General features: G+C 37.6%; 48 protein-coding genes and 2 pseudogenes (2 of these 50 running past the window's edge). 47 read left to right on the top strand and 3 right to left on the bottom strand.

The window, feature by feature from the left end; translation table 11 throughout:
- Both JJQ93_RS09240 and JJQ93_RS09235 read left to right on the top strand, forming a co-directional pair.
- On the top strand, nucleotides 1–1,114 hold the 3' portion of the coding sequence (locus JJQ93_RS09240; protein ID WP_274893572.1) for a pectinesterase family protein. 5,291 nt of this gene lie to the left of the window's left edge; only the last 1,114 of its 6,405 coding nucleotides appear in the window; the start codon falls outside the window, past its left edge; its stop codon occupies nucleotides 1,112–1,114.
- Nucleotides 1,115–1,283: 169 nt separating this feature from the next.
- Complete coding sequence (locus JJQ93_RS09235; RefSeq protein ID WP_274893571.1) at nucleotides 1,284–2,324, top strand: LacI family DNA-binding transcriptional regulator; 1,041 nt, start codon at nucleotides 1,284–1,286, stop codon at nucleotides 2,322–2,324.
- Nucleotides 2,325–2,451: 127 nt separating this feature from the next.
- Here JJQ93_RS09235 and JJQ93_RS09230 read toward each other — a convergent pair whose 3' ends face one another.
- On the bottom strand, nucleotides 2,452–3,825 hold the full coding sequence (locus JJQ93_RS09230; RefSeq protein ID WP_274893570.1) for an IS4 family transposase: 1,374 nt from the start codon (nucleotides 3,823–3,825) through the stop codon (nucleotides 2,452–2,454).
- A 517-nt stretch (nucleotides 3,826–4,342) separates the two neighbouring features.
- On the opposite strand from JJQ93_RS09230, the gene JJQ93_RS09225 reads away from it, so the two are divergent.
- From JJQ93_RS09225 to JJQ93_RS09055, 35 genes and pseudogenes are all read left to right on the top strand, one after another.
- Nucleotides 4,343–5,722 (top strand): sugar ABC transporter substrate-binding protein, encoded by a 1,380-nt coding sequence (locus JJQ93_RS09225; protein WP_274893568.1) that lies wholly within the window; start codon nucleotides 4,343–4,345, stop codon nucleotides 5,720–5,722.
- A gap of 63 nt (nucleotides 5,723–5,785) precedes the next feature.
- The gene (locus tag JJQ93_RS09220) at nucleotides 5,786–6,718 is read left to right on the top strand and encodes a carbohydrate ABC transporter permease (protein WP_253666010.1); all 933 of its coding nucleotides are present in this window, start codon (nucleotides 5,786–5,788) and stop codon (nucleotides 6,716–6,718) included.
- Nucleotides 6,719–6,732: 14 nt separating this feature from the next.
- Entirely contained in the window at nucleotides 6,733–7,632 is a 900-nt protein-coding gene (locus JJQ93_RS09215; RefSeq protein ID WP_253666011.1) for a carbohydrate ABC transporter permease, read from the top strand.
- A 29-nt stretch (nucleotides 7,633–7,661) separates the two neighbouring features.
- Nucleotides 7,662–9,002 carry a GH1 family beta-glucosidase gene (locus tag JJQ93_RS09210; protein WP_274893567.1) on the top strand — a complete coding sequence of 447 codons (1,341 nt, stop codon included), beginning with the start codon at nucleotides 7,662–7,664 and terminating at the stop codon, nucleotides 9,000–9,002.
- An 81-nt stretch (nucleotides 9,003–9,083) separates the two neighbouring features.
- Nucleotides 9,084–9,234: pseudogene (locus JJQ93_RS09205) on the top strand (ISLre2-like element ISTxy1 family transposase); the annotation flags it as partial.
- A 168-nt stretch (nucleotides 9,235–9,402) separates the two neighbouring features.
- Nucleotides 9,403–10,413 carry a glycoside hydrolase family 5 protein gene (locus tag JJQ93_RS09200; RefSeq protein WP_274894086.1) on the top strand — a complete coding sequence of 337 codons (1,011 nt, stop codon included), beginning with the start codon at nucleotides 9,403–9,405 and terminating at the stop codon, nucleotides 10,411–10,413.
- 616 nt (nucleotides 10,414–11,029) lie between these two features.
- Nucleotides 11,030–12,778 carry an ABC transporter ATP-binding protein gene (locus JJQ93_RS09195; RefSeq protein ID WP_274893566.1) on the top strand — a complete coding sequence of 583 codons (1,749 nt, stop codon included), beginning with the start codon at nucleotides 11,030–11,032 and terminating at the stop codon, nucleotides 12,776–12,778.
- Between the two features lie 29 nt (nucleotides 12,779–12,807).
- Entirely contained in the window at nucleotides 12,808–14,592 is a 1,785-nt protein-coding gene (locus tag JJQ93_RS09190; protein ID WP_274893565.1) for an ABC transporter ATP-binding protein, read from the top strand.
- Between the two features lie 263 nt (nucleotides 14,593–14,855).
- Nucleotides 14,856–16,769 (top strand): FAD-dependent oxidoreductase, encoded by a 1,914-nt coding sequence (locus JJQ93_RS09185; RefSeq protein WP_274893564.1) that lies wholly within the window; start codon nucleotides 14,856–14,858, stop codon nucleotides 16,767–16,769.
- Between the two features lie 207 nt (nucleotides 16,770–16,976).
- Entirely contained in the window at nucleotides 16,977–18,407 is a 1,431-nt protein-coding gene (locus tag JJQ93_RS09180; protein WP_274893563.1) for an N-acetylmuramoyl-L-alanine amidase, read from the top strand.
- A gap of 185 nt (nucleotides 18,408–18,592) precedes the next feature.
- Complete coding sequence (locus tag JJQ93_RS09175; RefSeq protein ID WP_085113120.1) at nucleotides 18,593–18,946, top strand: response regulator; 354 nt, start codon at nucleotides 18,593–18,595, stop codon at nucleotides 18,944–18,946.
- 72 nt (nucleotides 18,947–19,018) lie between these two features.
- Entirely contained in the window at nucleotides 19,019–19,870 is an 852-nt protein-coding gene (locus JJQ93_RS09170; RefSeq protein ID WP_045413153.1) for a class II fructose-1,6-bisphosphate aldolase, read from the top strand.
- Nucleotides 19,871–19,936: 66 nt separating this feature from the next.
- A complete protein-coding gene (gene fsa, locus JJQ93_RS09165; protein ID WP_013788937.1) occupies nucleotides 19,937–20,584 on the top strand; it encodes a fructose-6-phosphate aldolase in 648 nt (215 codons plus the stop codon).
- 351 nt (nucleotides 20,585–20,935) lie between these two features.
- Complete coding sequence (gene rho, locus JJQ93_RS09160) at nucleotides 20,936–22,774, top strand: transcription termination factor Rho (protein ID WP_085113118.1); 1,839 nt, start codon at nucleotides 20,936–20,938, stop codon at nucleotides 22,772–22,774.
- A 63-nt stretch (nucleotides 22,775–22,837) separates the two neighbouring features.
- Entirely contained in the window at nucleotides 22,838–23,047 is a 210-nt protein-coding gene (gene rpmE, locus JJQ93_RS09155) for a 50S ribosomal protein L31 (RefSeq protein WP_045413159.1), read from the top strand.
- Nucleotides 23,048–23,370: 323 nt separating this feature from the next.
- The gene (locus tag JJQ93_RS09150) at nucleotides 23,371–23,952 is read left to right on the top strand and encodes a thymidine kinase (RefSeq protein ID WP_085113117.1); all 582 of its coding nucleotides are present in this window, start codon (nucleotides 23,371–23,373) and stop codon (nucleotides 23,950–23,952) included.
- Nucleotides 23,953–23,976: 24 nt separating this feature from the next.
- Complete coding sequence (locus JJQ93_RS09145; RefSeq protein WP_274893562.1) at nucleotides 23,977–24,906, top strand: DUF1385 domain-containing protein; 930 nt, start codon at nucleotides 23,977–23,979, stop codon at nucleotides 24,904–24,906.
- Nucleotides 24,893–25,732 (top strand): peptide chain release factor N(5)-glutamine methyltransferase, encoded by an 840-nt coding sequence (prmC, locus tag JJQ93_RS09140; protein ID WP_085113115.1) that lies wholly within the window; start codon nucleotides 24,893–24,895, stop codon nucleotides 25,730–25,732. Before JJQ93_RS09145 ends, prmC begins: the two co-directional genes overlap by 14 nt.
- A 51-nt stretch (nucleotides 25,733–25,783) precedes the next feature.
- Nucleotides 25,784–26,845 carry a peptide chain release factor 1 gene (gene prfA / locus JJQ93_RS09135; RefSeq protein WP_085113114.1) on the top strand — a complete coding sequence of 354 codons (1,062 nt, stop codon included), beginning with the start codon at nucleotides 25,784–25,786 and terminating at the stop codon, nucleotides 26,843–26,845.
- Between the two features lie 309 nt (nucleotides 26,846–27,154).
- Nucleotides 27,155–27,874, top strand: coding sequence for a ZIP family metal transporter (locus JJQ93_RS09130; protein WP_085113113.1), 720 nt, complete (start codon nucleotides 27,155–27,157; stop codon nucleotides 27,872–27,874).
- Between the two features lie 23 nt (nucleotides 27,875–27,897).
- Nucleotides 27,898–28,947, top strand: coding sequence for an L-threonylcarbamoyladenylate synthase (locus JJQ93_RS09125; protein ID WP_274893561.1), 1,050 nt, complete (start codon nucleotides 27,898–27,900; stop codon nucleotides 28,945–28,947).
- Nucleotides 28,948–28,964: 17 nt separating this feature from the next.
- Nucleotides 28,965–29,405, top strand: coding sequence for a low molecular weight protein arginine phosphatase (locus JJQ93_RS09120; protein WP_274893560.1), 441 nt, complete (start codon nucleotides 28,965–28,967; stop codon nucleotides 29,403–29,405).
- A 14-nt stretch (nucleotides 29,406–29,419) separates the two neighbouring features.
- Nucleotides 29,420–29,866, top strand: coding sequence for a ribose 5-phosphate isomerase B (rpiB, locus tag JJQ93_RS09115; RefSeq protein ID WP_085113111.1), 447 nt, complete (start codon nucleotides 29,420–29,422; stop codon nucleotides 29,864–29,866).
- A gap of 16 nt (nucleotides 29,867–29,882) precedes the next feature.
- On the top strand, nucleotides 29,883–30,515 hold the full coding sequence (upp, locus tag JJQ93_RS09110) for a uracil phosphoribosyltransferase (RefSeq protein WP_274893558.1): 633 nt from the start codon (nucleotides 29,883–29,885) through the stop codon (nucleotides 30,513–30,515).
- 12 nt (nucleotides 30,516–30,527) lie between these two features.
- The gene (locus tag JJQ93_RS09105) at nucleotides 30,528–30,974 is read left to right on the top strand and encodes a deoxycytidylate deaminase (protein ID WP_274893557.1); all 447 of its coding nucleotides are present in this window, start codon (nucleotides 30,528–30,530) and stop codon (nucleotides 30,972–30,974) included.
- Nucleotides 30,975–31,039: 65 nt separating this feature from the next.
- Nucleotides 31,040–32,074 carry an MraY family glycosyltransferase gene (locus tag JJQ93_RS09100; RefSeq protein ID WP_274893556.1) on the top strand — a complete coding sequence of 345 codons (1,035 nt, stop codon included), beginning with the start codon at nucleotides 31,040–31,042 and terminating at the stop codon, nucleotides 32,072–32,074.
- A gap of 18 nt (nucleotides 32,075–32,092) precedes the next feature.
- Entirely contained in the window at nucleotides 32,093–33,244 is a 1,152-nt protein-coding gene (gene wecB, locus JJQ93_RS09095) for a non-hydrolyzing UDP-N-acetylglucosamine 2-epimerase (protein WP_274893555.1), read from the top strand.
- 199 nt (nucleotides 33,245–33,443) lie between these two features.
- Nucleotides 33,444–34,196, top strand: coding sequence for a YwmB family TATA-box binding protein (locus tag JJQ93_RS09090; RefSeq protein WP_274893553.1), 753 nt, complete (start codon nucleotides 33,444–33,446; stop codon nucleotides 34,194–34,196).
- Between the two features lie 9 nt (nucleotides 34,197–34,205).
- Complete coding sequence (gene murA / locus JJQ93_RS09085) at nucleotides 34,206–35,459, top strand: UDP-N-acetylglucosamine 1-carboxyvinyltransferase (protein ID WP_085113106.1); 1,254 nt, start codon at nucleotides 34,206–34,208, stop codon at nucleotides 35,457–35,459.
- A gap of 162 nt (nucleotides 35,460–35,621) precedes the next feature.
- Complete coding sequence (locus JJQ93_RS09080; protein WP_274893552.1) at nucleotides 35,622–36,449, top strand: 5'-methylthioadenosine/S-adenosylhomocysteine nucleosidase family protein; 828 nt, start codon at nucleotides 35,622–35,624, stop codon at nucleotides 36,447–36,449.
- Between the two features lie 112 nt (nucleotides 36,450–36,561).
- On the top strand, nucleotides 36,562–38,076 hold the full coding sequence (yjeM, locus tag JJQ93_RS09075) for a glutamate/gamma-aminobutyrate family transporter YjeM (protein ID WP_274893551.1): 1,515 nt from the start codon (nucleotides 36,562–36,564) through the stop codon (nucleotides 38,074–38,076).
- Nucleotides 38,077–38,170: 94 nt separating this feature from the next.
- Nucleotides 38,171–39,565 carry a dipeptidase PepV gene (gene pepV / locus JJQ93_RS09070; RefSeq protein ID WP_274893549.1) on the top strand — a complete coding sequence of 465 codons (1,395 nt, stop codon included), beginning with the start codon at nucleotides 38,171–38,173 and terminating at the stop codon, nucleotides 39,563–39,565.
- Nucleotides 39,566–39,677: 112 nt separating this feature from the next.
- Complete coding sequence (locus JJQ93_RS09065; RefSeq protein ID WP_085113102.1) at nucleotides 39,678–39,902, top strand: DUF1659 domain-containing protein; 225 nt, start codon at nucleotides 39,678–39,680, stop codon at nucleotides 39,900–39,902.
- A 37-nt stretch (nucleotides 39,903–39,939) separates the two neighbouring features.
- The gene (locus JJQ93_RS09060) at nucleotides 39,940–40,158 is read left to right on the top strand and encodes a DUF2922 domain-containing protein (protein ID WP_045413198.1); all 219 of its coding nucleotides are present in this window, start codon (nucleotides 39,940–39,942) and stop codon (nucleotides 40,156–40,158) included.
- Between the two features lie 101 nt (nucleotides 40,159–40,259).
- Complete coding sequence (locus JJQ93_RS09055; protein ID WP_014757257.1) at nucleotides 40,260–40,403, top strand: YvrJ family protein; 144 nt, start codon at nucleotides 40,260–40,262, stop codon at nucleotides 40,401–40,403.
- 20 nt (nucleotides 40,404–40,423) lie between these two features.
- Here JJQ93_RS09055 and JJQ93_RS09050 read toward each other — a convergent pair.
- Nucleotides 40,424–40,714: pseudogene (locus tag JJQ93_RS09050) on the bottom strand (MTH1187 family thiamine-binding protein).
- 454 nt (nucleotides 40,715–41,168) lie between these two features.
- On the opposite strand from JJQ93_RS09050, the gene JJQ93_RS09045 reads away from it, so the two are divergent.
- From JJQ93_RS09045 to JJQ93_RS09000, 10 genes are all read left to right on the top strand, one after another.
- On the top strand, nucleotides 41,169–46,415 hold the full coding sequence (locus tag JJQ93_RS09045; protein WP_274893543.1) for an IPT/TIG domain-containing protein: 5,247 nt from the start codon (nucleotides 41,169–41,171) through the stop codon (nucleotides 46,413–46,415).
- Nucleotides 46,416–46,431: 16 nt separating this feature from the next.
- Nucleotides 46,432–48,930 (top strand): S-layer homology domain-containing protein, encoded by a 2,499-nt coding sequence (locus JJQ93_RS09040; protein WP_274893542.1) that lies wholly within the window; start codon nucleotides 46,432–46,434, stop codon nucleotides 48,928–48,930.
- A gap of 15 nt (nucleotides 48,931–48,945) precedes the next feature.
- The gene (locus JJQ93_RS09035; RefSeq protein ID WP_274893541.1) at nucleotides 48,946–50,406 is read left to right on the top strand and encodes an S-layer homology domain-containing protein; all 1,461 of its coding nucleotides are present in this window, start codon (nucleotides 48,946–48,948) and stop codon (nucleotides 50,404–50,406) included.
- Nucleotides 50,407–50,464: 58 nt separating this feature from the next.
- Complete coding sequence (spoIID, locus tag JJQ93_RS09030; protein WP_274894085.1) at nucleotides 50,465–51,532, top strand: stage II sporulation protein D; 1,068 nt, start codon at nucleotides 50,465–50,467, stop codon at nucleotides 51,530–51,532.
- Nucleotides 51,533–51,611: 79 nt separating this feature from the next.
- Nucleotides 51,612–52,427, top strand: coding sequence for a peptidoglycan DD-metalloendopeptidase family protein (locus tag JJQ93_RS09025; protein WP_274893540.1), 816 nt, complete (start codon nucleotides 51,612–51,614; stop codon nucleotides 52,425–52,427).
- Between the two features lie 135 nt (nucleotides 52,428–52,562).
- Nucleotides 52,563–52,814, top strand: a complete 252-nt coding sequence (gene spoIIID, locus JJQ93_RS09020; protein WP_045412217.1) for a sporulation transcriptional regulator SpoIIID — start codon at nucleotides 52,563–52,565, stop codon at nucleotides 52,812–52,814.
- A gap of 129 nt (nucleotides 52,815–52,943) precedes the next feature.
- On the top strand, nucleotides 52,944–53,972 hold the full coding sequence (locus JJQ93_RS09015; RefSeq protein WP_274893539.1) for a rod shape-determining protein: 1,029 nt from the start codon (nucleotides 52,944–52,946) through the stop codon (nucleotides 53,970–53,972).
- Nucleotides 53,973–53,984: 12 nt separating this feature from the next.
- Entirely contained in the window at nucleotides 53,985–54,731 is a 747-nt protein-coding gene (gene flgF / locus JJQ93_RS09010; protein ID WP_274893538.1) for a flagellar basal-body rod protein FlgF, read from the top strand.
- Nucleotides 54,732–54,746: 15 nt separating this feature from the next.
- Nucleotides 54,747–55,547, top strand: coding sequence for a flagellar basal-body rod protein FlgG (gene flgG, locus JJQ93_RS09005; RefSeq protein WP_274893537.1), 801 nt, complete (start codon nucleotides 54,747–54,749; stop codon nucleotides 55,545–55,547).
- A 24-nt stretch (nucleotides 55,548–55,571) separates the two neighbouring features.
- Nucleotides 55,572–55,913: a rod-binding protein gene (locus JJQ93_RS09000; RefSeq protein ID WP_274893536.1), complete on the top strand. Its 342-nt coding sequence runs from the start codon at nucleotides 55,572–55,574 to the stop codon at nucleotides 55,911–55,913.
- A 56-nt stretch (nucleotides 55,914–55,969) separates the two neighbouring features.
- On the opposite strand, the gene JJQ93_RS08995 is transcribed toward JJQ93_RS09000, so the two are convergent.
- Nucleotides 55,970–57,671: the 3' portion of an ABC transporter ATP-binding protein gene (locus tag JJQ93_RS08995; RefSeq protein ID WP_274894084.1), read on the bottom strand. It continues 77 nt past the right edge of the window; the window shows 1,702 of its 1,779 coding nt (coding positions 78–1,779); its start codon lies off the right edge, out of view; its stop codon occupies nucleotides 55,970–55,972.

Here is a 57,671-nt window from a genome sequence, read left to right as displayed (position 1 = left end):
AAACAATGCAATCGGAACAGTCAATAAAAATGGAAATGTCATTACATGGACGCTTGATGTACAAAAAGCAAAAGACCTTATAAACAATACAAAAGACAAGAATGTAGTATTGGACCTTACAACGCTTGGAACAAGTCAGCAAAAAGTTGTTGAAATTCCAAAAGAAATTTTGACTGCCAGTGCTGATGGTGACAAAGACATCGTTATAAAATCTGACAACGCATCAATAGTATTGTCAAAAGATACATTAGATACAAGTCAGATAGCGACTGGGGTTAATATATCTATAAAAGACAACGGAAAGCCAAATGCATCAAATTACGTACCACTTTCTAATGCGATAGACATAAGCATTAAATCAGACAGTGGAAATGTAGCATTAACCAAACCGGTAGAGGTGACATTAAATATATCAAAAGCTGACGATCCAAGAAAAGTTGCGGTGTACTACTACAATCCGACAACAAATCAATGGGAGTATGTTGGAGGAAAAATAGATAAAGAGGCAAATACAATAACATTCAACGCAACACACTTCTCACAGTATACTGTATTAGAATACGACAAGACATTTGATGACATAAAAGATAACTGGGCAAAAGACGATATAGAAGTATTAGCATCAAGGCATATAGTAGAAGGAATAACAGATACTCAGTATGCGCCAAACAAAACAGTAACGAGAGCAGAATTCACAGCAATGATACTGAAGCTATTAAACATAAAAGAAGAAGCATACAATGGAGAATTCAGCGATGTAAAGAGTGGAGATTGGTATGCAAATACAATAGAAGCAGCATACAAAGCGGGCATAATCGAAGGAGACGGAAAGAATGTAAGGCCAAATGACAGCATAACAAGAGAAGAGATGACGGCAATAGCCATGAGGGCGTATGAGATGATGACACAGTACAAAGAAGAGAATATAGGTGCAACATCATTTAGCGACGATAAATCCATAAGCGACTGGGCAAGAAACGTAGTTGCGAATGCAGCCAAATTGGGAATAGTGAATGGAGAGCCCAACAACATGTTTGAGCCTAAAGGCATAGCTACAAGAGCAGAAGCGGCAGCTATCATATACGGATTACTAGACAAAAGTGGAAACATATAATAATTTTGCCTGCCAACACTTCGCAAGAAGCTGTTGGCAGTTTATTTGTTAGCGTATAAATGTTGACATTGTAAGACACAAGACATCCTTTTTATTTTTAAAAAATATGTTATAATAAAAATAAACACGAGTTTACAATTCAACTGAATAATCAAAAGGAGAAGTAAATATGAATAGTAAAGAAATAGCAAAAATTGCTGGTGTTTCACGCAGTACTGTTTCAAGAGTAATTAATAATTATCCAAATGTTCCCCCTGATACAAGAGAGAAAGTATTAAAAATTATTAAAGAATATAATTATGTTCCACACGCATCGGCGAGAATGTTAAGAGGAAAATCTTCTAAAACGATAGGTCTTGTCATAGTTGATATAAAAAAAGATTCAGATATACATAATGTATATGATAATGTCTATTTTGGACCTTTTACAACAGCAGTAATAGATTCTGCAAATCAGCTCGGTTATAATGTCCTTGTTACAACGGTTTATAAAGTTAAAGATTATAAAAAAGTAAAAGAAATTTTTTATAACAAAACAATCAGTGGAGCAATATTCGTTGGTGTTAAAAATGATGATCCGGAAATAAAAAATCTTATTGAAGGTGGACTTAAAATAGCGATTGTAGATCAAGAAATAAAAGAAGGAGATGATATTTTTGGTAAGAGTATTATTGTAAACATGGATAACATAAATGGAGCTTATGAAGCTACAAAATATCTTATTAATTTAGGACATAGAGAAATAGCTCACATAACAGGAGACATGGATAAATTGTCTGGCTTTGCAAGATTTGAAGGATATAAAAAAGCATTAAATGAAGCAGATATTTCTTATGATTCTCGTTTAGTTGTAAAAGGAAATTTTATAGAAGAGAGTGGATATAATGCCGCACATAAACTTTTTAAAAAAGCAAAACCGACTGCAATTTTTGCTTCAAATGATCAGATGGCTATAGGCGCTATGCAAGCACTTGAAGAAATGGGATATAAGGTGCCCGAAGATGTTTCAATAATTGGATTTGATGATATAACTATATCACGTTATGTAAAACCTGCATTAACAACAATGAATGTTTCGCTTTTACAAATGGCGGAATTATGTGTAGAGAATTTAGTTAAATCAATTGAGGGTGAGTCTGAAATTATAGCAAAATTTCTAGTTTCAGCAAAGCTAGTAGAGAGAGAATCTTGTATGAAAATTAGTTATTAGATTTTTTTAATTATTTTTTCAAAAGAAGTTTTTTAAAATTATAAAACTCAAACTTCGCACATAGATAATTACTCTGTTCCTTGAAAACTTAATACTTTGCCAGAAAAAAGTATAGTAATTCACGCAATTATGCACATTTTGGGAGTCTTTCCTTAAGTTCTTTTGGAATCGCAGCCATAAAAGCATTAAGTAATTGGTCCAGCTGCTCCGAAGTCAGCGATAGTTTATCTGCTATTGTATCTAAGAATACTTGCATAAGCAGATGAAAAGCCTGAATCAATGTAATATCAGACATTTCATCCTGTATGTAGTAAAATATCTCTCCCATTGTTCGCAAATCTGATGATCGGCGGTTCTCTAGTGCAAGCATCATGTATCTGGTAAATACTATTGCTGTATGTGCTGTCATCGCATCGTAAGATAATGAATTACATTCTTTGCTGAGCTTCAAGTATGATTTACACACTTTGAAAAAGACTTCTATATCCCAGCGCTTTCCGTATATACGAATGATTTCATCCTCATTAAGGTTCATATCTGTGGTAATAAGCGCCAGGTAGTCTTTTCGCTTATTCTTGTTTCGGACAAATACAATTCTAGCAGGAATAGATTTTCCGTCTTTTTCAAGGGAGACTTCCACGGATAACAGATATCTCGACCTACCTCTTCTTTTTCTGTTTTGCTTGTATATTGCCGTTAACGGCTGCATTATTCCATTATATAGGTAATGCATCTTTGATGTTTTCTTCGCCATTGCAATGATATCATAGCCCATCTCTTTAATAGCAATCAAAGAAGAAGGAGAACAAAACCAAGTGTCAAACAATACATAGGATGCTGGAATCATTGCCTTTTTAGCGGCCTTTATTAATTCCAGAACTACGGCTGTTGCTTTGGTTTGGGCTAAATTCCTTCTTAAATACCCGGCGGATCGCTTGTCCATAGTTATAGCTTCATTGATACGATTCTTTTGATTTTCGGTAGATAAAAGACATCCATTGACTGGGAGAAAAGTATTTCCATCTGACCATCCGAGTGTAAGTAGGCGAAAGCCATACTTGTATGTTTTCTTAGCATGGTCATATACTTTTGCTAGTAGCTCTACTTTTTTAGAGCTAGAGCGTTCGAACAAAGAGTCATCCACAATAAGAACATTTACACGTTTATCGCTTGTTAACCCAGTAATTGTTTCATTTATAATCTGCGCGCTAAGCCAAGTAGTAAACCGGATCCAATTGATATGGATAGAGTTTAAGAGTCTGTAAACCGTGTCCTTCTTAAAACCAGCCTGATTTGTACCCATTAGCATATTCATATACATAGATCTATTGGTGAAGATCATACTGAATAAGTACTCAAAAATGAAAATAACCGGAATACCCTTGCTTTTGTAAGCATTCGATAATCTTAAAGCAGCCGAAATTCTATATTTTTTGAAAAAACTTTTAATCGAAGTAGAAACCTTATTATCAATTTGGTAATTTTGTGTTATACTATTCATAGCATGAGCCTCCAATTGGTTTATTTTTTAGATAATTCAATTATACCAAAAATGGAGGTCTCATGCTATTTTATAGGCAAATAATATTGAATTATCAAGGTACAGAGCTACTTTTATAAGTGCGAAGTTTGAGTTATAAAACAAAAAAATGGTATTGACAATAGACAAAATAAACTGTATAATTTAGATAAACACGTGTTTATTAACATAATATATTAAAAGCTGTCAAAGCTATAAAAAGTTATTTTTGTGATATTGAATCTAAATTTTGGAGAAACCTAGCAAATTTTTGATTATGCTAACACGGAAAATTTTAACTTTAGATGTTTAGCATTAATTAGCACAACTTGCTGAATTAAATTTAGATATATTTATAAGTATTTCTTGTGGTTATTATTTTTCTTTTTAATTTTTATTTGAATTGTTATATCTTAAAAAGATATAAAACGAATAATAAAGGGTCAACCTTTATTATATATAATTATAAACACGTGTTAATCTTAAAGGAGGTTTATCTATGTACAAAAAAGTTCTTGCTATTTTTTTAGTGCTTGTGATTGCACTAGGTGTTTTAGCTGGTTGTGGTAGTTCATCAACTCAAACTAATGGTGGCAGCAATAATCAATCTAAAAGCACATCTTCTCAGAAAGTCACTTTGCAAGTTTGGATTATGCCTAATAGTCCTCAAAGCGCTAGCGATTTTTTAAATGTTGTGAAACCATTTACAGATGCCAATCCTAACATCAACATAAAAGTAACAGTTTTGGATTGGGGATCTGCATGGACAAAAATTACTACAGCAGCAACGAGTGGCATCGGTCCAGATGTATTACAGCTTGGTACAACGTGGGTTCCTGCTATTGCTTCGATGGGTGCACTTGAAGATTTGACAGATAAGGTTTCTGATTTAGGAGGAGCGAGTGCTTTTTTACCTGCAGCATGGAATTCAACAAGTATTAAAGACTCTGGTAAAACGTCTGCAGTACCATGGTTTGTTGATACTAGAGGAATATTTTATAGAACAGATGTATTTCAGAAAGCTGGGATAGATCCAAAACAAGCTTTTGCTACATGGGATTCTTTTTTAGATACTGCTAAAAAGATTAACAATATTGACATTAATGGTCAAAAGGTAGCTGCTATTGGTATACCTGGAAAAAATGACTGGAATGTGGTGCATAATTTTGCCCCATGGATATGGGGTGCAGGTGGTGATTATTTATCACCAGATGGTAAACATGCGGCGTTTAATAGCCAAGCAGCTTTAAAAGGAATCGATTTTTACACAAGTCTTGCATTGCAAGGATTAGTGCCTAAAGCTGCACTTGAAAAAAATTCTTCTGATGTTGAAAGTCTTTTTGCAAAAGGACAATTTGCAATGATTTTTTCGGGTCCTTGGTTAGTAAAAAACCTTTCAACACCGGCTGATAAAGGTGGAATGGCAGATACTATAGCGGCTAAAAATTATGCAGTTGCTAATTTGCCAGAAGGTCCTGCTGGAAGATATTCTTTCTTTGGTGGTAGTGATCTAGCAATATTCAAAGCATCAACGCATAAAATAGAAGCTTACAATTTGCTTAAATACCTTGTAACAAAAGAAGCACAAGTAAATTATGCAAAAGTATCAGGTATGCTTCCTGCATTAAAAGAAGCTCTTAATGATCCTTATATAGCATCAGATCCTCATATGTCAGTATTTAAGGATATTGCTCAGTATGGTCGTTCATATCCTGCAGTACCTGCATGGGGACAAATAGAGAATATATTGCTTACACATTTAGGTAATGTGTGGGATGATGTAGCTGGTGTAAAGGGACCATTTAATCAGAATATGATAGCTGATGAAATGAACAAAGCCGCTGAAGAGGTAGATGGAGCATTGCAACAATCGAAATAATAAAATTTGAGGAGTATTGTTGCAATTTGCAATAATACTCCTAATAAAAAGGAGTTGATCTAATTGGGTTATCTAAAACAAAATATAAAAAAGAATAAATTGGCTTATATACTTATTTTGCCTGCTATCATTGCAATGCTTATGATTCACTTTATTCCGATGACTGAAGGATTGTATATTTCGCTGTTAAAGTTAAACCAGTATACGTTATTAAAATTTTTACATGCCCCTTTTGTTGGATTAGGAAATTTTTATACAATATTATTTGATCCGTCTAGTACATTGAGAATTGGATTCATGGATGCAGTCAGAAATACGATTATCTATACCATAGTTACTAATTTATCAGTTCTGATAATTGGATTGTGGCTTGCTCATGTTTTAAAGCAAGAATTTAAAGGGAGAGGCATAGCACGTACATTGCTTTTGTTGCCTTGGGTTGTACCTTCATATGTTGTAGGTATGCTTTGGGGCTTTATGTGGAGGCAGGATAGTGGTATTATAAACAAGATTCTTGTGGATTATCTTCATCTTTTACCACATAAACCATTTTGGCTTATTGGGCCAAATGTTTTAATAGCAATAATTATCCCAACGATATGGAGATCGTTTCCGATGACCATGATAATGCTACTAGCTGCTTTACAGACGATATCAGATGATTATTATGAAGCAGCTGAAATCGATGGTGCTACAAGTTGGCAAAAACTTATATACGTTACATTACCATTTTTAAAACCGGTTATTGGTACTTTAATACTTTTCGGTATGATTGGCAGTATTTACTCTTATAATATTGTTGCGATGATGTTTGGAAATGGTGCTGGATACCCGGGAGATTGGGGAGATTTAGTCATGACAAATATTTCAAGAAATTCATTTAATATGTGGCAATTTGGGACTGGTGCTGCTGCATCTGTCATGCTAATGATAGCTGTACTAACATTAACGGGTATATGGTATAAAGTATTTAAAGACTCACTAACAATGGAGTAAAGGGGGAAATTATTTTGATTACAAAAAAAGTGGTCTTACAAAAAGATACCAAAAAAAGGTTCAATTATAGACAAAAGAAAAAGATAAAAAGATTTTTTTCGCTTGCAATGTTATGGATATTTATTGTGTTAACAATATTTCCCATAATATGGATGGTTGTATCATCAACAAGTGATCAGGAAGGTTTACTGACAGGAAAAATACAACCACAACTGAAAAATATTTTAACTAATTATCATGATATGTGGACAAATATTAATTTTGGTTTATATTTTAGGAATAGTCTTATTATTGATGCGTCAACTACAATAATTGCTTTGTCAATTGCAATTTTAGCGGGTTATGCATTAGCTAGGTTTAAATTTATAGGTTCAAATTTGTTTGGTGTTGCAACACTTGGCACACAGATGATTCCAGGTATATTATTTTTACTTCCTCTATATTTGATATTTCTTCAAATTCAGCAGACATTTGGTATAAAAATGGTGAATACTTATCGTGGGATTATTATAACGTATTCTGCATTTTATATTCCATTCAGTATATGGATTTTAAGAGGTTTTTTTGCATCTATACCTTTAGAGATAGAGGAAGCAGCAAGGATAGACGGATGTACACAGTTTAGTGCGTTTATACGTGTGATTTTACCATTAGCTATACCTGGTATAATAGCAGCTGCTATTTATATTTTCTTGATGGCATGGGATGAGCTTTTATTTGCATGGGTATTAACTACATCAGCAGATGTTCAAACTATACCTGTCGGTATAAGGTTATTTGTAGGCAATTATCAAAATAGATATGATTTACTTATGGCTGCATCTACAGTTGTTACAATACCAGTCGCTTTAATATTTTTCTTGTTGCAGAAATATTTTATTAGCGGAATGACGGCAGGGGCTGTAAAAGGTTAAGCTTATTATAAAAGACAGGAGTGATTATAATGGCTAATTTTCCAAAAGATTTTTTGTTTGGAACAGCAACATCATCATATCAAATAGAAGGGGCAGTAAGTGAAGATGGCAGAACGCCTTCTATATGGGATACATTTTCAAAAATTAATGGTATGACATATAATGGTGATACTGGGGATATAGCTTGTGATCATTATCACAGATATAAAGAAGATATTGGAATATTAAAGGAAATAGGTGTAAAAGCGTATAGATTTTCTATAGCATGGCCAAGAATTTTTCCGGATAGAGGAAAATTTAATCCTAAAGGAATGGATTTCTATAAAAAGTTAATAGAAGAGTTGTTAAAGAATGATATAACGCCTGTTGCTACAATATATCATTGGGATTTACCTCAATGGGCAGGTGATATGGATGGATGGCTTAATAGCGAATGCATAAACTGGTATTTAGAATATTCTTCAAAATTATTTGAAGAGATAGGTGACATAATTCCAATGTGGATTACACATAATGAACCATGGTGTGCGTCAATATTAAGCTATGGAATTGGGGAGCATGCACCGGGACATAAAGATTATAGAGAAGGATTAATTGCAGCACATCATATATTACTATCTCATGGAAAAGCGGTAAAAGTTTTTAGAGACATGAATATAAAAAATAGCCAAATAGGAATAGCTTTGAATTTAACACCTGCATATCCGGCAACAGAAACAAAGGAAGATAATTTAGCAGCTAAATATGCTGATGGTTTTACTAATAGATGGTTTCTGGATCCAATATTTAAAGGGAACTATCCAGTAGATATGATAGAATTGTTCAAAAAAGAAATCGGAGAATTTGACTTTATAAAAAGCGATGATTTAGGTATTATAAATCAACCGATAGACTTTTTAGGAATTAACTTTTATACAAGATCAATTGTTAAGTATAGTGAAAAATCTATGTTAAAAGGGATAGGAGTGGAAGGACCTGGTGCTAAGACAGATATGAGTTGGGAGATAAGCCCTGAATCACTGTATGATCTTTTAAAAAGACTTGGTAAAGAGTATTCAAGAATACCAATTTATATAACTGAAAATGGAGCAGCATTTAAAGATATAATAACGGAAGATGGTAAGGTTCATGATCAGGAAAGGATAGAATATATAAAAGAACATCTGAAATATGCCAATAAATTTATTGAAGAAGGAGGAAATTTAAAAGGATATTTTTTATGGTCGCTTTTGGACAATTTTGAATGGGCTTATGGATATTCAAAGAGGTTTGGTATTGTTTATGTAGATTTTGAAACGCAAAGGAGAATTTTAAAAGATAGTGCTATTTGGTACAAAGAAGTAATAAACAGAGCTTCAATTGTTTTTTAAGTTTCTATGTCTCAGTGTAAAATTTTATCTAGGTAAAAAAACAGGAAAATTTTGATGAGATTTAGAAAGAAGATCCACTATTTATCTCTGAAAGATGTTGTATTAAAACAGCAATATGAAAACTTAAAGCAAATAGAACTACCAAAAAACAGTGTATAAAGCAAAACAGCAACAAAAGAAAATTAAATCAATTTATGAAAGCATGATAAGCTTGCCAACATTGCAAAAAAAATATTGGAAGGGAGACGAGGTTTTGAATAAATGGCATATTAACAAATGGTACTTTTTTGTAGGTACGCTTGTTATATTTGCTATAATTATAAGTCTAATCTTAAAAAATACATCTTTAACCTTTGGTAGTTATGATCGGGAAAAATTTCCTCATCTAATAGGGAATTCTATGGTAAAAAAACCTTCATTAGCGGGTAGACTTAAAATTATAGAAATAGGTGGTAGAAAGACACTGGGGGATCAGCACGGTAATCCAATACAGCTGAGAGGAATGAGCACACACGGATTGCAGTGGTTTCCACAAATTATTAATAACAATGCTTTCTCTGCATTATCGAAAGATTGGGAAGCAAATGTAATCAGATTAGCTATGTATGTTGGTGAAGGCGGTTATTCTACAGATCCAAGTGTTAAAGAAAAGGTTATAGAAGGAATAAATTTAGCGATTAAAAATGATATGTATGTAATAGTTGACTGGCATGTTTTGAATCCTGGCGATCCAAACGCAAAGATATATAGTGGTGCAAAAGAATTTTTTAAAGAAATAGCTAGTAAATATCCAAATGATTTACATATTATATATGAGCTCGCTAATGAACCAAATCCAACAGAATCAGATATAACAAATGATATTACAGGGTGGGAAAAAGTAAAAAAATATGCAGAGCCAATTATAAAAATGTTAAGAGATATGGGAAATGAAAATATAATAATTGTTGGAAGTCCAGAATGGAGTACAAGACCTGATTTAGCGGTAAATGATCCTATCAATGATAAAAATGTTATGTATAGTGCTCATTTTTATACTGGAAGTGCTAGTGTATGGGAAAATGGCAATAAAGGACATATTGCTAGAAACATTGAAAAAGCACTCGGAAATGGCTTAGCCGTATTTGTTACAGAATGGGGCACCAGTGAAGCAAGTGGAGATGGAGGCCCGTATTTAAATGAAGCTGATGAATGGCTGGAGTTTTTAAATTCTAATAATATTAGCTGGGTTAATTGGTCATTAGCAAATAAAAATGAAGCTTCAGCCGCATTTTTACCAACTACTTCTTTGGATCCTGGTAATGGTAAAGTGTGGGCAGTAAATCAATTGAGCCTTTCAGGAGAATATGTAAGAGCTAGAATAAAGGGAATTTCTTATAAACCTATTTCTCGCGAGACAATGGGAAAATAATTTATCAAAATCTATAAAACTGAAGGTGGTGTCGAGATTGAAAAAAACCACCGATCTTTAGGACATTGAAAACATAAAAGATGAGTTTATTATTCTGAAAGGTCACGGGTATGAAGCAGTAAGTAAGTTTGTCCCCATCGATTAGTGAAGGTAAATTAAAATTAAAGTTTTTAGGAATATTATTGATAATAATAGTCATAAGTTCCTAATAGCTACTATTTTAAAAATGTATATGGAAGTACGATATAGGCAGGAAAAGAAAGCTGATCATCCTAAGAATTTTTTCACAAATTTGTTGCAATTGTTTTGTCCTAAATGTTATAATATCTGTAGTTTCTCTTTGAAAGGAAAGATTGTGATGATTAAGGGTGTTCTTAAATAAGCCATTAGACTGAAAATGGCAAAAGTATGGCATTTTGTTTTGTAGCCGTAAATTTATGGTAATTTATTGGCTTTGTTTGCTATACTTTAAATTGTTTAAGAACACAGTCAAAACACGATCTTTGCTTTTATGCACGATAATTGTACCTATGATTATTGTGTATCGAAGTTTGCTTAAAAAGACTGTATAAGACTATGTTCTTGTACAGTCTTTATTTCTTAAGGGGGGATTTTTTTGAGGAGAGTTTTAAAATACGTCTTAAGGTACAAATTATACGTGATAGTGCCGTCTATTGCCATGGTATTGGCAATCGCACTTGATATGTTTAATCCATACCTACAGGAGGTAATTACTGATAAGGTCTTTTTAGGCGGTGACAAGAGCCTTCTTTGGCCAATTTTGTGGGCTTTTATTGCCATCACAGCAGTGAGGACCGTATTAGGATACTTAAGAGAGTATATATTTGATGTGCTGTCAGCAAAGATAAGCGTAGACATAAAGAAGGACCTTTTTGACCACATTCAAAGCCTTCCTTTTAGCTTTTTTGATAATATGAATACAGGTGAGCTTATGTCCAGGATAGGTGAAGATGTTGACAATGTGTGGAGGAGCATATCATTTGGCATAAGGCTTTTTATCGAAAACATGATATATTTTATCACTGCATCAACAATACTCTTTTTTATAAACTGGAAGCTTACTTTAGTAAGTCTTTTGGGAATGCCTATCATTGGATATCTTGCGCTTCAGTTTGAAAAGAAGATTGGCATATCTTATGGGAAACTAAGCGACCAAGGTGTGCTTATGAATACGGCGGCACAGGAGAATATAGCTGGCGTAAGGCTTGTGAAGGCTTTTGCGAGAGAAAAGTACGAGATCATGAAATTTTTAAACTTAAATAATGAAAATTTTGAGCTTAGCATGGAGCAAAACAGGATAGTGGCTAAGTATTTTCCGCCTATAGATTTTTTGACGAATTTTTCTATCGTCATATTAGTGGTCTTTGGTGGCATGTTGGTAATCAGAAGCTCTCTATCTATTGGAGAATTGGTGGCTTTTAGCGGATATATATACATGCTTATATGGCCTATGAGAATGCTGGGATTTTTGACAAATCTGATTGCACAGTCAGATGCGTCAGCTAAAAAGATAATGAGGATCATGGACATAGTTCCATCTATAAAAGACAGTGAAGATTCTGTAAGGATAAAAGAATTAAAAGGTGATGTGGAGTTTAAGCATGTGTTTTTTAAGTACAATGATGATATGGTTTTAAAAGATATAAATTTCAAGGTTTCAGCAGGTCAAACTGTTGCCATAATGGGCACTACCGGCTCTGGAAAGTCATCTTTGGTAAATCTCATCGGGAGGTATTACGATGTCTCTGATGGGGCTGTGTACGTTGACGGCTATGACGTAAGAAATATAAATCTTCACGATTTGAGAAGCCAGATGGCGGTGGTGCAGCAAGATACATTCTTATTTTCTGAAAGCATTGAAGAAAATGTGAGATTTGGAAAAGAAGATGCTTCGTTTGAAGAAGTAAAGGAAGCATTAAGATTGGCCTGTGCAGATGATTTTGTTGAGGATTTTGACGACAAGTACGATACGATAGTAGGTGAAAGGGGCATAGGATTATCAGGTGGTCAAAAGCAAAGGATAGCTATTGCCAGAGCCCTTATAAGGGATGCCAAGATATTGATACTTGATGATGCCACATCTGCTCTTGACATGGATACGGAATTTAGGCTTTTAAAAAATTTAAGTGAAAGGCGAAAAAATGCTACGACATTTATTATTGCTCACAGAATATCGGCTGTTAAAAACGCAGACATGATACTTTACATGGAAGACGGACGAATCGTTGAGAAAGGAACGCATGATGAGCTTTTAGGAAAAAGAGGCAGGTACTATGAGATTTACTTAGAGCAGTTTAAAGATTTTAGCGATGAAGAGTACGGTATACCGGATGCTTGCAGCTAAAATATTTGTAAAAAGAGGGAGGCGGGAAAATGGCTAAAAATACGGTGAAGCAAGACGAAGACTTAAGGCGAATGTCAAATTTCGTCATATTGAAAAGGCTTTTTAGTTACCTTGGAAAATATAAATTTAAGGTATTTGTGGTGATAATGTTTTTGATATTTGAGATGGCTGTAAGCTTGATAAATCCAGTTCTTATGAAGACGGCTATTGACAAAAACATACGAAATGGCGATATAAATGGTCTATTCATAATCGGTATTTTGATGGTGGTATTAAATTTTCTATCAATGATGGCGTCAAGAACCAGGATAGTGAAGATGGCATCTGTCACAAATGACATACTTTTAAATATAAGGCACGAACTATATAGCCACATACAAAAGCTTTCGTTTTCATTTTTTGACTCCAGGCCAGTAGGCAAAATTTTGGCAAGGGTCATAGGAGATGTTAATTCACTGCAGGATTTATTTAACAACAGCGTTACAAACTTTATACCACAGATTCTTACAGTAATATGTGTTGGTGCCATGATGTTTTATTTAAACAGCAAATTGGCTTTGGCTTCTATGATATTGTTGCCGATGCTTGTGATTGGTCTTTTTTCGGTAGAGACTTTATCGAGAAGAAGATGGCAGGAATTTAGAAGAAAGAGATCTACATTTAATGCGTACACACATGAAGATTTTTCAGGGATAAAAGTCGTGCAGGAGTTTGCAAATGAAGACAAGACTTCTTCAGTGTTCTTTAAGCTTGTCAAGGATATGATGGACAGTTTTATTAAAGCTGTAAGATTGAATGACCTTTTTTGGCCTATGGTTGATGCGTCTTATGGGATTGGGGCTGTCATACTTTATTATTTTAGCGCAAAGTTTATGGGATACGGCATTACAATCGGGACAATAATAGCATTTACCATGTATATAGGCATGTTCTGGAGGCCTATACTTGATATAAGCAATTTTTACAATAGCTTAGTCATGTCGTTTGCATCTGCAGAGAGAATATTTGAGATAATGGACATTGAGCCAGATATTGTAGACATGAAAAATGCCATTAAGATGCCTAAGATCAAGGGAAATGTTGAGTTTAAAAATGTCACGTTTGGCTATGAAAATGGCAGTGTTGTCTTAGATGATGTAAGCTTTAAAGTGAACGCTGGTGAGACCATAGCACTTGTTGGACCTACTGGCGCAGGAAAGACTACGATTGTAAATCTCATAAGCCGTTTTTACGATCCGTCTAAAGGAGCTGTCTTGATAGATGGTAAAGACATAAAGCATGTGGAGCTGGAGTCGCTGAGAAGTCAGATGGGCATAATGTTGCAGGATACGTTTTTGTTTTCGGCTACAATAAAGGAAAATATAAGGTACGGAAAGCTGGATGCTACAGACGAGGAAATCATAGCTGCAGCAAAAGCCGTAAATGCCCATGAATTCATAATGAAGATGGAAAAAGGCTATGATACAGAGGTAAACGAGAGAGGATCAAGGCTTTCTGTAGGACAAAGACAACTTATATCATTTGCAAGAGCGCTTCTGGCAAATCCGAGAATATTGATTTTGGATGAAGCTACATCTAACATAGACACTCAGACGGAAAGGCTTGTGCAAAAAGGTATAAAGAGGCTCCTTTCAGGAAGGACGTCTTTTGTCATAGCCCATAGGCTTTCTACCATAAGGGATGCCGATAGGATAATGGTGGTAGATGGAGGGAGAATCGTAGAAGTAGGGACTCATGATGAGCTTATGAATCGTAGAGGCCTTTATTACGACCTCTACATGTCACAGTACAAATTTTTAAGTGAAGGAGCTTAAAATATATAGGCGGAGGGTGAATATTTCATCTTCCGCTATTTTTATCTATCACATAAATTTCACAAAATTTTCACATCAAAACTATAAAGTCCAGTTGTAGTATTGTTTACATAGAATAAGTGAAAATGATGGGGATGATAGGATGTCGAAGTTGTTGACAAAAGAAGAGGAAAAAAATTTATTTGAAAGGACAAGAAATTATATTCAAATATAGGCAAATCATGATATAATCAACATATGAGAAATATGTTGAGGTGATTTTTTTGCCTAAGAAGTATTTTATAATCATCATTACGCTTTTCATCATATCAGTGTTAATAATCACAGCAGTAGGCGGGTATTTTTATGTAGAAAAGTACAAAAAATCATCACAGGAGACTAAAGCTAAAGTTATAGAGGAAAATTCAAATTTGCCTAACCCTATAAAGCTTAACCTTCCTAAAGACGAAAGCCAGTACGATGTCATAGTAGTAGGAGCAGAGCCAGAAGGCGTTGCTGCTGCAAGGTCTGCTGCAAAAAACAACGCCAAAGTATTAATAATTGACAAGCATGATGGCCCTGGCGGCCTCATGACGTACGGCATGTTAAATACCATAGACATGAGTGTATCTCCCGACGGCACATTGCTTACACAAGGCACATTTAAAGAGTTTTTTAAAGGCATAGGCTCCAAAAACTCCTTCGATGTGAAAAAGGCAAAAGAAGTATTCTCAAAGCTTTTGAGCCTTCCAAACATCACCCAGTCGTACAACACCGTATTTGAAAAGCCTATAATGGATGGAAACAAGATAATAGGCATAACAGCATTAAAGGACGGAAAAGAAGTAAACTACTACGGGAAAAGGATAATCGACGCAACACAGGATGCTTCAGTTGCAGCATCTGCAGGTGTGCCTTACACAATCGGAGCAGAAGACATGGGTGTAAAAGGCAAAGTACAAGCATCGACACTTGTATTTAGACTGAAAGGCATAGACTGGAACAACCTGATAAAAATAATAAAATACGAGAAAAAGATACCAGCAACGTATATAAACGACACATCTGCAAACGGGTTTCTATCCATCACAAAAAACTACAAGCCTTCAACGCCTATGCTTAGGCTAAGAGGACTTAATCTCGGCAGGCAAGACGATGGCACAGTATTAGTAAATGCCCTTTTGATATACGGCGTAGACGGACTTAACCAATCATCAATAGAAAAAGGAATGGAACTGGCAAAGAAAGAGCTTCCAAGGATAGTACAATTTTTTAGAGAAAACATCCCTGGCTTTGCGAAAGCAGAACTTGACGGCACAGCAGACGAACTGTACGTAAGAGAAACGAGGCATATAAAAGGATACTACACACTTGACATAAACGATGTTGTATTCAATAGAGACTTTTACGACAGGATAGCCATAGGCTCATATCCAGTAGATGTACAAGCAACATCACCAGAAGACACAGGGTATGTGTACGGGAAGCCTGTAGAGTATGCAGTGCCATTTAGGTGCATAGTGCCTGAGAAGGTAGAGAACCTACTTGTAGTGGGACGGTCAGCATCCTACAGCCACTTAGCAGCAGGCTCTGCCAGAACGATACCGATAGGCATGGCAGAAGGAGATGCAGCAGGCGTAGCGTCAGCCTACTCCATAGCCAAAGACAAATCATTTGAAGACATTGCAAAAAGTGAAGAAGATATAAAGAACATACAGTCTATATTAGTAAGCCAAGGAGCGTACCTTAAGCCATTTAAAGTAGAAGAAGCTGTAGAAAAAAGTTGGGCCTTTGACGGGCTAAAATTTGTCCTCCATTGGGGGCTTATAGTGCCTGGCTACACAAATGATTTTAAGCTTAATGAAGGCATAAAAAGCATATCATTTTACTATATGGCATCAAACATGATTAAAAGGTCAATACCAGATAAATCACAGCTTATAGATGATGATTATGAATATCTGCAAAAATACATTGTTGACAAGCCTCTTACGAAAGAAGAAGCTGCGGATATACTTTTGATGTATGCTGGATACAGAAATGAAGCTAATGGCAATAGTGGAGATCTTTTTAAACTGGCTTATGAGAAAGGGCTTGTATCTAAAGAAGCGTATATGGACGTTTTGAAAACTGGATACATTAAATGGCAGGATGCCTATGACATGACACTGACATTGTATAAATATTTGAACAAATAAGTCAAAAAAATACCTGGAGACAGGTATTTTTTTTGTAATACGGTGGCGAAAAAAGTCTATTAATGGCATATTGAAAATCAAGAAGTGCTGGTTATCCATAATAAGTTAATAAATTGTAATGTGTCTGTAACTTATCTGTAATAAAAATAGGCTATCATGTAAATATGTTTATAAATAATAGAATTTTTGTCGAAAGGGGGTAGAGAATTGAGAAAAGCCATCGGGATTCTATCCATTTTGCTTTTTATTTTGGTACTTCACGCTACTTCGTACGCATTAAGTGGAAATATCGTTGTAGACGGCAAAGTCGTAAATTACAATGTGCCCGACGTCAGCATAACTGTAGATGGGAACCCATTTAATACATACGGCAATCCACCACTTATATTGGACGGGAACACCATAGTGCCATTAAGGTCGATTGCACAAGGATTAGGTGCCAGTGTAAACTGGGATGGGACAACTCAGACGATAACTATAGTAAAGGGAAAAGTCTTTAAATTTTTTATAGGCAAAAATTACGCTACTGTCGACGGAAACCAAGTACAGCTTCCAGCGCCAGCAAGACTTATAAATTACAATACATCGTATGTTCCTATGAGATTTTTGTTTGAAAGCTTAGGATATGACGTGAAATGGATAGGCGATAAGTATTTAATACAGGTCACATCAAAAACACCAGGTCCACAAACATCAAACAATGTAAATATCACAAGCTTTAGCTCAACTTATGCAAATGGCGTTTACACAGTGACTTTGAAGGCAGACGGCCCATTGGTGTATCAAAAAGGGATTCTGACTGATAGCTCTGGCGTAAGAGTGTACTTCGACTTTGACAATGCTATAAATGCAGTTGCTAATAAGCAGATCTCTATAAATCAAGGTGGACTTAACATGGCTTATATTGGACAGAACCAACTTCAGCCTGCCATAACAAGGTTTGTTGTAAGTATGTCTTCAAGCCTTCCATATACGATAACACAGTCACAAGACAAAAAGGAATTCGACATTTCATTTAATATTGGCAGTCCCAGCCAGACTTCCAATAACGGTCCATTAATATACATAGATCCAGGACATGGAGGCTCTGACCCAGGGGCAATAGGAGTTGGCGGCATACATGAAGCAGATATAGCATTGGCAATCGGGCTTAAACTAAAGACACTTCTTGACAACGGTGGATTTCGCACAATGATGTCTCGCACCACAGATACGTATGTAGGACTTTATGATAGACCTGATCAGGCAAATAGTGCAGGTGCAGATGCGTTTGTAAGCATTCACTGCGATGCTTTTGATTCACCATCTGCAAATGGGACAACAGTTCTTTACTATCCAAATGGATACAATGGCGACACGAGGGATGACAAGACGTTTGCGCAAATAATACACGACAACTTAATGCAGGAAATAAATACGACGGATAGAGGTTTATCAGAGAGGCCTAATTTGGTGGTATTAAACCAGACTAAGATGGTTGCTGTCTTAGTGGAGACGGGATTCGTTACGAGCCCTACGGATGCTCAACTTCTAACAGATGACAATTTCCAGTGGAAAGTAGCACAAGGCATATACAATGGCATAGTACAGTATTTCAACGAATTAAAGAGTGGCACTATCAAATCTACTATTTCATAATATATAAGAACCATCGTTAAAAAGGGCGGAAAAACATCCGCTCTTTTTTAAAAATTTTTTTTAGATTAAAGGAATATTAAAATTTTTGTAGAATATATATATTTGTGTGTGCGTTGGTAGAAAAACGTTTGAATTTGTTGAAAAATTAATTTATGAGTAAGTAAGCAGTAGGGAGGTTCTTGTAGTTGGGGAGGATTTTGATTGTCGATGATAACAAAGGTGTCTGTTCTCTCTTAAAAGAGCTTTTTACGATGGAGGGACACCTTGCAAAAACATGCAGTGAAATTGAAAGAGTCCACGAAAAATTGGAGAATTTTAAGCCTGACGTTAGCATTTTCGATATACATATTGGGAAGTGTGACGTTTTAGAGTTTACAAAAAGTTTAAAAATGCGACACCCAGACATGGAAATCATTTTCATGTCTGCTGATGATCCCGATGAATGTTTTAAAGGGGAGAGGTTTATAAAAAAGCCTTTCGACATTTTCAAAGTCAAGGAATACGTAAATAAAATTTTGCTGGAAAGAGTAGCAGTGTAAAGGTACCGCATAGGTACCTTTTTCTTGATTTATACACGTTAATTGGTTAAAATATATTAAGGAGGTGTTATGATGTTAGTAACAGGTATAGAATTATTAAAAAAAGCCAATGAAGAAGGCTATGCAGTAGGTGCTTTTAATACGAGCAATCTTGAGATAACACAAGCCATTGTTGAGGCTGCAGAAGAAATGAGATCTCCTGCCATAATTCAGGTTAGTGAAGGCGGTTTAAAATATGCTGGCATAGAGACAATTTCTGCAATCGTAAGGACATTGGCAACTAAAGCATCAGTTCCCATCGCATTACACTTAGATCACGGTACAGATTTCAACAATGTCATGAAATGTCTTAGAAATGGTTGGACTTCCGTCATGATGGACGCATCAAAGTTACCCCTCGAGAAAAACATTGAAGTGACGAAAAACGTTGTAACTATTGCACACGGCATGGGTGTATCTGTAGAAGCAGAGATAGGCAAAATCGGCGGTACAGAAGACAATGTTACTGTTGACGAAAGAGAAGCATCTATGACAGATCCTGATGAAGCTTACAAGTTTGCAAAAGAGACAGGTGTTGACTACTTGGCAATATCCATCGGTACTGCACACGGTCCATACAAAGGTGAACCTAAACTTGACTTTGACAGGCTTGTAAAGATTAAAGAGATGCTTAAGATGCCTATAGTTCTCCATGGCGCATCGGGAGTTCCAGAAGCTGATATAAGGAAGGCAGTAAGCTTAGGTGTAAATAAGATAAATATCGACACAGACATAAGACAAGCTTTTGCTGCAAGGCTTAGAGAGCTATTGAAAAACGATGAAGAAGTGTACGATCCAAGGAAGATTTTAGGTCCATGCAAAGAAGCTATGAAAGAAGTAATAAAAAACAAGATGAGGATGTTTGGCTCAGAAGGAAGAGCTTAAGTTTTAGATTCATAAGGGACGGTTTCCGCCCCTATGGGATAAATTTGTTTTAAAGGAGTGTGCAATATGAAGTTTTTTATTGATACTGCCAATGTTGATGAGATAAGGGAAGCAAATGAGCTTGGCGTAATATGCGGTGTTACCACAAATCCTTCTCTTATAGCTAAAGAAGGCAGAGACTTCATAGAAGTAGTAAAAGAGATAACCACAATTGTAGACGGCCCTATCAGCGCAGAAGTCGTTTCAGAAGATCACGACGGCATGGTGAAAGAAGCATTAGAGCTGGCTAAGATTCACAAAAATATCGTCATAAAGATACCTATGACGGCCGAAGGTCTAAAGGCAGTCAAAATACTCACCGAAAAAGGCGTAAAGACCAATGTCACACTGGTTTTTTCAGCGACACAAGCACTTCTGGCAGCAAGAGCAGGCGCTACATACGTAAGTCCTTTCGTAGGCAGGCTTGACGATATTTCCACAGATGGATTGCAGTTGGTGTCTGACATCGTCCAGATATTTGACATATACGGAATTGAAACAGAAGTTATAGCAGCAAGCATAAGACATCCAATGCACGTATTGGAAGCGGCTAAAGTAGGAGCACATATAGCTACAGTGCCGTACAAAGTGATCATGCAGATGATAAAGCATCCATTGACAGATATAGGCATTGAAAGATTCTTAAAAGATTGGGAGACAGTTCCTAAGAAATGATTTTAAGTCAGGGGATATTTCCTCTGACTTTTTTTATAAAATTATAAGAAAAAAATTACATAAGCTGAATATTTTTATAAAATGTGTCGATAATATTAACAGGATGTTAAAAAATTATTAAAATTATGCTTTGTTACTTGACTTTTTTAAAAGGTATAATAAAATATAAATAGTGTATAACGTTTGAGGGCTCAAGAATACATCATTGCCTATTTGTAAATAATATTATAACCGTGTATTCTAAGACCAGTCTAAAACAATTCTTTTTTATTAAAAATATTATTTAAAAATTTTTTAATAAAATCCCATTTTACAATTTAAATAATTATTTTGTTCAGGAGGTGCCTTTTTTTGGATTTTAATGATTTAGAAGGGAAATCCCTTGCAGAACTTAGGGATATAGCCAAAAGATATGGCGTAAAAAGCATTACGAAGTACAGGAAGCAACAGTTAAAAGAGCTTATCGTAGAGAAGTCAAAGCAGATTAAGCTTGAAGAAAAGACAGATGAAGAAGCAAAAAATGATGTAGAGAATTTGTCTTTAGAAGAAAATCTTGATGAGAAAGCAAGATTAGAAGGACAAGAAGATGAAAAGGATTCTGAAAATGAAAAAGAAGAAAAATCATCTGATACTGAAAAAGTCATAGAAACTGCATCAGAAGTCAATGATGTAAAATCAGAAGAAGCTGGTAAAGATGAAGAGAAAAAGACCATAGGGAAGATAAGCATACCGGTGGAGGAGCTTGAAAAATCAGATGCAGATTACGAAGAGCTTAGAAGAAAGCTTAGGATGCGCCTAAGAAGCAAAGAAAATATCACAGAAAATGTGGAGGAAGCCAAAAAGGATATAGATGAGGCAATAAAGGTTAAGCATGAAGACGAAGCATACGAAGATGAAGAAAATGTCAAGGAAGATGTATCTTTAGATACAGAAAACGAGAAAATTGAAGAAAAAGAAGATGAAAAAGAGAAGGAAAAAGAGCCAAGAAAAAATAACAGCATATTTATAAAAGAAGGGCTTCCACTGATAAGCGATGTATCTGAACCATTGAAAGAGCTTATAGAGACGCAGGGTGATGTGGTTGCAGAAGGCGTCCTTGACATAATGCCTGATGGATATGGATTTTTAAGGGTTGAAAATTTTATACAAGGCAATAAAGATATTTATATATCACAATCGCAGATTAGAAGGTTTGGGCTTAAAGTTGGCGATAAGGTAAAAGGAATTACAAGGATTCCGAGGGAAGGAGAAAAATATTCCGCAATTCTTTATGTGGAGTCTATAAATGGCGAAAGTCCGGATCTTGCCAAGAAAAGAATTCCATTCGATGAGCTTACACCTATTTTTCCAGATGAAAAACTGAGGCTTGAAACGATTCCAACAGAGCTTGCTATGAGGCTTGTGGACATAATAGCTCCTATTGGAAAAGGCCAAAGAGGAATGATCGTGGCTCCGCCGAAAGCTGGCAAGACTACTCTTTTAAAGAAGATAGCCAATAGCATTTCCATAAATCATCCTGAAGTTCACCTTATTGTGCTTCTCATCGATGAAAGACCTGAAGAAGTCACAGACATGAAAAGGTCTATAAAAGGCGAAGTTGTCTATTCCACTTTTGATGAACTTCCAGAGCATCACACAAAAGTGGCAGAGATGGTATTGGAATATGCGAAAAGGCTGGTAGAATATGGCAAGGATGTTGTAATTCTCATGGACAGCATAACAAGGCTTGCAAGGGCATACAATCTTGTGACGCCGCCATCTGGCAGGACTCTATCTGGTGGTCTTGATCCGTCAGCACTTCACCCACCTAAGAGATTTTTTGGTGCCGCCAGAAATATTGAGGAGGGTGGAAGTTTGACAATCTTAGCTACAGCTTTAATCGAGACGGGAAGCCGCATGGATGATGTCATATTTGAGGAGTTTAAGGGAACAGGCAACATGGAGCTTCACCTTGACAGAAAACTGCAAGAAAGGCGTATATTCCCTGCAATTGATATATACAAATCAGGCACAAGGAAAGAAGAATTACTGCTTTCACAAAAAGAGCTGGAAGCAATGTGGATGATAAGAAAGGCCATGAGCAGCATTGCGCCTAATGAAGTCACTGAGGTGTTGATAGATAGGCTTATGAGGACAAGGACTAATGCAGAGTTTATAGAGGCCATAAGATCCCAACTTTATAAATCTTGATATTATATATTATGTGTGATATAATCATTTAAGTGTAATTTCGGTTTGAAAGAGGTGAAGGCGATGAAAGAAGGAATACATCCAACTTATTATCACGATGCAGTTGTAAGGTGTGCATGTGGAAATACATTTGTGACAGGCTCTACAAAGAAAGAACTTAGAGTTGAAATATGCTCAAAGTGCCATCCACTTTTTACTGGTCAGCAGAAGTTGATTGATACAGGTGGAAGGGTAGAAAGATTTAAGAAAAAATACAATTTGGATGCAAAATAATGAAGTGGTTAGAGTTGTTGCTCTAACCTTTTATTGTATGAAGCATGGGAAATATTAAAATTCTAAATAAATTCGTAATATGAAAAATTTATCAACGCTCACAAATTTCGCTTATCTAATATATCATCGATTCATTCAGCTTGTTTGGCTAACGCCGTCTATGCGTTGTTAGGGTTAGCTTTCGCTCATACGCCAAACTGTGCTACATTCATCGTGATATATTACGAAAGCTCCATTAATCGTTCGCTTATGATAAATTTTTTATGATAATTTTCTATAATAACTGTTTTTTGTCTTAAACTATTTGTCTTAAGAGGTGGATTATGATGTACGGGCCTAAAGACCATGGGTACATAGAAGTTGTAACTGGTCCTATGTTTAGCGGTAAAAGTGAGGAGCTTATAAGAAGGATAAAGAGAGCCAAGATTGCCAAGCAGAAAGTTCAAGTCTTTAAACCAGCTATAGATGACAGGTATTCCATAGACAAAGTCGTATCTCATAACGGTGATAACATGCACGCCATTGCCATAGTAAAGGCATCTGATATATTGAAATACGCCGAAGAAGATACGGATGTATTTGCTATAGATGAAGTTCAGTTTTTTGATTCTGAAATAGTGGACATCGTAAAAGAGATTGCCGATAGCGGGAAAAGGGTTATATGTGCCGGGCTTGACATGGACTTTAGAGGCGAGCCATTTGGTCCAACTCCGGAATTGATGGCCATAGCTGAATTTGTCGACAAGCTTACTGCTATATGCATGAAATGCGGCAATCCTGCCACTCGCACACAAAGGCTTATAAATGGCAAGCCTGCCAATTACGACGATCCCATTATAATGGTTGGTGCAAAGGAGTCTTATGAAGCAAGGTGCAGAAAGTGCCACGAAGTCCCGCGGGCTTAAGCGGATTTTTAAGGAGGTGCAGCAATGAAGAAGACGGATATCGGCGGACAAGCGGTAATAGAAGGCGTAATGATGAGAGGACACAACAGCATAGCTACCGCTGTAAGGTGTGGAAATGATATAGTTGTAAAAAAGGATATGGTAAAGCCTTTGACAAGAAGGTATAAGATATTATCATTGCCATTTATAAGAGGGACTGTTGCACTTATAGATTCTTTGATAATTGGAATCAGGACATTAAGCTATTCTGCTGAGTTGGTAGAAGGTGAAAGCCAAGAGGAAGAACCTTCTAAATTTGAACTATTTTTGAAGAAAGTCTTTGGAGACAAACTGGATGATGCCATAATGTATCTTTCGGTGGCTTTGTCGTTGGCTATATCTATAATCGTATTTTTCATAGGGCCAACTTATGTGGCAGGCTTTTTAAAGCGGTACACCGAAAATACGTTTCTTATAAATCTTTTTGAAGGTGTACTTAGGGTTGCAATATTTATCGCTTATCTTGCTCTCATATCGCGGATGGAAGACATAAAAAGAGTTTTTGAATACCACGGTGCTGAGCATAAGACGATACATTGCTTCGAACATGAAGAGGAGCTTACCGTTGAAAATGCCAGAAAGTATACGACGCTTCATCCAAGGTGTGGTACAAACTTTTTGTTTATAGTCATGATTGTGTCAATTATCGTATTTTCGTTTTTGAGATGGCCCTCATTATACGTAAGGATAATATCCAGAATACTGCTTTTACCTGTTGTTGCTGGCATATCGTATGAAGTGATAAAGATAGCTGGTCATAGCGATAATAAAGTCATAGCTGCATTGGTGTATCCGGGGCTCATTCTTCAAAAGCTTACCACAAAAGAACCTGATGACAGTCAGTTGGAGGTAGCTATAGCATCTTTAAAAAGTGTCTTAGAAGATGAGGGAGGAAAAGCTTTTGAAGATATTTGATGCTTTAAATTTTGGGACACAGTATCTTAAGAATTATGTATCAGAACCGCGACTTGAAGCGGAAGGGCTTTTATCTTTTGTATTAAGTGCAGAAAGGGAATACATAATTGTAAATAGAAATAAAGAGTTAAGCGAAGATATTTTTGAAAGATACAAAGGTTTGTTGGACTTACGAAAAGAAGGTATGCCTTATCAATATATAGTTGGGAAAAAGCATTTTATGGGACTTATATTTAAAGTAAGTCCTAATGTTTTAATACCGAGAAACGACACAGAGGTATTGGTAGAGGAAGTCTTAAAAAGGCTTCAGAAAGACGATGTGGTATTGGATATAGGCACTGGAAGCGGTGCTATTGCCGTAAGCATAGCGAAATACAAAGATGTGAAAGTATACGCAGTTGATATAAGCGACGATGCTTTGTCTGTTGCGAGAGATAATGCTTGTGAGAACGGCGTTTTAGATAAGATCGTCTTTTTAAAAAGCGATTTATTTTCCTTGGTGCCGAAAGATGTGAAGTTTGATGTAATTGTGTCAAATCCGCCGTATATTAGAAGCGGTGATATGGATAAATTGCAGAAAGAAGTGAAAAAAGAGCCTAAGATAGCTCTCGACGGAGGAGAGGACGGCCTTTTATTTTACAGAAATATAGTCAGAGATTCTAAAGGATATATTAAAAGCAGTGGTATAATAGCATTTGAGGTAGGATACGATGAGGCGCTTGACGTATCACAGATACTTTTAGATGGTGGATATGGCAATATAGAAATAGTAAAAGACCTTCAAGGAATAGACAGGGTAGTTTTAGGAAAATGGCTTGGTTCTTGATACTTTTAAAAATACTATTTATATGATATAATCAGCTTTTGAGGTGAGATGATGATAGATAAACTTAAGGCAATTGAAGATAGATATGTTGAGCTTAGCCAGAAATTAAGCGATCCTGAAGCCATGAAAGACATGGATGAATGGAAGAAAATGGCGAAAGAGCAGGCTGGATTAGAGGAAATCGTCCAAAAGTATCGGGAGTACAAAAAGGTGAAAGATGACATAGAGTCCACTAAAGAGCTAATCGAGGTGGATGATGAGCTAAAAGACATGGCGGAGGAGGAGCTTAAAAGCCTGGAGGAGAAAGAGGAAAGCCTCCTAAACGAGATAAAACTTTTGCTGCTTCCTAAAGACCCCAACGATGAGAAAGATGTCATAATGGAGATAAGGGCAGGAGCTGGTGGCGAAGAAGCTGCACTTTTTGCCTACGACCTTTTTAGGATGTATACCATGTACGCAGAGAAAAAGCGCTGGAAGTATGAGATAATGAGCTCCAATGCTACGGAGCTTGGAGGATTTAAGGAAGTCATATTCAGCATAGCAGGCAAAGGAGCGTATAGCAGGCTTAAATTTGAAAGCGGCGTTCACAGGGTTCAAAGGATACCTACGACAGAAGCTGGCGGAAGGATACACACATCTACTGCTACGGTTGCGGTATTGCCGGAAGTAGAAGATGTTGACGTCGAGATAAACCCAAATGACATAAAGATAGATGTGTTTAGGTCTGGTGGCCACGGTGGGCAAAGCGTAAACACAACTGACTCGGCTGTAAGGCTTACCCACATACCTACAGGCATAGTCATATCATGTCAAGATGAAAGGTCACAGCTTCAAAACAGGGAAAGAGCCATGAAGATACTTAGGGCTAAACTTTATGAGATGGCCAGAGAAGAAAAAGAAAGAGAAATTTCTATGACGAGGAAGCTGCAGGTTGGCACAGGGGACAGAAGCGAAAGAATAAGGACTTATAACTTCCCGCAAGGCAGAGTTACAGATCACAGGATAGGGCTTACGCTTTACAAACTGCAGATGGTTTTAGATGGCGATTTAGACGAGATAATCGATGCCCTTTTGGCAGAAGACCAGGCAGAAAGGCTTGAAAGCATGCAGTGATGCTTAAAAAGCCTTTTCTTTTAGCATTAAATGAATTATCTGAAAGAGATTATTGCTACTTACACAACTTATATATTTTTTTAAATTGTTAAATTTTTTTAACTTGACCCACTATTGATTTCTCATTTATAATAAAGAAAACACTTTAATGATTCACATTATGAAAATATAAATATTGCCCCCCAGCTGTCCTCATTGAGGGCGCTTTTCTACCCGGATGGACCTCCTACCATCCGGGTAGATTTTATTTTGCCACATATCATATTATGCTTTTTTGCAGAATAAATTTTACTTAGATGAGGTGATATTGTGAGCAATTTTCATGTTGTTGTGTTGGGGTTTGTTATAGGCATAATAGGCACTGGCATAGGTGGTGCCATGACATTTTTTTTGAGGAAACCATCGAAGCGATTTTTAAGCACGATATTAGGTTTTGCAGGCGGCCTCATGCTGTCTGTAGTCACATTTGATTTGCTTCCACACGCCTTTGAGACAGGCGGATTGAATGTGGGCATGTTGGGACTTATAGCAGGTGTCTTAATCGTGGTGTTTTTTGAAGATATACTGCCTGATAAGGAGAAAATAAACAATTATTTAAAAGAGGGGATAATAATGGGATTTGCCATTGCAATACATAATTTTCCTGAAGGACTTGCTGTAGGCTCTGGATTTATGTCATCCAGCAGTTTCGGCTTAAGCATTGCACTCGTCATTGCCCTTCACGACATACCTGAAGGAATAGCAATGGCCACACCACTATCGATAGGTGGCGTAACGCCATTTAAAAACATGATGTACGCCATACTGGCAGGTATACCTACAGGATTAGGGGCTATTGCTGGCGTCTATATGGGCGAGGTATCCCCTTTTTTCATAGCTTTAAATCTGGGCATTGCTGGCGGTGCCATGCTTTATGTGACTTGCGGAGAGATGATACCGGAATCAAGGGACTTGTACAGGGGAAGGATTTCTGTATTTGGTATGATTGCAGGAATCATTAGTGGTATAATAATTACGAGAGTTTTATGAAATGATTGAAAGGGTTGTGACGAATGACAAAGGTAGTTAAGCTTGATAGAGATAATCCAGATATGATTTTAATTGACGAAGCGGCAACTATACTTCTAAATGGAGGACTTGTGGCTTTTCCCACAGAGACGGTTTACGGCATTGGTGCCAATTCACTTAATCCAGATGCGGTTGCGAAGATATTCATAGCCAAAGGTAGACCTCAAGACAATCCCCTTATTTTGCACATAGCAGAGTTTCAAGATCTCTTTAAATACGCTAAAAATGTCCCAAATGATGCGTTAAAGCTGGCACGGCAGTTTTGGCCGGGACCATTGACCATGATATTTGAAAAGTCTGATATAGTTCCGCCTATAAATACAGCCGGAATGAATACTGTAGCCATTAGAATGCCGTCTAATAAGATCGCGCATGCACTCATAAAAAGAGCTGGGGTGCCTGTGTCTGCTCCAAGCGCCAATCTATCTGGTAAGCCAAGTCCTACAGATGCTTCACACGTGATTAGCGACCTTTATGGCAGAGTAGACATGATAATAGATGGCGGAAGCTGTGATGTAGGGGTGGAGTCTACAGTGGTAGACATGACAGGAGAGATTCCTACCATTTTAAGGCCTGGCGGCATTACGAAAGAGATGATAATGGAAGTAGTCGGCAGTGTAGATGTAGATCCTATAGTATATAAAAAGCCTTCTTTGGATGTAAAGCCTAAATCACCAGGAATGAAGTACAAACACTATTCTCCGGATGCAGAAGTTTACATAGTCAAGGGAAATATAGGCGATGTTATAAAAAAAATACAAGAGTTGACAGAATTTCAATTGAATAATGGCAAAAAAGTTGGTATAATGGCAACAGAGCAAACATGCGAAAAATATCGAAACGGGGAAGTTTTAGTAGTAGGAAGTAGGGAAAAGCCTGAGACTATCGCCAAAAATCTTTTTAGATGTCTTAGAGAATTCGACAAAAAAGGCGTTGACGTAGTTTATGCAGAAGGATTTGACTACGATGAAATTGGACTGGCTATTATGAATAGGCTTGAAAAAGCCGCTGGATACAAGGAAATCGATGCGTAAGGAGAAAATGGTGTTTTATGAAGGTATTATTCGTTTGCACAGGAAATACATGCAGAAGCAGCATGGCTGAAGGCATATTTAACCATATAGCGAAAGAGAAAGGCATTTCTCATGTGGCAGAATCAGCAGGGACCATGACGTATGACGGATTGCCGGCCACAGATGAGGCTATTAAGGTTTTGAAAGACCAGTACAGCATTGATATATCAAATCACAAATCCAGAAACATAAAAAAAGAGCACTTGGAAAATTCCGATTTAGTCTTGACTATGACAGCTTCGCAGCGGGAATTCATCTTAAAAAGACATCCCGAATTTGCCGATAAAGTCTTTACGTTAAATGAGTTCGCAGATAAAAGTGGAGATATTGAGGATCCGTTTGGAAGAGGTTTAGATGTATACAAAAAAACTGCAGAAGAAATATATGCATCTATAATGCGTATAATAGAAAAATTGTAGAAAGGAGCTTTTCAATGATTGCCATAGGTTCTGATCACGGTGGATATGAGCTTAAAGAAGCCATAAAGAAGCATCTTGAGGAAAGAGGGATAGAATACAAGGATTTTGGCACATTTAGTGAGGAGTCTGTAGACTATCCTGATTACGCCAGAGAAGTGGCAGAGGCTGTAGCCAGCGGACAGTTTGAGAAAGGCATACTTTTGTGTGGAACAGGCGTTGGCATATCGATAGCTGCCAATAAAGTGCCTGGCATAAGGGCAGCACACGTATCTGATGCCTTTTCGGCAAGGTACTCAAAAGAGCACAACAATGCAAACGTGCTTTGCATGGGGGGAAGAGTTGTAGGGCCAGGTCTTGCAACCCTTTTGGTAGATGAATGGCTTGACGCAGAATTTCAAGGCGGAAGGCATCAAAAGAGGATTGACAAGATTTCTGAGATTGAAAAAAAATACTCGAGATGACATAGGAGGTAAATGAATGTACGATAATGTTTATGTGTTAGATCATCCATTGATACAGCACAAAATCAGTTTGATAAGAGACGAAAATACAGGGTCAAAGGAATTTAGAGAGCTTGTAGAAGAGATATCTATGCTTATGGCGTATGAAGTGACGAGAGATCTTCCATTGGAGGAGATCGAAGTAAAGACACCTATAGCCATTGCCAAGACGAAAGTCATAGCTGGCAAAAAGTTAGGCATAATTCCAATCTTAAGAGCAGGACTTGGCATGGTAGATGGCATGATGAAGCTTATACCTGCAGCGAAGGTTGGACACATAGGTTTGTACAGGGATCCTGAGACATTAAAGCCTGTTGAATACTACTGTAAGTTGCCTTCTGATATAAATGAGAGGGATCTCATTGTAGTAGATCCTATGCTGGCGACAGGTGGCTCCGCATCTGCTGCCATACACTTTTTGAAAGAGAGAGGTGCACAAAGCATAAAGCTTGTCAACCTCATAGCTGCACCTGAAGGGATAGAAGCTGTTCACAGGGATCACCCTGAAGTGCCTATCTATTTAGCTTGTATCGATGAAAGGCTAAATGAGCATGGATACATCGTGCCAGGTCTTGGCGATGCAGGGGATAGGCTTTTCGGAACGAAGTAAGAGGAATGAAAGATGAGACCGTCGTGGGATGAGTATTTTATGATGGTGGTAGATGTGGTGAAGACACGATCTACCTGTTTAAGAAGGCGGGTTGGTGCTGTCATTGTGAAGGACAAGCATATCATATCCACAGGATACAACGGTGCACCCACAGGGCTTAAACATTGTGAAGAAGTAGGATGTATGAGGGAAAGCTTAAACATACCATCAGGCGAAAGGCATGAGCTTTGTAGGGGCACTCATGCCGAGCAGAATGCCATAATACAAGCCGCATTAAACGGTGTAAGCACTAAAGATGCCACCATCTATGTAAGTGCAAGCCCGTGTTCTATGTGTGCCAAAATGATTATCAATGCAGGCATAAAAAGAGTTGTCTATGAAGGGGATTACCCTGATAACCTTTCATTTGAGTATTTTAAGGAAGCTTCTGTAGAAGTTGTGAAGATGGAAAGACGATAAATAGTTGACAATAATGGCGTTGGTGGAATATTATATAATTATGATAAGTTCAGGGGAGTGTTAAAATGAAAATATACGTTTTGTCGTTTGTTGTGGCTTTTGTGGCTGCACTTATGGCTACACCAGCGGCAAAGAAGTTGGCTTATAAAATCGGAGCCATCGACATACCAAAGGATAAAAGACGTGTTCACAATAAGCCTGTACCGCTTATAGGCGGATTGGCCATATACCTTGGTACAGTTTTAAGTATGCTTCTGTTTTTGCCAAAATCAGAGACTAACTTTGGAATAATAGCCGGAAGCACGATAATAGTGGCTTTAGGCATATTTGACGATAAATACGAATTAAAAGCTAAAGTGAAGCTATTAGGACAGCTTTTAGCAGCATTTGTGGTTGTCCTAAGCGGTGTAAGGATCGATTGGCTTACAAATCCATTTGGCGATGGCATGATAAACATGGGCGTTTTTGCCATCCCTCTTAGCATATTTTGGATCGTAGGTATTACAAATGCCATGAACCTTATTGATGGTCTTGATGGACTTGCTGCAGGCATAGCATCCATATCGTCAGGTTCACTGTTTGTGGTGTCGTTGCTAAATGGGCGGTATGCTACTGCACTTATTACTGTTGCTGTCACTGGAGCGGCACTGGGATTTTTGCCGTACAATTTCAACCCTGCTAAGATATTCATGGGAGATACTGGCGCCATGTTTTTAGGCTTCATCCTGTCGGCGGTATCCATCCAAGGTGCAGTAAAATCTGCTGCCGCCATTGCGATTGCAGTTCCTATATTAGCGTTAGGTGTTCCGGTGTTTGACACGATATTTGCAATAATAAGGCGGTTAGCCAATAAAAAGCCTATCATGGAGGCAGACAAAGGGCATTTGCACCATAGACTTTTAGCGCTGGGCCTTTCGCAGAGACAGGCAGTTTTTGTCATGTACGGTGTAAGTTTGTTCTTAGGTTTAAGCGCGATACTTATATCCTCCACAAATGGTGCAAAAGGCTACATCATATTGATTGTTGCCATCTTAGCTGTTTTGTGGGGAGCAGACAAGATGGGCCTTTATGGGCACAAAGCTAAAAACATGAATGTGTAAATATAAGGAGCTGAAGACATGCTAAAAGTAATGCCTATTTTCGGCACAAGGCCTGAGGCTATTAAGATGGCACCGCTTGTAAAAGAGCTTCAGTGTGCCGATGGAATAGAGACAGTCGTGTGCGTTACAGCTCAGCACCGGGACATGCTTGATCAGGTGCTGAGGCTTTTTAATGTCATTCCTAAGTATGACCTTGACGTTATGAAAGAAAGCCAATCATTATCTGACATAACATCATCTGTCTTAAGAGGGCTTGACGATGTCTTAGGGCAGGAAAAACCTGATTTGATTTTGGTTCACGGCGATACCACTACGACTTTTGTTGCTGCTTTGTCGGCTTTTTACAAAAAGATAAAGATAGGACATGTGGAGGCAGGGTTAAGGTCTTTCGATAAGTGGTTTCCGTATCCTGAGGAGATGAATAGAAAGCTTACAGGAGTATTGTCAGATTTGCACTTTGCACCGACACAGACGGCAAAAGAGAATCTCTTAAAAGAAGGCGTAGATGAAAGCAGCATATTTGTTACAGGCAATACCGTCATAGATGCCATGAAATACACTGTAAAGGAAAATTACATCTTTCGGGATGACAGGTTAAATGAGGTTGACTACAGAAACAAGAAAGTCATCGTTGTTACGGCACATCGCAGAGAAAATTGGGGTTTGCCAATAGAAAATATATGTAATGCATTGAGAAAAATAGCCATTGACTTTAAGGATACGTACATCATATACCCAGTTCACAAAAATCCCGTCGTAAGGGATATGGTATTTAGCATCCTTGACAACCTTGACAATGTTTTGTTGCTTAATCCAATCGATACGGACGAAATGCACAACCTTCTAAAAAGGTGTTACATGGTTATGACAGACTCAGGAGGACTTCAGGAAGAAGTGCCATCATTGGGGAAACCTGTCTTGGTTTTACGGGATGTTACAGAAAGGCCTGAAGCGGTTAAAGCAGGTACTGTAAAGATAATAGGGACGGATTTTGATAGAGTGTACAGTGAAGCAAAACTTCTGCTTACAGACAAAAATGAATACGACAAGATGGCAAATGCAGTAAATCCATATGGGGATGGCAATGCATCAAGGCGTATTGTGCAAGCCATAAAATACGCATTTGGCATGACAGATGAAAAAGTAGATGAATTTAAAGGCAGCTTATGAAGCTGCCTTTAAAAATTATAAAGTGCTTTAAGGAGTTTAAACATCCATCTTTAAATTGATGGATGTTTTTATGTATAAATACATTAAAATTGTCAATAATTATATTAGGTTGGGCGGAACGTATGGTGAATTTATTATCCCCCTTGTGAATTTACCGTATGATACCGCCCACTTTTATTTCGATTTTGGAGGAATGAATATGTTTAATAAGTTATCATTGATTGTTGTTACAATAATAGTGGTGTTTTTCATGCTAAACTCTCAGATGGATGCGTTTTCTGCAAAAGGCAATGATGTTTCAGTCATAGAAGAAGCTTTTGCAAAAAGCGGAGCATCGTACCAGTACGCAAATATCAATGGGTGGGCTAAGTTGAGTTCCGATTTTACGCCTTTGAGCCAAATGAATAAAACTGTAGAAAATGTTATAAAATCGTTGGAAATTGACGATAAAATGGTTAAAGTTTCGAAACTTGATCAGTCCAATTTCAGACAGTACGATGCGGAATACGACGCTAAAGACAAAAAAATTTCGATTGTCGTACAAAGCGTCAAAAACAGTGGGGCAAATGAAACGTACATTTTAATAGACGAATACTTGCTTCATGGAAACAAGGATGTCCTTAGTGAAAATGAAAAAATCAAAAAGGCGTATTCAAGTTTAAGCCTTACTCCAGAGATTGCTACGTGCTTAGTCGGTACATACGATGGAAAGTTGAATAAGGACAAAATAAGTAGTATATTAGAAGAAGTGATGAAGGATACGGATGCTTCGAAAATAGAAGGATTAAATGATGAAAAGTTAGTCAGTATTTCTGCTCACACAAATAAAATTAAGGAATATATTGAGATGGGCAGTGAAAAAATAAATTTGAACGTTGCAGTAAGGTATAGCAGTTACGATGACAAAACATATATTTGGCTGGCAACACCTGTCATAGCAATGGAATATTAACAATAGAGGGTGGTATACACGAAGATTATCGTTGAAAGTAGCCCTGCGCTAAAGGGCACTGTAAAGGTAAGTGGAGCGAAAAATTCTGTTTTGCCTATCATCGCAGCATCTTTGCTTTCAGAAGGAGAAGTAATTATAGATGACGTGCCAGAGCTTAAAGATGTGAATGTGATGATAGAGCTTATAAAGTTTTTAGGTGCCAAATGTACATTTCAGGATGGAAAGCTTAAGATAAATGTGGACATAAAAGATGTGGAGGCACCGTATGAACTGGTTAAAAAGATGAGAGCATCTTTCCTTGTGATGGGGCCTATTCTGGCAAGATTGGGTCATGCAAAGATATCGCTGCCGGGTGGCTGTGCCATAGGGACAAGACCTATAGACTTACACTTAAAGGGATTTCAGACGCTGGGGGCGGAGATAGACATAGGTCATGGGTATGTAGAAGCAAAAGCTAAAAAACTTGTAGGCAAGAAGGTTTATCTGGATTTTCCAAGCGTCGGCGCTACGGAAAATATCATGATGGCTGCTGTATTTGCAGATGGGCTTACTACCATTGAAAATGCAGCCGAAGAACCGGAAGTAGTGGATCTTGCCAATTTTCTCAATAAGATGGGAGCTAACATAAAAGGTGCTGGCACAGACACCATAAGGATAGAAGGCGTGAAAGAGCTTAAAGCTACAGAGCATACTGTCATACCAGATAGGATTGAAGCCGGCACGTACATGGTTGCATCTGCCATGACTGGCGGTGATGTGCTTATCGAAAATGTCATAGTCGATCACGTCAAGCCTATAATTGCCAAGTTGACTGAGTGTGGCATCGAAGTGTATGAGGAAGGCACAGGCGTCAGGGTAAGAGGTTGTGAAAGCTATAAAGCAGTTGACATAAAGACACTGCCGTATCCGGGCTTTCCCACAGACATGCAGGCTCAGATGATGGCAATGATGGCTGGAGCAAAAGGTACCAGTGTAATCATAGAAACAGTGTTTGAAAACAGATTTATGCATGTAGATGAATTAAAAAGGATGGGCGCGGATATAAAGATCGAGGGAAGAACCGCAGTCGTAACAGGCATTGATCATTTATCAGGTGCAGAAGTGAAGGCAACAGATTTAAGAGCTGGAGCTGCACTCATATTAGCAGGACTTATAGCAGATGGAAAGACCATTATAAACGATGTGTACCATATAGACAGAGGTTATGTAAACATCGAGGATAAGCTTAGAAGTCTTGGAGCAATCATATACAGAGTCGATTGAAAGGTGTACTTATGTACACTTTTTTGTTGTAGTATTTTTGAATAAATGAAAAAGACGTGAATGCACCTCCCGCATAAAATCAGAATTTATTTGTTAAGTCACAGCAAAAGAATTATAATATTATAGGCATTTTGAAAAGTTAGAAAAGGAGCTTAGGAAATCATGGTTTACATATCTGCATCTATGTATGTGGAGGCAAAGCCTTTTATAGATTATTACAATTTGAAGAAGGATGTGGACGAAAGATATTATCAAGTTTTTAAAAGCGATAATATGAGATTGATAATAACAGGCGTTGGCAAGGTTAATTGTGCTGCAGCAACATCACACCTTTTAGCTAAGATACCGCCTGATGATGGTGATATTGTGGTGAATGTCGGCATTTGTGGTGCGAAAGATGGATTTCAAATTGGGACACCTTATCTTATCAATAAGATAAAAGATGCTTCAACAGGGAGAGACTATTATCCAGACATCCTTTTGAATCACGATCTTAAAGAATGCTCTATAGAGACCTTTGATAAGCCTCTTTCAAGTCAAGAGTTTTTAGAGGAAGAACTGTGCGATATGGAGTCCAGCGGTTTTTATGTTTCTGCATCAAAGTATGTAGAGCAGCACAGAATCTTTTTGATTAAGGTGGTTTCAGATAGAGTTGGCATTGATACGGTTTCTAAAGATGATGTTTTGAAGCTTATTCAAAACAATGTGGAGAAGATTGATGCTTTTATAAAAAACGCTGAGGATTTTACAAAAGTTGACGGCAGTTTTTTCAAAAAAGAAGAACTTGAGCTGATGGAAAAGATTTTTTCTTCTTTGAAACTTACAAAAAGTTTAGAAGAAATCCTTTATAAATCATGTCTACACTACAAAGTGAGAACAGGCGATGATATTTTGTTTTTAGAGAATATTGGGCTTTCAAATGTCAATAATAAAAGAGAAAGAAAAAAGTATTTTGATTTAATCATTTCGTCTTTAGAGAAAAATGATTGACGGATTTGATATGAGAAATGCTGGAAAATGCTTAAATATTGCAAAAATCGCAAGTTTAAATTATAATAAATGTATTAAAATAATTTAATAATTAAACAAAAGGAGGAATCAGATGACAACAAAAGAAAATGCTAGAAAGAAGTTATCCCAATTATCATTGATTTTAATGATATTTACATCTGTCTTTGGCTTTACAAACATGCCAAGATCGTTTTACCTTATGGGATACGGCGCTATTCCGTGGTATATTTTATCAGGCATTACATTTTTCATCCCATTTGCATTTATGATGGCTGAGTATGGCGCTGCTTTCAAAGAAGAAAGCGGTGGTATTTATACATGGATGGAGAAATCCGTAGGGCCACTTTTTGCGTTTACAGGCACTTTTATGTGGTACGCATCATATGTTGTATGGCTTGTAAACATATGCTCTACGATTTGGATTCCGCTTTCAAATGCCATATTTGGAAGCGATAAGACATCTGAGCTTCACTTTTTAGGGCTTAATTCTACACAGACGCTGGGAATGTTGGGAATTATCCTTATCATCGTCATAACTTTTGTAGCCAGCAAAGGGTTAAGCGGCGTTTCAAAAGTTGCATCTGTAGGTGGTACGGCTGTGCTTTTGCTAAACGTTGTTCTTCTACTTGGTTCTTTGATAGTGTTTATTGCTACAGGTGGAAAGTTTAAAGAGCCGATTACGGGAATTAGTTCGTTTGTGACATCGCCAAATCCTTCTTATGCAACACCGCTTTCTGTCTTGTCGTTCGTGGTGTTCGCGATTTTCGCTTACGGCGGCACAGAAGTGGTGGGTGGTGTCGTAGATCAGACGGAAAATGCTGAAAAGACATTCCCGAGAGGTATGATGATAGCCGCTTCAATAATAGCTGTAGGTTATTCATTAGGCATTTTCTTAATCGGTATTTTTACAAATTGGAAAGATGTTTTGTCTTCTGACAAGATAAACTTAGCCAATGTTGCGTACGTGATAATGAACAATCTTGGCTATCAGTTAGGGACAAGTTTAGGCATGGGACAAGCAGCATCTATTTCATTGGGAAATTGGGTTGCCAGGATCGTAGGCATATCCATGTTTTTAGCGCTTACAGGAGCGTTTTTCACACTTGCTTATGCGCCACTTAAACAGCTTGTAGAAGGTACTCCAAAAGAGCTGTGGCCATCCAACATAGGTTACGTTGAGGATGGAATACCAAAGGTAGCTATATGGGTTCAGTGTGGCATCGTGGTGGCTATGATATTTTTGGTGTCATTTGGTGGAGATATTGCGAAGGTATTCTTCACAAGGCTTGTTTTGATGGCTAATGTTGCTATGACGCTGCCTTATATGTTCCTAATCATCGCATATCCTTATTTTAAAGGCAAAAGCAGCATAAAGAAAGGATATCAAGTGTTTAAAAGCAAAGGAATGGTGATGACTGTCACTATATTAAGTGCGGCTACGGTAGGTTTTGCAAATTTCTTCACCATTATAGAGCCTATGACATCAGGTGACTATACGTCTACTATATGGATGATAATTGGGCCTGTATTTTTCTCAGCGACAGCTCTCCTTCTTTACAGAAGGTATGCAAATAAATATTTGAAAGCTTTAAGGGATGACGAATGACTTTTGAGGCAATGCGAGTTTAACTCGTATTGCTTTATTTCTTTTTAAAAAGGGACTATAATGTAATTAAAGTAAATAAATAGGAGGGCTTTTTATGGTATTAGATCAGTATGTAGATGCTTTAAAAGACGACTTAGTCAAGTCGACGCAAGAAATCATCAAGATAAAAAGCACTGAGGGGGACATGAAGCCGGGGATGCCTTATGGCGAAGGAGTCGCAAAGGCATTGGAATTAGCTTTAGACATAGCTAAAAGCCTGGGCTTCAAGACGAAAAATGTAGACGGATATGTAGGGTATGCAGAATACGGTGAAGGCGATGAGATGGTAGGCGTCTTAGGGCATCTGGATGTAGTGCCTGAAGGGGACGGCTGGGATTATCCACCTTATGGCGGCGAAATCCATGATGGCAAAATATACGGCAGGGGGGCAACAGACGATAAAGGACCTATAATGGCTGCTCTTTATGCATTAAAAGCCATAAAAGATTCTGGGCTTAAATTAAACAAGAGAGTAAGGATACTTTTTGGCACGAATGAGGAGACAGGCTCTAAAGAGATAGAGTATTACCTTAAACACGATGAATCACCATCAATCGGCTTTACGCCAGATGCCAATTATCCAGTCATATACGCAGAAAAAGGCATCACCATGTTTGAAGTAGTAAAGGATTTTAAAAAGAAGTCTCAAGATATAGTTATTAAGTATATAAAAGGCGGCAATAGACCTAATATGGTGCCAGACTACTGTGAATGCGGTATTTATGTAAAAGATGAAGACAAGAGAAAAGCTATTCATGATGAAGCTAAGAGGTTTAAGGATGTTTCAGGATTTGATTTAGACAGCGAAGTAGAAGGTGACATGCTTATAGTAAAATCCCGCGGCGTATCAGCTCATGGCAGTCTTCCACATCTTGGGAAGAATGCGATAATGCAGCTTTTGATGTTTTTAAATGTCGTATATCAAGATGAAGACGATGTGAAAGATTTCATAGACTTTTTCGCTAAAAACGTCGGACTGGAGACAGATGGCAAGACATTTGGAGTTTACCTAAAGGATGATACAGGAGAACTTTCGTTTAACGTAGGCACTATCAATTTTGACGAGGAGAAAGGCTCAATAGGTTTAAATATAAGGTATCCTGTGACATATAAGTACGAAGACTTGATGAATCCATTTAATGCGAAGATAAGTGAACATGGCATGAGAGTAGAAAACATGATGCATCAGCCGCCGCTTTATTTCCCTAAAGATCATTTCCTCATAAAGACCCTTATGAAAGTCTATGAGGATGTGACAGGAAGAAAAGATGAGCCATTGTCGATTGGCGGTGGAACCTACGCTAAAGAGATGAAAAATATGGTGGCATTTGGACCGATTTTCCCAGGCAAACCAGACCTTGACCATCAGGCAAATGAGTACATTGAGATAGACGATCTCGTCTTAAACGCTAAGATATACGCCCGTGCCATATACGAGCTGGCAAAGTAAATACATTAAAAACAGGAACTTATCTTTATGATAATTTCCTGTTTTTTTTTATGGGTAAGATTTTTTCGCTTTTTCTATATTATAAGTGTAAAAACTAAAAGGAGGTGTTAAAATGGCAGTTATATCTACACCACAGGCCTCAAGGCTTTCCATATCATACATCACTGGAAAAGATGAAAGAGGCGTCGACGTCATAAGAAGCAGGACTTACAACAACATTAAAAGTTCTGCCCTTGATCAGGATGTGATGGATGTGGCATCAGTTTTAAGTGGCCTTCAAACATATCCTGTGAAGTCTGTGACACGTATAAACCAAGTAGACCTGGCGCAAGAGTAATAATTTAAACTGATTATTGAGGAAAGGAGGTTTTAGTGTGGCGGTACAACTTCAGATGAACTTCAAAAATAAGCTTGGCAGCAATTTCAGAATAAATGTGGATAACGCACTTGAAACGCTTACCGATGGCCAAGTTAAAGCAGCTATGGATACTATAATCTCAAAAAACATATTTGATACAAATGGCGGTGAACTGGTAGAAGCAGTTAGCGCCAGCCTTGTATCTACAACCGAAAAAGAATTTGCAGTCAAATAATACGGCGGGGGCAACCCCGCTTTTAATATTTATTGAACAATTCCATGGCTTTTATGCAAGTATGGCATTGTAAAATTGTAAATATGTAAAGGAGGGTTATCATGAATGAGATCTTTGCAGGTATCGCCAATCTTGGGTTTCCAATAGTAGTAAGCATTTACCTATTAGTTAGAATCGAAGGCAAGATAGATAATTTGACCAATTCTATAAATGAGTTGACAAAAGCCATAACAAAGATAGAATAAGCGCTTCTGCGCTTATTCTATCAACTGATTACTTCACTTACTCTCTTTTCCATGTTATCCGGTTTATCTCGCCTTTCGTCAATCATGATGTTTGTTACAACCCTCATTGCCCCATCTTTAAATGGTATGTTGTGAATTTCCTCTGCTACTTTCATAAGTTCTTTTGTATTTCCTTAGATTACTGTCGATGTAGGTGTAACGGTGTATTTAAGGCCTCTCGTGTTTAAAAGTTCTACAGCCTCTTGGACAAAACTTGAGTAAGAAGCGCTTCCTGTTCCTACAGGGACGATGTTTATTTCAAGTATCGACATTTGAATGCCTCCTTAGTTAATCTATTGAAAATTTTAAAAATTTTGCAGTATACTATTATATTTTGTCGAAAAATAATTTTTTATCCATCGGAATTAAAATGCTGAAAACAAGGCATTTAAAAGAAAAAGATTACAAATACTTGATAAAATTTTGATTATTTGGGTCTTAAGTCCTATTTATTTAGACATTTTAATGTAATATAATAAAATTCGTAAGAATGATTCCCCTTTTCCCCATAATTTAATTTATATTCTGCACCCCCAACCCAATATGGTGTGCTGCATTTATTGCAGCGTTTTTTTTCTTATTTGCTTAAAATTGATAAGCAAAATGCCGATATAAAAAATGAAGTAGATTATTTTTGGCTGTAAAATAGAAATTTTTACTTTGATTCATAAAAGCTAATGCTTATTATATATAAAGTATATTTATAGATTTAAGAGGGTGTAGAGAGTGAGAAGATATTTGTCATTATTGCTAATATTTGTTATATTGGTGTCACTTTTCCCAGGAAATATGTCGAAGGCTTATGCGTCAAGTCCTCCCAATATTACTGCTGTTAAGTCATTGCGGTATGACGGGACGATGGCATCGCCTGCAAAAGGGCCTTACAACTCCACTACAGACATAGAGATTGACGGAAGTGCTTTTATGACATTCGACAACACAGGAAATATGATATCACAGGTTGATGCAGTCTACATTGATTCGATATCTGACAGCACAAAGCTTACAATAGTAAGCGTAAACGAAAGCAAAATATATGCAAAAGTTACGAGCGTAACTGGCCTTACGACCAATAAACCATATATGATTATAGTACATAGAAGTGATGGACAAAGTGCTGCAATTCCAAATGGATTTACATATGTCGATAATCCTGATATAAAAAGTGCAGCTTTAGATAATTATAAGACTGTAATAAGAGACAGCAGTGGAAATGTAACTGGAATAACACAGCCTCAATCGTACATAAGGATGGAAGGAAGTAACTTAAGCGATATAGCTTTAGGCAATATAAATGGAGAAACATCAAATGTGGTATCGCAGAGCGGTTCTGTGCTAATCTCAGATATACCTTCCAGTTTAAGGATAGATACAAATACTACTTACAATATATACGTGACAAACATATACGGCGGTCAGTCAGATACAAGCTTCCGTACTAAGCTATCTGCAGTCAATCAAGATATAACTAGCTTGTCCAAGTATCAGGTTATAGTAGGCGATAAGATAACAATATACGGTCACGGATTTTCGACACTTGGAAGCAGTATGAGAGTTTACGTGGGAGAAAACCTTGTAAACAGTAGCGATGTTACAGTGGTAAGCGATACAGAGATGACGGTAAAAGTACCTGCACCAAAAGATACTACACTTTCATATCAAAATATAGATATAGTTGCAAGCGACGGTTCAACTGTCACGCTGGTGAATGCGCTAAAAATCATACCGACACCCTCTATTATAACTATTGACAGCATAACACCTAATGCAGGCACAGTATCCGGCGGTACAAAAGTTATCATAGTAGGTGAAAACCTCAGAGAGGACCTTATAGTCAAGTTTGGCGGCATTCAGGGGCAAAATGTTCAAATGGTTAGTTTGCCGGGACTTACAGACAATATGGATGCAATACAAGTTACAACACCACCTTATTCAAAATCAGGGCCTGTAAATGTAGATATAGTTGATCCAATTACAGGGTATACTGTAACAAAAGAAAACGGCTATTTCTATTTAGCTGTTGAAGACAGCTTAGTTGCTATAGATATGAATCCTTACAGCGGTTATGAAAATGGCAATACAGATGTGACAATTTGGGGATACAATTTTCAAAAAAGCGACGATCCTTCTACTTATACTGCCAATCCCGACAGCACTGAAATAACTTATGTCAACAGCAATTATACATATACTGATCCTGTAACTGGGCAAAATGCAACCGGTAAAAGAGAAAGAAAATTATACGTAACTTTTGGTGGCAACAAAGCTAAAATAGAAAGTGTTTCTGTGCCGTCTGGAGGGCAGGAGATTTTAAAGGTATTATCTCCCAGCATTACTCTAAATCCTCCGGGGCAGTCTATGCCTGTTGATGTTGTTGTAACTGTTGAAACGACTATAATGGATTCAAATGGGAATGTTGTCATGCAGTACTCTGAGCAAAGCTCACCTCCTAAAAAATTTACGTATAATCCGCTTCCATCCAATCCCCAAATCTTAAGCATATCTCCTAACAGCGGAAGCAGGGCAGGCGGGGATACCGTAACGATACAGGGATTTGATATTAGGCCTGGTGCCAGCATCTACTTTGGCGGTGTTTTAGCCACAGTAAAGGATTTGACAATTGATTCTAGTAATAGGTCGATAGTAACAGTAATAACTCCAAAGAGCAGCGTGTTAGGTTATGTTGATGTGAAAGTTGTCAATAAGGATGCAGATCAGAATCGCGGATTTACAACTATGACAAATGGGTATTACTACTATACAGCACCTACTATTACAAGTGTATTTACGAATTTTGGTTCAAAATACGGTGGAAATCTAATAACAATTACAGGAACGGATTTTTACGTAGGTCAGACGGTACAAAATGGAGTATATGTGCCTTCATACCCGACAGTTACAATAGGGAATATAAATCTTGAAGTTATAAGTGTACAGGATAATAGCGGAAATATTATAGACGGTAAAAAGTTAAATATTGGAACACAGATAAAGGCAATGGTTCCTGTAACCTCAAATCCTTACCCTGTTGGCTGGCAGGATATTACAATAACAAACTACGATGGGCAGAATGGCACAGAAGGCGGTACTGTTACACTTAAAAATGGATTTGAAATAAAAGACACACAGAAGACACCTACAATAACGTCTGTCAATCCAAACAAAGGCCCTACAAAAGGTGGCACCCAGATAACTATAACAGGTAGTAACTTTGAAAGTGGAAGTATTGTAACAATTGATGGAGTACAGGCCAAAGTGACAAGCGTTACATCAGGGAATACTGTAATTAATGCAGTAACACCTGCCGGGACATTAGGTAAAAAGATCGTGCAAGTAATAAATCCATCTGATGGCGGAACGGCATCATTGACTGACGGTTTTGAATACCTGCTTATTGAGACGAAGCCCAAAATTACCAGTATTTCGCCTAATTACGGCGGAAAAGGGACACTTGTATACATCTTTGGAAGTGATTTTTCAAGGAAAATTGGAGACAGCAATGGTGCAACAGTGTATATAGGCAATACAGTCATGGATGATGTGTACGTTGTTGATGAGAATACTATAACAGCAGTTGTACCTGATCTACAGTATGCAGGGCTTTATGATATTACAGTTGTAAACCCAGATACTGCAACTGCAGTATCGCCGCAGAAATTTCATTACCTTGTGCCTGAATCAAACCCTGTCATAACGTCAATTACACCTGATCAAGGGACTGTAAATGGTGGTACGGCAATAACTATAACTGGAAGCGACTTTAGAAGAGGGGCAGAAGTGTACATTGGAGGAAAGCTTGCCACAAATATAACGGTAAGCTCTGATGGAAAGACGATACAGGCCATGACGCCTCCAGGAAATCCGGGCAAGACATATGTTACTGTCATAAATTACGACGGAGGTAACTACACGTATGGCCTTCACGACGGTGAAAATGGATTTACGTACGTCGTTCCAAATAGCATACCTGTCATAACGAAGATAGACCCAAATACAGGTTCTACTTATGGTGGTGATACTGTTACAATAATAGGACAGGATTTCAGGATTGCAAAGGACCAAAATGGAAATATCTTAAAAGACAGCGACGGAAATCCGATAGGACCTGATGTATATTTTGGAAATGTGAAAGCAACTAAAGTAATATATGTTGATTATGGTACATTGAAGGTCGTTACACCTCCAAATCTTCCAGGTCCTGTAAGAGTTTCTGTGGTAAATTATGATACAGGCATAGGATACATTGATAATGGGTTTACATACATTCAGTCTAAACCTGTTATAAATAGCATTGTGCCACCAAAGGTAAATGTGAATGGTACTACACATGTCATCGTATTAGGTTCAAATTTTGCTGTGCCTATATATGAGGGGAATACGATGGTAAGGCCGGGCGCTAAAGTCTATATAGACGATGTAGAAGTTACAAACATTACTGTAGTAGACAGCAGCGAAATAAAGTTTGTAGCGCCAAGCAGCGACATAGGAAAGAAAACTTTGAAGATCGTTAACCCTGATGGAGGTACTGCAACTAAAGATATTGAATATGTTTCACCAGGATCACATCCCGTGATTACGAAAGTTGAACCGAAAGAGGGCAGCATAGATGGAGGAACGATAGTTACGATTTCTGGCAGTGATTTTAGAAGCAATGTAGAAGTCTACTTTGAAGGGAAAAAAGCTACGGTTATATCGAATACAGATGACACAATTGTTGTAAAGACGCCACCGGGAGATGAAAAGTTATTAAATAAGCCTATAGACGTGACGGTATATAATGATGATGGTGCGAGTGCTACTTTAGAAAAGGCTTATACATATATTAAAACAGGAGCCAGCCCTGTAATAACATCTATAACGCCTAATACAGGCTCTACAGTTGGCGGTGATACTGTGACAATAACAGGTGACAATTTTAAAAGTGGGCTTACAGTGAAATTTGGTGGTAAAGAAGCAGAAAGTGTAATTGTTAAAAGTTATAAAGAAATAACTGTTACTACACCTGCACATGAAGCTGGAAAAGTCGATGTTATAATCATGAATCCTGATGGCTCACAAGCAGTCTTGTTTGGTGGATTTACGTATATTCAAACAGTTCCGGACAATCCATCCGGATTTTATGCTGAAGAAATTAGAGGAAACGATCATACAATATATTTACATTGGAATGCTGTAAATGGCGCAAAGCTTTATGAAATATATGGCAAAAAGCATAGTGACGATAATTATTCGTTTATTGCGTCTACAGATAAACTTGAGTACTATGTTGATGGGCTAAGTCCAAACACACTTTATGATTTTAAAATGAGAGCTATCAATGACAAAGGGAACAGCCAATTTACAGCCAGCGACAGTGCATATACCGATTCCTCTGACAACTCTGAGTACGATATTGGTGTGCCAGATAAAGTAGGCAATACAACTATGAATATATCAGGTAACGTAGTTTATATAACACTTGGAGATGATGCGGCAAGTAAAAGCGCATATCTAATAGATTTAACAGACTACAAATACAAAAATACAAATACGTGGGTCATAAATGTGCCAGAAAGTTTTGGCAATAAAAACTGCAAAATAAGTCTTAAGGCGCCTAACTTTAGCATGGATTTTACACCACAAGCTTTAAACCTTACTTCTAACATTGACAGGATTACCGTAAAATTACTTGATGGCAAGACAATAGATGATTTAAACAAAAACCTTGGGAAGTCAGGCAGCATTGTATCTGACGTTTATCAGATAAGCTACGATGAGATAGATGGAAGCAGCGTTACACATATGAGTAGTTTTAAACAACCTGTAAATATTAAAATAAATTACTACGGCAATAGAGTGGTAAAAAGCGGTACATTGTCTGTCAAAAATTTTGATGATACTACTGAATATTATCCGAATGTTTATTCTGCATGGCAGTATGCAATTGTTAATGCTATACATACAGGTAGATATGCTGTTGTGAATTTTACTTAATAGAGAGGTATGTAAAATGAGAAAGTCAAGCATAAGTTTTATTGTTGCATTTTTACTTATTGTTATTTTAAATTTTAGTTTTGTATCAGGATCTACAATGTACAATGGAGTAAACAATGCAACAGCTACTTTTAAAAACATGTCCTACAATGATATAGATAGTAGCTTTGCAAAAGGCGATATAATGAGAATGACAGCATTGTCTGTAATACGAGGCAATGGAAATGGACTTTATTACCCAACAAATTATTTAAAAAGAGAAGAAGCACTTGCCATGATATTAAGGCTTATGGGGAAAGAGAAAGACGTGCAAGTGGCTCAAAACAGTGCATCTGGCGGAGTACCGGGTGCTGCTGGTACTACTTCCAGCGGTATGGTAGATAGCTGGGCACAAGGTGTGATAACCGTTGCTAAAAATACAGGGCTTCTGTCAAAGCAGGAGCAGTCTTTGGATTTCACGAAAAATGCCACAAGGCAGGAGATAGCCAATTGGATCGCTAAAGGCATAAATCTGACGCCTGTCTATGGAAGAGACGCACAGTACGTTTACTCATACAAAGATAGTAGCCTATTCGATGCAGACAAATTGCCGTACATAGAAGCGACAATTGAGTCGAAAATAATGTCGGGCTATTCAAATGGCTATTTTGGTCCCAACGACTACATCACGAGGGAACAGATGGCTGCTGTGCTAAGCAGGGCTTTCAATGTCTCATATGCAATGATGGGGTACACAAAGGATATGGGGTACGTTGAAAGCGTACAAAAAGACAGTGTAAATGGAGGCATGAGGTACACTTACGAAATTAAAAATGACAGCGGACAAGATATTGCATTGGTTTCTGAAAACTCTCAAAGTGCAAATTACGACTTCGCAGTTTTGAAAAACGGTGTTGCAGGATTATCTTCAATAATCACAAGTGGCGACAGAATCACATATTACACAAATGGCAGCAATGTGGTATTTGCAGAGACAGAAAGCACGTCTTCATCGGTTTTAAGCGGTACCATCGATGCTGTTTGGCAAGGAAGCTTTAGGCTCATAGACGACAGTGGAAATAGCTATATAATATACTACAACAACAATACACAACTTACCATGAATTCGGTGGATGCATCTATAAGCGACTTAAAGTACGGAGAGACAGCTAAAGTGACTGTTTCTGGCAGCACAGCCACAAGAATAGATGTTGCGTACACCGATTTAAGCGGAAATGGCCAGGTCAATCTTGGTGATAGGCAAGACAGCGGAAAAATAACCGACATAGAGACGAATAACAGCCAAGTTTCAATAACATTGGACAATGGAAATACGTATACGGCAAATGTTGATATGCCTGTTGAAGGTGGAAGTGGGTCCCTAAGCGTAGGAGATTTGAAAGTCGGAGAGTATATAAAGCTTTATTTCAGCAGCATAAGTTCCAATACACCTGATGAGGTGTTTTTAGAAGGGGACTACAATAAAGCTGTTGCAGTCATAAGAGGGACCATATCAGGGGTTTCTGGATTTAACCCCAAAATACAGCTTAAAGATGTCCAAATATATAGGCAAGGCCAGTGGAATACATCATCTGACTATTCTATGTACAGCATTGATGGTGCGTCAGTCTACCTTAATGGTCTAAAGATACCTGTAAGCGATATTAGCAAGTACAAAGGATATGATGCATACATAATGGTGGAAGACCATTATGGCACAGATACTGCAACACTCGTATCTATACAAAATGGATTTAATATGAGCTACGTTGGCAACATATCGTACGATGGAAACACTTTGACAGTGACACTAAGTGACAATCGTCAGGTAAGCGTCAATGACGGCACTATCATACTGGATGATGGGCTTTTGGTGCCAAAAGACCAGTTGTCTAAGGTAAGCCAAGCTTATATTTCGTTTGCAAGAGGTGGCGGGGCAAACTTCATATCAATATTGGATACAAATGCTCCATCAGGATATTACTACGCTAAAGGAAATATTATAACTGTCACATCAGACTCCATAACGCTTGGCAACTACTACTATTACAGTGGCAATGATTACGGCGATGAATCTTTAAGCAACAACGAATGGGTTGCCAATGGGGACGAAACTTTTTATGTCGGTGATGAAACATATATTGTAGACAATACTGGTAACAGCCCTTCAAATGTACCGTACAGTCAATTTTTAAATCAGAAGTACAGCGGTTCTAAGTATTATTCTGCATACGTCGTTTCCAGCAATAATAATGCAATAGCTATAAACTTAAGGCCTTTAGTTAGTACAGACAGGGTGACTAAAGCGGTATTAAGCAGCATTAATGGCAATGTCTTGACTTTGGACAATGTGATGGATTGGAATGGACTCAACAACAATTGGGAGCTTAATACGTCTTTAGACTCTATAGATGTCACTAAGGCAGTCATAGTTAAGAACAACAAAGTAATATCTGTCAATGACTTAAAGAGTGGCGACAGTCTTTACATAGTGAGAGATGGCGCTTCAGGGATAATAGTCACTGTACAGCAGTAAATGGGGAGATGCAGCATGAAGAAGATTATGATTATATTGATACTATTGTTTATGGCTATTCCAGTATACGCCTTTGCCAATGATGCCGGATATGAAGGCGGTATTGCCAATGAATATGAGTACAAAGAAGTAGTTTTTATAACAGGTAGCCCTGTCGTATTTGATGGAAAACTTACTGTATCACAGTCTACAAGATCTGGAACCACCACGTCAACGTATAGGTATCAATTGTCATCCAGTGATGGCGGTAAACTTACAAGGACATTGACATTTACTACTGTGGACACGCCAAAGGATCAGTACAATCAAGTGCAGTCAAACACCACTTTAAGCCGGTTTTCAGAGACCATAACAGAAGGCGGCAAAGTTTACAGGCTGTCATCTTATGATTTCAATGGCTCTGACATTAAATCGCTAAATCCGGGTGTAAATTATTTTGCAGGCAATTTTGCAGGCAGAAAGGTGTACACCCTAAACAACAACGGTGGAACAATTGTTGTAGACATAACTGACAAAACAGTAGGGTATAGCCACGCTTACGGCAGTGTAAAGACACAGCAGATTAATTACACGATAGAAGGTAGTACCGTCTCTAATAATACGAATATATCGTGGAGCGGCACTGCCGATGTGAATGTATCATTTACTGTAAGCTCTGACCTTCAGTACGTGACAAATGATCCTAACTACATAAGCTTTAGAGGCGGCTATCTTTTAAGTCAGGCTGGACAAGACGTCATGACGTACACATACGATTTGCCAGAGTTTGATGGAAGTGGTAATGTAATAGGAAGAAATACAGGATCAAGTAGCGCAAGCTTAGACGAAGTGCCGCAAGAAAAAAGGCTTGTGGTGCCGGATGTACGAGATATAAACGGCACATGGGGATATGATGATATATTGAAGCTTATGAGCATGGAGGTTTTCCCAAATACCTCAAAGTATTTTGGACCAAAACTTCCTATAACGAGGACTGATTTTACAGTTGCGGTTGCAAAAGCCATAAATTTGACGCCGTACACTGCTCCAAAGACGACGGGGTATTCAAAGGCTAAAACTGCAGAAGTATCTCCATTTGTAGATGTATCCACCTCTGATAGCAATTACGGATACATAAAAGCAGCAAGTCAAGCCGGGCTTATATCAGGAACAGCGCCAAATCAGTTTAGCCCTGATAAGCCACTTACCAGAGCGGAAGCGGCAGTCATCTTCATAAGAGCATTAGGTCTTTCTAACCTTGCTCCATCAGGCAATTTCAATACAGGCTTTAGAGATGACAGCAGCATTCCATCATGGGCTAAAAGGGACATTTACGTTGCAAATGAGATTGGATTATTAGAAGGCGATAACTACGGCAACATTGATGCCAATGGCACATTGACAAGGGAAGAAGCGGCAGCCATGATATCCCGCATGATAGATTTTATGATGAAAGATCTGACGGTTGATTATGTGCAGAAGGTTATAAATTACTGATTCATAAATTTTTACCCCGTAGCATATACTTTATTAGCCTATTTTTAAGGAGGATATGATGAAGCATATTGCGTACGGGGTTATTTTAATTGTCTTTGCGACTATTTTACTGCCAACTGTAATCGTCATAGGATTGGCGCCTGCAAGAAGTGTCGTATCCCGTGGAAGCACTGTCAGGCTTATAAATAGTGGAGGGCTTAAAGATTTAAAGACCAGTGTAGAAGAAGCACCTGCTGATTACAATACGATTAATGTGTTTGTTGTGGATGAAAACAAAGATGTAAAGATGAATTTGGAGGATTACCTTGTAGGTGTTGTGGCAGCAGAGATGCCGGCGGATTTTGAATTGGAGGCGTTAAAGGCTCAAGCAGTTGCTGCAAGGACGTATGCCCTTTCCAAGGAATTAGCTTTAGGTGGTAAAGGTTGCGATCTTCATCCAGGCAGCGATATATGTACAGATTCAAAGCACTGTCAGGCATGGATATCAGATGATGTAATGAAATCTCGATGGGGTGACAACTACAATTTGTACCACGACAAGATAGTGAAAGCGGTAAATGACACAAAAGGTCTTGTGATAGTGTACAATGATGCACTTATAGATCCTGTATACCATGCCATAAGCGGTGGTGAGACGGAAGACGCCATTAACGTGTGGAAGGAGAACCTTCCCTACTTAAAAAGCGTGCCATCTCCAGGGGAAGAAGTGGCCCAGAAATTTAAGACGACTGTGACAGTATCATCAGAAGAATTTGTAAACCGCATAAAGAGCAAAGCGCCTAAAGCTAATATAAGCACAAAAAACGTATTAGGTTACATAAAAAATGTAAAAAGGACTGAAGCAGGACACGTTTTATCGCTGAACATAGGCGGTGTAGACTTTACAGGAACAGACATACAAGATCTATTTCAGTTAAATTCCACCAATTTTAGCTTTAGCATGAAAGGAAGCAATGTGGTGATAAATGTGATTGGATATGGACATGGCGTAGGCATGAGCCAATATGGTGCAAATGCAATGGCGAAAGACGGCAAAAACTTTGAAGACATATTGAAGCACTACTACACAGGTGTAGAAATAATGAAAATAGATGATCTTTTGAAATTAAAGAATGGGAAAGCTTAAGCTCATATAAATGCCGAGAAACCTCCTTTGGTATAAATTAAATTATATTGGTTAAAATACCAAAAGGAGGTGAATTTTTGTGAAGATAAATAGAGACGATTTAGCAAGGTTCTTTGACAGAAAAGGATTCTACTTAATTTTGTTTTTGTGCATAGTTGTCGTAGCAGTTACTGCTGTCTACGTTACAGACAATAACTTAAAGAAGATGGCAGAACTTAGTACAACGCAAAATACTGTGAAGACAGACTCCAGCACAAAGAATACTGTTTCGGAGTACCCTACTACCAAGAATAATAACACAGCAAAAGAAGAAAATAAGGTGAAAGTTGAAAACACAAATTCCACCAGTGCACCATCGCCTGTGAAAACTAATGCATCAAGTACAACACAGAAAGCAGTGGAAGAAAAAGTTCAACCAAATAATGCTGTAAACACCATGTCAAACATCACTACAGCAAGTAATAATTCAAAGAGTGAAAGCAGCACTATCTTCTCGCTGATAAAGCCAGTCAATGGCGATGTAATAATGGAGTTTGCTGTGACGAAGCTTACATATTCAAAGACTCTCGATGAATGGACAACACACAAAGGGGTGGATTTAAAAGCGGATTTAGGCACTGATGTGGTGGCAGCAATGAGCGGTGTTGTGACAAAAGTGTACAACGATAGTAGGCTTGGAAATACTGTAGAGATAAAAAATGGTTCGTATATAACCCGCTATAGCAATCTTGAGGATAACGTCAGTGTGAAAGTGGGACAGGCAGTACAACAAGGAAGCGTTATAGGAAAGGTCGGAAACACTGCTAAGTTTGAAATTGCGGAAGATCCACACGTCCACTTCGAGCTACTAAAAGATGGAAATTATATAGACCCTATGCAATACTTCAACAAATAAAACAGTGCGTTTATTATCATGATAACAGGGAAAAACCCTGTTATTTTTTTGCGTTGAAGCTTGTCATTTTATTCTATTGATACAATCCCCGCATATAAATATATTGAAAGGTCTATACTTAAGGGGGTTTTTGTATTGAAGGATTATATCGAAGAGAGGACATTGGAGATAGGAAAATATATAATAAAGAACAAATCGACTGTAAGAGAAGCTGCAAAAGTTTTTGGTGTTAGCAAAAGCACAGTCCATAAAGATGTAACAGAAAGACTTGAGAATATAAACCCTAAGCTCTACCAAGAAGTCAAAGAAGTGTTGGAGAAAAATAAGGCTGAAAGACATATAAGAGGCGGTAATGCTACTAAAATAAAGTACAAATCAGCTAAATAAAAATTTAATATTAAAAAGAGGAATTATGAAATATTTGTCGAATTTATTTATTAAATATTTATTTTTAAGTGTCGATAAAGAATATGGATGCCAATACAATGTCGAAAAACAGAAGAAAGGTGTGTTTAGATGTTTGCTTTATCAAAAGATATTGGAATTGACCTCGGCACGGCATCTGTACTTGTCTATATGAAGGATGAGGGGATCGTTTTAAACGAGCCATCTGTTGTGGCCATCGATAGAAATACAGGCAAAGTACTTGCAATAGGTGATGAGGCAAAAAGAATGGTAGGCAGGACGCCGGGGGATATCATAGCTGTCAGGCCAATGAGTGCTGGAGTGATTTCGGATTATGACATAACTGAAAAAATGATGCGATACTTTATTCAAAAGGCCTGCGGCGGGGGAATTATAATGAGGCCCAGAATAATGATCTGTATACCCAGTGAGGTGACGCAGGTTCAAAAGAGGGCTGTCATAGATGCTGCAGTACATGCAGGAGCCAGAAGAGCTTTTTTGATTGAGGAACCTATAGCCGCGGCTATAGGGGCAGGTCTTGACATAGAGAAGCCGTGTGGCAATATGGTAGTAGATATTGGGGGAGGCACCACTGATGTTGCTGTCATTTCCTTAGGTAACGCAGTGGTGTCTAAAAGCATTAAAGTTGCAGGAAACAATTTTGACAGCGCTATAATAAAGTACATAAGGAAAAAGTACAACATCATCATAGGTGATAGGACTGCTGAGGAAATAAAGATAAACATAGGTTCTGCTCTTAAAAAAGACAAGAAAGAGTACATGACTGTGAAGGGAAGAAGCCTTATATCGGGGCTGCCGAAAAGCTTCGATATAAGCTCAGACGAGGTTGCGGAAGCATTGGAAGAGCCGTTAGCCGACATCGTTGATTTGGTCCACAGCGTGTTAGAAAAAACTCCGCCAGAATTAGCAGCAGATATATGCGATAGAGGCATAGTGCTTACTGGTGGTGGTTCGCTGCTGCATGGACTTGACAAATTGCTGGAGGAAAAGATGGATGTGCCAGTTATACTGGCGAATGATCCAATATCATGTGTGGCTTTAGGGACGGGAAAGGCATTAGAGTCTTTGTCATTTATGGAAGACCATGAAACAGTCATTGATGCTTTTAAAATCAAGTGAGAAGGTGTTTATATGTTAAGAGGTTTGTACACAGCATCATCGGGAATGATAGCGCAGCAGAAGATAGTAGATGTGCTTTCAAATAACATCGCCAATGTAAATACCGCAGGCTACAAAAAGGACACTGTGACGACGATGGCTTTTCCTGATTATATGGTTACAAGAAGCGGCGGTGACAATATGCCCTACAATGGCAATATTGGGACTATGGATTACGGTGTTTTAGTTGAGACCTTCAACACCAATTTCTCTGAAGGAGACATTGAGAAGACCGATGGGAAGCTGGATTTTGCATTAGATGGTTCTGGATTTTTTACTGTAAGCACGCCAAATGGCGTAAGGTACACGAGAGATGGCTCGTTTACTTTAAATAGCAATGGATATCTTGTGACGAAAGATGGTTACTACGTTTTAGGGCAGAATGGCCCTATACAGCTTAATAACGGAGATATATCTGTCGATGAATCAGGAAACATAAGCGTAAATGGACAAACTGTCGATAAGTTAAACATAGTAGATTTTGCAAATTACAATACACTCAGAAAAGAAGGCAATAACCTGTTTTTCACAATTGGCGGACAAGCTGTACCGGCGACTTCAAAAGTTAAGCAAGGTTACTTAGAGGGTTCAAACGTAAATCCAGTAGATGAGATGGTGACAATGATAAGCGCAATGAGGACTTATGAGGCAAACCAAAAGTCAGTGTCTGCATTTGATGAAACACTTGATAAAAGCGTAAATGAAGTTGGAAAAGTATAAAAAGAGGTGGTATAAGTGATAAGAGCATTGTGGTCTGCTGCATCAGGCATGAATGCGCAGCAGCTTAATGTTGATGTGATTTCAAACAACCTTGCAAATGTAAATACGACTGCATTTAAGAGGGATAGGGCGGAATTTCAGGACCTCATATATCAGACGCTTCAGACAGAAGACGTAAATGGCGGGCAAGGAAAGCCTGTAAACATGCAGGTAGGTGTTGGCGTAAGGCCGTCTGCCATTGTCAAAGACTTTAGCGAAGGAAGCTTGCAGGAGACAGATAATCCTTTAGATGTGGCGTTGGATGGAGAAGGATTTTTCGCGGTATTAGGCCCTGATGGAAATACGTACTACACGAGGGATGGAAGCTTTAAGTTAAGCGTAGATCAAAACACAGCAACTTTGACAACTGCTAATGGCTATCCTGTTTTAGATGATGGAGGAAATCCGATAACATTCGATAGTACCCAAAAGGATATATCAATATCTCCCTTAGGAGTAATATCTGTGAAAAACCCTGATGGGACTCAGCAGGATGTAGCGACTTTGGGAATCTATAATTTTCAAAATCCAGATGGGCTGTTGGATAAAGGCGACAACCTTTATGAAGCAACAGCCGCATCTGGAGATCCTGGCACGAGAGATGATTTTCAGGGCAGAATGGGAAACGTCCGCCAAGGATTTTTGGAAACTTCAAATGTGCAAGTGGTAAATGAGATGGTAAACATGATAGCAGCTCAAAGGGCTTATGAACTAAATTCAAAGGCCATTCAGGCGGCAGACGACATGCTTAGCATTGCTAACAATTTAAGGAGATAAATTTTCAATTGGGGGAAATCTTAGATGAACATAGATCCTGTAAGCAGCATAAATGAAGTAAATCAGGTAAACCAGCTTAATGTCAACACTAATACTGGTGATTTTCAAAAGGCGATACAAGATGCTTTAAACAATAAGGATAAGCAAAAGTTGAAAGAGGCATGTATCGACTTGGAAGCCGTATTTGTAAACCAAATGCTTACTGAGATGAGAAATACGATACCAAAGGATCCGCTGACTGGCGATGACTTTGCTACAGATGTGTTTACTACAATGATGTACGACAACTATGCAAAGTCAATAGCGCAAAACTCAGGGATCGGATTGGCAGATGAAATGTACAACCAATTGTCAAAGAAGATATGAAAAAAGAAGGTGCAGCATTAAAACTGCATCTTCTTGATATTAATAGGACTTCATCGCTATACCGCAAATTTAATTTGTGAAACTTGAAGCTCATAATATTTACCATGCTTTGCCATTAGTTCTTCATGTGTTCCTTCTTCAACAATATTCCCGTTTTCTACCACAAAGATTCTATTAGCATTTCTTATTGTTGAAAGCCTGTGAGCTATTACAAATGAAGTTCTTCCTTTAAGTAATTCTTCCAATGCCATTTGAACTAGTATTTCTGTATGTGTATCTATACTGGACGTAGCTTCATCCAGTATTATTATTGCAGGATTTTTAAGCAATGTACGAGCGAAAGATATAAGCTGCCTTTGACCTACAGACAACTTTGAACCCCTTTCATTAACTTGTGTATAATAACCATCTTTCAATTGAGTTATAAATTCATCGGCATGTACTGCTTTAGCTGCTGCTATAACTTCTTCATATGTGGCGTCAGGCTTTCCATATCTAATGTTGTCGTATATTGTGCCAGCAAAAATAAATGTGTCTTGTAAAACTATACCCATTTGAGATCTTAAAGAATTTAATGTAACTTTCTTTACATCGTATCCATCTATGGTAACCGTTCCATCTACAGCTTCATAAAATCTGCTAATTAAATTTACAATAGTGCTCTTTCCAGCTCCTGTAGGTCCTACTAAAGCAATTGTTTCTCCTGGATTAACTTTGAAACTGACATTTTTTAAAACTGGCTTTTCAGGCTCATAAAAGAATGTCACATTGTTGAACTCCACATTACCTTTTATTGGAGGTAGATCTATTGCATCATTTTTATCAATAATATCTGGTTTTTGATCAAAAAGCTCAAATACTCTTTCAATAGAAGCCATAGTGACTAATAATTGGTTGTAAATATTGCTTATATCGTTAATTGGTCCCCAAAATCTTCCTATATAGCTTAGAAATGCGAATATTACGCCAATACTGACTTCCCCTTTAAGATACATATTAGTTCCGAATAGGAAAAGTATAGAGGAGCTTATAGCGCCTGTTGTATTTACAAATGGACCAAATAAACCATTTAATTTAATAGCTTTCATCCAAGTTTTAACTATGTCGGTATTTAAAATATTAAAATTTTCTTCGTTTGATTTTTCTTGCACAAAGGCCTGTGTAACTTTCATACCTTGAATACATTCATTTAAAAAAGCATTCATATTTGAAGTTTTTTGTCTGACTTCGAACCATCTCTTTCTTATTTTCCTTTTTAAAACGCTGATGACTATCATCAAGATTGGAAGGACGGAAAATGTTATTAATGAAAGTTTTATATTCATGCTTAACATTATCAAAATTATTCCAATCAGCGACACAACATCACTTAAAATATTTACAAATCCATTTGTTATTAGATCTGCAGGAGCATTTATGTCATTTACTAATCGCATCATTATTTTCCCCGCAGGTCTGGAATCAAAAAATTTAAATGATAAACTTTCTACATGCTCAAATAATTTTTGACGCATATTGAAGATTATTTCCTGGCCAGTTTTTGATAAAATATAAGTTTTAAATCTGTTTAAATACATCACAGATAGCGTTATTGCAATATATAAGAGAGAAATTTTTGTAAGACCTAAAAAATCATTTTTGCTTATGTAATTATCTATTGCAACTTTTAATATATACGGTCCAGCCAATCCGCCAATTGTAACTAATAGGACAAAAAAGGCAGCTTCCAGTATTTCTTTTTTATATGGCAAAGCAAAT

This window comes from Thermoanaerobacterium sp. R66 (assembly GCF_028895185.1).
Lineage (GTDB): Bacteria > Bacillota > Thermoanaerobacteria > Thermoanaerobacterales > Thermoanaerobacteraceae > Thermoanaerobacterium.
This window is presented reverse-complemented; position numbering and strand designations above follow the sequence as displayed.

What these genes read in the sequence shown, in the direction of transcription:
- JJQ93_RS09000 (WP_274893536.1), top strand. Translation starts at nt 55,572, where the DNA reads ATGAACATAGATCCTGTAAGCAGCATAAATGAAGTAAATCAGGTAAAC.
- JJQ93_RS09080 (WP_274893552.1), top strand. Translation starts at nt 35,622, where the DNA reads ATGGTTTACATATCTGCATCTATGTATGTGGAGGCAAAGCCTTTTATA.
- JJQ93_RS09055 (WP_014757257.1), top strand. Translation starts at nt 40,260, where the DNA reads ATGAATGAGATCTTTGCAGGTATCGCCAATCTTGGGTTTCCAATAGTA.
- JJQ93_RS09200 (WP_274894086.1), top strand. Translation starts at nt 9,403, where the DNA reads ATGGTAAAAAAACCTTCATTAGCGGGTAGACTTAAAATTATAGAAATA.
- JJQ93_RS09170 (WP_045413153.1), top strand. Translation starts at nt 19,019, where the DNA reads ATGTTAGTAACAGGTATAGAATTATTAAAAAAAGCCAATGAAGAAGGC.
- upp (WP_274893558.1), top strand. Translation starts at nt 29,883, where the DNA reads ATGTACGATAATGTTTATGTGTTAGATCATCCATTGATACAGCACAAA.
- JJQ93_RS09230 (WP_274893570.1), bottom strand. Translation starts at nt 3,825, where the DNA reads ATGAATAGTATAACACAAAATTACCAAATTGATAATAAGGTTTCTACT.
- JJQ93_RS09040 (WP_274893542.1), top strand. Translation starts at nt 46,432, where the DNA reads ATGAGAAAGTCAAGCATAAGTTTTATTGTTGCATTTTTACTTATTGTT.
- JJQ93_RS09150 (WP_085113117.1), top strand. Translation starts at nt 23,371, where the DNA reads ATGATGTACGGGCCTAAAGACCATGGGTACATAGAAGTTGTAACTGGT.
- JJQ93_RS09125 (WP_274893561.1), top strand. Translation starts at nt 27,898, where the DNA reads ATGACAAAGGTAGTTAAGCTTGATAGAGATAATCCAGATATGATTTTA.
- JJQ93_RS09225 (WP_274893568.1), top strand. Translation starts at nt 4,343, where the DNA reads ATGTACAAAAAAGTTCTTGCTATTTTTTTAGTGCTTGTGATTGCACTA.
- JJQ93_RS09100 (WP_274893556.1), top strand. Translation starts at nt 31,040, where the DNA reads ATGAAAATATACGTTTTGTCGTTTGTTGTGGCTTTTGTGGCTGCACTT.
- rpiB (WP_085113111.1), top strand. Translation starts at nt 29,420, where the DNA reads ATGATTGCCATAGGTTCTGATCACGGTGGATATGAGCTTAAAGAAGCC.
- JJQ93_RS09015 (WP_274893539.1), top strand. Translation starts at nt 52,944, where the DNA reads ATGTTTGCTTTATCAAAAGATATTGGAATTGACCTCGGCACGGCATCT.
- wecB (WP_274893555.1), top strand. Translation starts at nt 32,093, where the DNA reads ATGCTAAAAGTAATGCCTATTTTCGGCACAAGGCCTGAGGCTATTAAG.
- yjeM (WP_274893551.1), top strand. Translation starts at nt 36,562, where the DNA reads ATGACAACAAAAGAAAATGCTAGAAAGAAGTTATCCCAATTATCATTG.
- JJQ93_RS09105 (WP_274893557.1), top strand. Translation starts at nt 30,528, where the DNA reads ATGAGACCGTCGTGGGATGAGTATTTTATGATGGTGGTAGATGTGGTG.
- JJQ93_RS09145 (WP_274893562.1), top strand. Translation starts at nt 23,977, where the DNA reads ATGAAGAAGACGGATATCGGCGGACAAGCGGTAATAGAAGGCGTAATG.
- JJQ93_RS09035 (WP_274893541.1), top strand. Translation starts at nt 48,946, where the DNA reads ATGAAGAAGATTATGATTATATTGATACTATTGTTTATGGCTATTCCA.
- pepV (WP_274893549.1), top strand. Translation starts at nt 38,171, where the DNA reads ATGGTATTAGATCAGTATGTAGATGCTTTAAAAGACGACTTAGTCAAG.
- JJQ93_RS09235 (WP_274893571.1), top strand. Translation starts at nt 1,284, where the DNA reads ATGAATAGTAAAGAAATAGCAAAAATTGCTGGTGTTTCACGCAGTACT.
- fsa (WP_013788937.1), top strand. Translation starts at nt 19,937, where the DNA reads ATGAAGTTTTTTATTGATACTGCCAATGTTGATGAGATAAGGGAAGCA.
- flgF (WP_274893538.1), top strand. Translation starts at nt 53,985, where the DNA reads ATGTTAAGAGGTTTGTACACAGCATCATCGGGAATGATAGCGCAGCAG.
- JJQ93_RS09120 (WP_274893560.1), top strand. Translation starts at nt 28,965, where the DNA reads ATGAAGGTATTATTCGTTTGCACAGGAAATACATGCAGAAGCAGCATG.
- prfA (WP_085113114.1), top strand. Translation starts at nt 25,784, where the DNA reads ATGATAGATAAACTTAAGGCAATTGAAGATAGATATGTTGAGCTTAGC.
- JJQ93_RS09065 (WP_085113102.1), top strand. Translation starts at nt 39,678, where the DNA reads ATGGCAGTTATATCTACACCACAGGCCTCAAGGCTTTCCATATCATAC.
- spoIID (WP_274894085.1), top strand. Translation starts at nt 50,465, where the DNA reads ATGAAGCATATTGCGTACGGGGTTATTTTAATTGTCTTTGCGACTATT.
- JJQ93_RS09090 (WP_274893553.1), top strand. Translation starts at nt 33,444, where the DNA reads ATGTTTAATAAGTTATCATTGATTGTTGTTACAATAATAGTGGTGTTT.
- JJQ93_RS09210 (WP_274893567.1), top strand. Translation starts at nt 7,662, where the DNA reads ATGGCTAATTTTCCAAAAGATTTTTTGTTTGGAACAGCAACATCATCA.
- rpmE (WP_045413159.1), top strand. Translation starts at nt 22,838, where the DNA reads ATGAAAGAAGGAATACATCCAACTTATTATCACGATGCAGTTGTAAGG.
- JJQ93_RS09190 (WP_274893565.1), top strand. Translation starts at nt 12,808, where the DNA reads ATGGCTAAAAATACGGTGAAGCAAGACGAAGACTTAAGGCGAATGTCA.